At 60.0% G+C, this 41,815-nt stretch carries 36 protein-coding genes and 1 pseudogene; 25 read left to right on the top strand and 12 right to left on the bottom strand.

Going from position 1 to position 41,815, the window contains the following annotated elements; translation table 11 throughout:
- Window positions 1-67: 67 nt before the first annotated feature.
- The 5 genes from KP010_RS18790 to KP010_RS18770 all read right to left on the bottom strand — a co-directional run bounded on the left by KP010_RS18790 (window position 68) and on the right by KP010_RS18770 (window position 4,852).
- Window positions 68-400: a DUF3325 domain-containing protein gene (locus tag KP010_RS18790; protein WP_142864283.1), complete on the bottom strand. Its 333-nt coding sequence runs from the start codon at window positions 398-400 to the stop codon at window positions 68-70.
- Window positions 397-1,935 (bottom strand): PepSY domain-containing protein, encoded by a 1,539-nt coding sequence (locus KP010_RS18785; RefSeq protein WP_185966595.1) that lies wholly within the window; start codon window positions 1,933-1,935, stop codon window positions 397-399. Before KP010_RS18785 ends, KP010_RS18790 begins: the two co-directional genes overlap by 4 nt.
- The gene (locus KP010_RS18780) at window positions 1,932-2,174 is read right to left on the bottom strand and encodes a DUF3649 domain-containing protein (protein ID WP_185966596.1); all 243 of its coding nucleotides are present in this window, start codon (window positions 2,172-2,174) and stop codon (window positions 1,932-1,934) included. Before KP010_RS18780 ends, KP010_RS18785 begins: the two co-directional genes overlap by 4 nt.
- Window positions 2,175-2,804: 630 nt before the next feature.
- Window positions 2,805-4,178 carry a cell wall metabolism sensor histidine kinase WalK gene (locus KP010_RS18775; protein ID WP_142864285.1) on the bottom strand — a complete coding sequence of 458 codons (1,374 nt, stop codon included), beginning with the start codon at window positions 4,176-4,178 and terminating at the stop codon, window positions 2,805-2,807.
- Window positions 4,175-4,852, bottom strand: coding sequence for a response regulator transcription factor (locus tag KP010_RS18770; protein WP_142864286.1), 678 nt, complete (start codon window positions 4,850-4,852; stop codon window positions 4,175-4,177). The genes KP010_RS18775 and KP010_RS18770 overlap by 4 nt, the downstream gene beginning before the upstream one ends.
- 490 nt (window positions 4,853-5,342) lie before the next feature.
- Between KP010_RS18770 and KP010_RS18765 the strand changes: the two genes are divergently transcribed.
- Window positions 5,343-7,391 (top strand): TonB-dependent siderophore receptor, encoded by a 2,049-nt coding sequence (locus KP010_RS18765; protein WP_185966597.1) that lies wholly within the window; start codon window positions 5,343-5,345, stop codon window positions 7,389-7,391.
- Here KP010_RS18765 and KP010_RS18760 read toward each other — a convergent pair.
- The 4 genes from KP010_RS18760 to KP010_RS18745 all read right to left on the bottom strand — a co-directional run bounded on the left by KP010_RS18760 (window position 7,379) and on the right by KP010_RS18745 (window position 10,302).
- Window positions 7,379-7,573: a hypothetical protein gene (locus tag KP010_RS18760; RefSeq protein ID WP_142864288.1), complete on the bottom strand. Its 195-nt coding sequence runs from the start codon at window positions 7,571-7,573 to the stop codon at window positions 7,379-7,381. The genes KP010_RS18765 and KP010_RS18760 overlap by 13 nt on opposite strands.
- A gap of 110 nt (window positions 7,574-7,683) precedes the next feature.
- Window positions 7,684-8,154, bottom strand: a complete 471-nt coding sequence (locus KP010_RS18755) for a transposase (protein WP_142864289.1) — start codon at window positions 8,152-8,154, stop codon at window positions 7,684-7,686.
- A 186-nt stretch (window positions 8,155-8,340) separates the two neighbouring features.
- On the bottom strand, window positions 8,341-9,525 hold the full coding sequence (locus KP010_RS18750; protein ID WP_142864290.1) for a glycosyltransferase: 1,185 nt from the start codon (window positions 9,523-9,525) through the stop codon (window positions 8,341-8,343).
- Window positions 9,526-10,302: a PAS domain-containing protein gene (locus tag KP010_RS18745; protein WP_142864291.1), complete on the bottom strand. Its 777-nt coding sequence runs from the start codon at window positions 10,300-10,302 to the stop codon at window positions 9,526-9,528.
- Window positions 10,303-11,195: 893 nt separating this feature from the next.
- Between KP010_RS18745 and KP010_RS22895 the strand changes: the two are divergent.
- A pseudogene (locus KP010_RS22895) lies at window positions 11,196-11,642 on the top strand (IS630 family transposase); the annotation flags it as partial.
- A 245-nt stretch (window positions 11,643-11,887) separates the two neighbouring features.
- On the opposite strand, the gene KP010_RS18735 reads toward KP010_RS22895, so the two are convergent.
- A complete protein-coding gene (locus KP010_RS18735) occupies window positions 11,888-13,321 on the bottom strand; it encodes an exopolysaccharide biosynthesis polyprenyl glycosylphosphotransferase (RefSeq protein WP_142864293.1) in 1,434 nt (477 codons plus the stop codon).
- A gap of 416 nt (window positions 13,322-13,737) precedes the next feature.
- Here KP010_RS18735 and KP010_RS18730 point away from each other — a divergent pair, with 416 nt between their 5' ends.
- Window positions 13,738-14,115 (top strand): winged helix DNA-binding protein, encoded by a 378-nt coding sequence (locus KP010_RS18730; RefSeq protein ID WP_142864294.1) that lies wholly within the window; start codon window positions 13,738-13,740, stop codon window positions 14,113-14,115.
- A gap of 698 nt (window positions 14,116-14,813) precedes the next feature.
- On the opposite strand, the gene KP010_RS18725 is transcribed toward KP010_RS18730, so the two are convergent.
- Window positions 14,814-15,773, bottom strand: coding sequence for a GDP-L-fucose synthase (locus KP010_RS18725; protein ID WP_142864262.1), 960 nt, complete (start codon window positions 15,771-15,773; stop codon window positions 14,814-14,816).
- A gap of 460 nt (window positions 15,774-16,233) precedes the next feature.
- Between KP010_RS18725 and KP010_RS18720 the strand changes: the two genes are divergently transcribed.
- The 21 genes from KP010_RS18720 (at window position 16,234) to KP010_RS18620 (ending at window position 39,409) form a co-directional block, all read left to right on the top strand.
- Window positions 16,234-17,559, top strand: coding sequence for an outer membrane beta-barrel protein (locus KP010_RS18720; protein WP_185966590.1), 1,326 nt, complete (start codon window positions 16,234-16,236; stop codon window positions 17,557-17,559).
- A gap of 19 nt (window positions 17,560-17,578) precedes the next feature.
- On the top strand, window positions 17,579-18,103 hold the full coding sequence (locus tag KP010_RS18715; RefSeq protein WP_142864260.1) for a hypothetical protein: 525 nt from the start codon (window positions 17,579-17,581) through the stop codon (window positions 18,101-18,103).
- A 40-nt stretch (window positions 18,104-18,143) separates the two neighbouring features.
- A complete protein-coding gene (locus KP010_RS18710) occupies window positions 18,144-19,622 on the top strand; it encodes an O-antigen ligase (RefSeq protein WP_142864259.1) in 1,479 nt (492 codons plus the stop codon).
- 108 nt (window positions 19,623-19,730) lie between these two features.
- Window positions 19,731-21,956 carry a polysaccharide biosynthesis tyrosine autokinase gene (locus KP010_RS18705; RefSeq protein ID WP_185966589.1) on the top strand — a complete coding sequence of 742 codons (2,226 nt, stop codon included), beginning with the start codon at window positions 19,731-19,733 and terminating at the stop codon, window positions 21,954-21,956.
- The gene (locus KP010_RS18700; protein WP_216281315.1) at window positions 21,953-22,645 is read left to right on the top strand and encodes a hypothetical protein; all 693 of its coding nucleotides are present in this window, start codon (window positions 21,953-21,955) and stop codon (window positions 22,643-22,645) included. Before KP010_RS18705 ends, KP010_RS18700 begins: the two co-directional genes overlap by 4 nt.
- A 322-nt stretch (window positions 22,646-22,967) precedes the next feature.
- A complete protein-coding gene (locus KP010_RS18695) occupies window positions 22,968-23,525 on the top strand; it encodes a transcription termination/antitermination protein NusG (protein WP_142864453.1) in 558 nt (185 codons plus the stop codon).
- 237 nt (window positions 23,526-23,762) lie between these two features.
- Window positions 23,763-25,070, top strand: a complete 1,308-nt coding sequence (locus KP010_RS18690) for a WcaI family glycosyltransferase (RefSeq protein WP_185966621.1) — start codon at window positions 23,763-23,765, stop codon at window positions 25,068-25,070.
- Between the two features lie 86 nt (window positions 25,071-25,156).
- Complete coding sequence (locus KP010_RS18685; RefSeq protein ID WP_142864451.1) at window positions 25,157-25,738, top strand: SIS domain-containing protein; 582 nt, start codon at window positions 25,157-25,159, stop codon at window positions 25,736-25,738.
- Window positions 25,739-25,760: 22 nt separating this feature from the next.
- Window positions 25,761-26,309, top strand: a complete 549-nt coding sequence (locus KP010_RS18680; RefSeq protein WP_185966620.1) for an HAD-IIIA family hydrolase — start codon at window positions 25,761-25,763, stop codon at window positions 26,307-26,309.
- Between the two features lie 93 nt (window positions 26,310-26,402).
- A complete protein-coding gene (gene rfaE1, locus KP010_RS18675; RefSeq protein ID WP_142864449.1) occupies window positions 26,403-27,890 on the top strand; it encodes a D-glycero-beta-D-manno-heptose-7-phosphate kinase in 1,488 nt (495 codons plus the stop codon).
- Between the two features lie 143 nt (window positions 27,891-28,033).
- Window positions 28,034-28,969 carry a glycosyltransferase gene (locus tag KP010_RS23430; protein WP_216281314.1) on the top strand — a complete coding sequence of 312 codons (936 nt, stop codon included), beginning with the start codon at window positions 28,034-28,036 and terminating at the stop codon, window positions 28,967-28,969.
- Window positions 28,970-29,182: 213 nt separating this feature from the next.
- Entirely contained in the window at window positions 29,183-29,908 is a 726-nt protein-coding gene (locus KP010_RS18665) for a class I SAM-dependent methyltransferase (protein ID WP_185966619.1), read from the top strand.
- A 73-nt stretch (window positions 29,909-29,981) separates the two neighbouring features.
- Window positions 29,982-31,013 (top strand): glycosyltransferase family 9 protein, encoded by a 1,032-nt coding sequence (locus KP010_RS18660; protein ID WP_216281313.1) that lies wholly within the window; start codon window positions 29,982-29,984, stop codon window positions 31,011-31,013.
- Entirely contained in the window at window positions 31,010-32,539 is a 1,530-nt protein-coding gene (locus KP010_RS18655; RefSeq protein ID WP_142864445.1) for a hypothetical protein, read from the top strand. The genes KP010_RS18660 and KP010_RS18655 overlap by 4 nt, the downstream gene beginning before the upstream one ends.
- 79 nt (window positions 32,540-32,618) lie before the next feature.
- Complete coding sequence (locus KP010_RS18650; RefSeq protein ID WP_216281312.1) at window positions 32,619-33,389, top strand: bifunctional 2-polyprenyl-6-hydroxyphenol methylase/3-demethylubiquinol 3-O-methyltransferase UbiG; 771 nt, start codon at window positions 32,619-32,621, stop codon at window positions 33,387-33,389.
- A gap of 254 nt (window positions 33,390-33,643) precedes the next feature.
- Window positions 33,644-34,327, top strand: coding sequence for an FkbM family methyltransferase (locus tag KP010_RS18645; protein ID WP_185966617.1), 684 nt, complete (start codon window positions 33,644-33,646; stop codon window positions 34,325-34,327).
- Between the two features lie 82 nt (window positions 34,328-34,409).
- On the top strand, window positions 34,410-35,834 hold the full coding sequence (locus KP010_RS18640) for a lipopolysaccharide biosynthesis protein (RefSeq protein WP_185966616.1): 1,425 nt from the start codon (window positions 34,410-34,412) through the stop codon (window positions 35,832-35,834).
- 50 nt (window positions 35,835-35,884) lie between these two features.
- Window positions 35,885-36,730: a bifunctional 2-polyprenyl-6-hydroxyphenol methylase/3-demethylubiquinol 3-O-methyltransferase UbiG gene (locus KP010_RS18635; RefSeq protein ID WP_185966615.1), complete on the top strand. Its 846-nt coding sequence runs from the start codon at window positions 35,885-35,887 to the stop codon at window positions 36,728-36,730.
- Between the two features lies 1 nt (window position 36,731).
- The gene (locus KP010_RS23425) at window positions 36,732-37,331 is read left to right on the top strand and encodes a putative colanic acid biosynthesis acetyltransferase (protein ID WP_166144284.1); all 600 of its coding nucleotides are present in this window, start codon (window positions 36,732-36,734) and stop codon (window positions 37,329-37,331) included.
- Complete coding sequence (locus KP010_RS18625) at window positions 37,332-38,465, top strand: glycosyltransferase family 4 protein (RefSeq protein ID WP_142864441.1); 1,134 nt, start codon at window positions 37,332-37,334, stop codon at window positions 38,463-38,465.
- The gene (locus KP010_RS18620; protein ID WP_246659994.1) at window positions 38,462-39,409 is read left to right on the top strand and encodes a glycosyltransferase family 2 protein; all 948 of its coding nucleotides are present in this window, start codon (window positions 38,462-38,464) and stop codon (window positions 39,407-39,409) included. Before KP010_RS18625 ends, KP010_RS18620 begins: the two co-directional genes overlap by 4 nt.
- Before the next feature lie 639 nt (window positions 39,410-40,048).
- Here KP010_RS18620 and KP010_RS23420 read toward each other — a convergent pair.
- Window positions 40,049-40,279: a hypothetical protein gene (locus KP010_RS23420; RefSeq protein WP_246659997.1), complete on the bottom strand. Its 231-nt coding sequence runs from the start codon at window positions 40,277-40,279 to the stop codon at window positions 40,049-40,051.
- Here KP010_RS23420 and KP010_RS18615 point away from each other — a divergent pair.
- Window positions 40,193-41,686 carry a hypothetical protein gene (locus KP010_RS18615; RefSeq protein ID WP_246659995.1) on the top strand — a complete coding sequence of 498 codons (1,494 nt, stop codon included), beginning with the start codon at window positions 40,193-40,195 and terminating at the stop codon, window positions 41,684-41,686. The two genes, KP010_RS23420 and KP010_RS18615, sit on opposite strands and share 87 nt — an antisense overlap.
- The last annotated feature ends 129 nt before the right edge of the window (window positions 41,687-41,815 follow it).

Here is a 41,815-nt window from a genome sequence, read left to right as displayed (position 1 = left end):
ACCGCTACCACTTCCACGCCATGCGCCGCCAGAATGGCGCCGGGTGAACGCTTACATTGCATCGACCTCACGCTGTGTCGAAGATCATCTCGAGAATTGCGATCGGACCCGCCAACGAGGCGACGGCCGCCGCAAATCGGGGAGCGGAGGCGAGCAGAACGGCCGTCAGCAGCGCTCCGAGGGAGGCTGCGATGACGAATGCGACGACGCCGATCGAGGCGCTCCGCGACAATGTCGCCAAGGCGAAAGCACAGACGAAAAGCGCGCCGCTCACGCATCGCGCTGCCACCTTTTCCCTCGTGCAGGGCCGATGTCCGAAGACCTGCTGGTGGTGACGATCCATCGCCAGCGCCGCGGCGAAAGAGCCGCAATAGCCGAGAACGAAAACAATCGGAGTCATGGGACGAGTTCTCTCTCGGACGTCTGATCGATGATTTTCTCGTTCGTGCGTTCTTCACGCAGTTTTCTCGCTGTCGCTGCGAATGCGCATCCGATTGCCGCCATGGCGACGTCGAATCCCAGAAACACTCGATCATAGGATGCGATCTCGCCGTTGCGATAGGCCGCCGCATCGGCGAGCGGCAAAGCGGCGAAGGCTCCGGCGGCGACGAGCAGCATCGGCGCCCAGGGCGGGCGGCGCCAAGGGAGAAGGGAGACGAGGAACACGGCGAGCCAGGTCGAGAAAAACATAATAGGCTCACCCAGCAGGCGACCGGGGGAGGCGGAAGGAAACAGCCTGTTCGCCCAGAAATACGCCGCCACTGCAATCGGCAATCCGACGATCACGCCGAGATTCAGCCTTTCGACCAGAAACATTCCGATGCGCGACGTGTCGCGTCGGCGCGCGCTGACCGACCACAGCACGAGACCTGTTCCGATCATCGCTGTCGCTGTCGACCCGCAAACGAACAGGCCCGCCCGCAGAGCCGCATCGGCGAAGCGACCGACATGCAGACCATACATCGTCATATGGGCAGCGACGACCGACGAAGGCGGCGACTGCGGAATCGATCTCCCATCCGGTCCGATGAAGCGCAGCTTGTCATAGCGATAGGCCAATGTTTCCGACGCGTCGCGTGTCAGCTCGATGAGCGTTCCGATCTCGCCCGGCCGATAGATATCGATCACTCCGGCGCGACCGCCCTCCCAACGCCGCCGCGCTTCCGCGAGCAGCGGCGCGACGGGCGCGAGAGGCGCAGGGTCCGAAACCGCCGGCGTCGGAGCGACGAGACCGGCTTCGGCGAGCAACGCCTGCGCGCGTCCCTGATAAGCGACATGGATTCCCCAGGGCATATAGAGGAACATCAAGGTGACCAATCCCGTATAGGTGATGACGAGATGGAAGGGCAAGGCCAGCACGCCGGCGATATTGTGGCCGTCCAGCCATGCCCGCTGACGCGTCGCGTCGGGCCGAAAGGTGAAGAAGTCGGCGAATATTCGCTTATGCGCGACGACGCCACTGACGAGCGCGACCAGCATCACGATCGCCGCGAAGCCGACGAGCAATCGTCCCCAGATCGACGGCATCTGAAGATCGAAGTGGAAATAATAGAGAAAGTCGCCGCCGAGCGTCGCGCGCGCCGGCGAGGGCGCGCCGCTCGCCGGATCGAGCCATTCGTGAACGAAGCTCGGCTCCTTTCCGGATTTGCGCCAGAGATGAATCTCCGTCGCCGGCTCGCGCGCATTCGGCAAGGTCACGCGCCATCGCTCGGCGTCGCCGCCGATCGCTCCAAGGCGGCGCAAGGCCGCGTCGGCGATTTGCGCATCATCCTTTGTATCGGCGGAAAATCCGAGCTCCGGCCGCATCCAATGCGAAATCTCGGAGCGGAAGTAGGTCGCGCTACCGGTGAGAAAAATCGCATAGAGAAGCCAGCCCGCCAGCAGGCCGGCCCAGCCGTGCAGCCACAGCATCGAACGAAAGAACGATCCGTTCACCACACGCTCCGCGACGCCGAGAGCGCCGCCGCGGCGAACGGAAGCGCGCAGAGCAGAAGCCCGAGCCATGCGCGAAGCGCGCTCGACGCCGCAAAACACCAGAGGAACGCGCCGACATAGACGGCGAAGCTCGTCATCATGCCTGTGAGCACGGCGTCGGCGCGGGCGTCTCGGAAGGAAATGGAGACAGCGACGACGAACAGCGAGGCGAACGCATAGCCGCCGACGATCGCAGCCATGGTTCGGGAAATAATCCCGAGACGTCGCTTCGCAGTCGCGTGATGAAGCAATCTCGACAAGACGCGCTCGCTCCTTCGACTCACGCTCGGCCTTTCATGAATGGAGGCGAAGCGCTTTCGATAGTCCGGCAAAACACAAAACGCGGGCTTGCGCGGTTTGCCACGATCGAGAGCTTAGCGTAGAAATTCGACGATTTCGCCGCCGCCGATCGCACGAAGCAACTTGTTTGGAAGAGTTCCGTAATAGGCCCTTCGACGCATAGCTTGGAAGCATTCCGCGCCGCGATCGTGATCGTCATCGCTCGCGATAGAGCGTGATCTCCGCCATATCGGCGTCCTTCGCGCCTTCGTTTTCGCCGCCTGCTATTACAGCGCGCCGGAGTGCTTCTATTGCGAGCGACGCAAGCTCGTGGCGACGTTGCGCTATCGCTGGTGAAGAGCCTGCGGCGCCACCCTTGGACATGGCTGTCGTCGTTGAAAGCACAAGCAACCGCGATCATAAAGCCCGCGTGAGTTCGGAAAACATACAGACTTCACCATTTTCCACGCTCGGCTCCGCGCCATACAAGTCACGACCACGTTGAAACGCCGCGCACGGTCGCTCGCGCCCAGCTGAACAAATGAAATGGCCTACTCGATATCCGCCGCCGGAAAGGACAATTTGAATGTCGCGCCGCCGCCGGGCGTCGCCTCGAGGATGACGCGGCCGTCATGCGCCTCCATCAGTTCCTTGACGATCGCGAGACCGAGCCCGGCGCCGGGCTTGGCGTCGGTCTTGCGCCAGAACGGCTCGAAGATCAGCTCGCGATCGTCCGCGGCCACGCCTTCTCCATGATCGATCACGGTTACTGTAGCGTCGCAGTCGACGCGCACGAGCACTGTGCCTCCTTCCGGCTCGGCGCGCAGCGCATTGTCGATGAGATTGCAGATGATGCTTTCCAGCGCCTGCCGATCTCCGGCGACGACGACCGACGCCGGCGTCGTCTCCAATGCGAGATGGCGTCCGTTCTTGAGCGCCAGCAGCGCATAATCGTCGACGGCCGCCTGCGCGACTTCGGCGAGATCGACCGAGATCGCCGCCTCGGGTCGGCCCTGCAAGCGCGCAGAGGCTAGAAGCTGTTCCACTATCGAGCGGATCCGCCTTGCATCGCGTTTCATGTCGCCGATGAAGCCGGCCTCTTCGGGATGGTTCAGCCGTTCGGTGAGAATAGCAACCGGCGTGCGCAATTCATGCGCGGCGTTGGCGAGGAAGCGGCGCTGGCGCTTGATGTCGTCGTCGAGGCGTTCGAGCGCCTCGTTCAGCGAGGCGACGAGCGGCCGAATTTCGGATGGCGCTTTGGAGAGCGACAGGCGCTGGTCGAGCGACACGAGATCGATCAGCTTGGCTTGTCCGACGAGTGCATCCAAGGACGAGAGTCCGCGCTTCAGCGTCACCCATCCGATGATCGCGACGACGATGATCTCGATGAGATGATATCTGATGTCTCCCAGCCCGGCCACATACATCCAGTATGGAAAATCACGCCATGACGATGCGTATCCATAGGTCGCGATCTCCAAGGCGCCATGTCGTGTATTCGTCAGAACGAGGGCGCCTTTGAAATCAGTTCCTGGCGCGCCATCGATCCGATAGGACAGGCTGATCGGCCTGACGCCGTCCTTGGCCTTGATGCGCGACACGAGCTCCGGCGACGATCCCGGCAATTCCGCCGCCGTTCTCGGGTCGATGACCGCTATGCGAAGAGACGGCATGAGCTCCATCGACGCCCGCAATTCCGGCGTCGGATCGAGACGCAAAATTCCGTCGGGCACACGCGTGACGGACGCCGCCGCCAGCGCATGGATTTTCGGAAAGGCGAGGTCGTTCCAATATTCGGGTCCGCCGGGAATCACGCCGAACGCGCCGAGAATATGAACGCCGACATGCGTCACGACATAGCCGGCGACCTGCGCGATCGCGACATAGACCGAGAGCCGCGCCGCGACCGAGCGGAACGGGATCATGCGCTGGCCTCGCTCAAAAGATAGCCGCGCCCCCGCACGAGATGAATCTCGACGCGCGCATCGGCGCTTTCGAGCCGCTTGCGCAGGCGGGAAACCAGCGTGTCGAGCGCTCCCGGCGACACGATGTCGTCGAAACCATATACTTCTTCCATCAAGATCGAGCGAGCGACCACGCGGTCGATGCGGAGGATGAGCGATTCGAGGAGGGCGAATTCTCGCTTGTGGAGCTTCATCGGATTTTCGGCCACGCGAAACTGCTGGTCGCTCGGATCGAAGGACAAGGCGCCGGCCGTGACCTCCGGCAACCTCGAGCCGCTCGGCGACCTCAAACGCGCCCGCACGCGCGCCATCAGCTCTTCCCCATCGAACGGCTTGACGAGATAATCGTCGGCTCCCGCGTCCAGCCCTTCCACGCGCTCGCGAGGCGCATCGAGCGCCGTGACCATCATGATCCGCAAGCCTGGCCGCAATTCGCGCAAGGCGGGGAGCGCCTCCACGCCGTCGCCATCCGGCAATCGTCGATCGAGCAGCGTCAGTCGATAGGGAAATTGCCTCAGCGCCTCGACAGCGTCGGCGAGATTTCCGACATGGTCGCAAGCATATCCGGCCTTCTCCAGCCGCTTGCCGATGAGGCGCGCCATATCGGCCTCGTCTTCGACGATCAAAATTCGCATTCGCACGCTGCCCGGCGGCAGTCCACTCGGACTCGAAACCAAGCGCAGACTAGAGCGCCGCCTTTCGCTTCGCCACCCGAGAGCCTTCATTCTGGAAACTTTCCGAAGCCTTCATCTTGGCAGATTGGTGTAAGGTTCATAAGCGTAACCATGGCTGTCCCGATCGGCAGCCACGCCTCCAAGCGTTTGGCCAGCCGGACGAAAATCTTGCCGGAGGCCCTGTCCGATGTCTGTTCTGCTTCGTCACGCGATCTGGGGCGTCGCCTCGCTGCTGACCACGACCACACTCTCGAACGCGGCCGCCCTCGGGCAAGAAACAGCGCCGTCGGTCTTGCCGGCCGTGAGGGTGGACGCGCCGCGGCAAAAGATGCAGCAAAGCGGCGCTGCGAGCCGCGCCATCGCGCGAGCGGCGAAGCGGCGTCCGGTTCGCGCGCCATCGCAGGCCGCGCATAGAAGCGAAAGTGATTCCGCGACGACGAACGGTGGTCCCGTGACAGTCGGCGGAGCGCCGAGCGGCGCGGCGACAGGCGTGCAAGGCTATGTCGCGAGCCGGAGTTCCGTCGGCGCCAAGACCAATGCGTCAATTCTCGAGGTGCCGCAGTCGATCTCGGTCGTAACGCGCCGGCAGATGGATGTGCGCAATGTTCAGCGCGAGGGCGAGGCGTTCCGCTACACGGCGGGCGTCTTCGCAGAGCCCTACGGCGCGGATCCGCGCCCGCTGTTCGACGCGCCGAACATCCGCGGGTTCGAAACCACTACAAACGGACTTTATCGCGACGGCCTGCGCGAGGCCAATGGCGTCTGGGGTCGCTTCCTCACCGAGTTCTATGGTCTCGAGCGCATCGATGTGCTGAAAGGGCCGTCCTCGGTGCTTTACGGACAAGGCGGACCCGGCGGCGTCATCGACAAGGTCACGAAGAAGCCTACGGATTACGCGCGCGGCGAAGTCTACATGCAGGGCGGAAGCTTCGACCGCAAGCAAGGAGCTCTGGATTTCAGTGGTCCCCTGGACGAGGATAAGAGGTTTCTCTATCGCCTTGTCGGCATGGCGCGCGACAGCGATACGCAGTTCCGATATGACGGCGACAAGGCGGTTCCCGATATACGCCAATATGTCGCGCCCTCATTCACATGGCGGCCTTCGGAAGACACGCAGCTCACCATTCTGGGCGACTGGCTGCACAACAGAACCGCGGGTCCCTTCACTCTCACCTTGGCCAATCAGACCTATACGCGGATCATGACCGGCGATCCGAGCTTCAACAAAAGCGAGTTCACGCAAGGAACGGTCGGCTATCGCTTCGAGCATAGGTTCGACGACGCGCTCTCGATCCGGCAGAACCTGCGCTACGGCGCGCACGACTTGAAATACAATAATATGACCGTCTCCAGCCTGACGGCGGCGGGCGTGCTCAATCGCACCGCGTCGATGATCGACGAACAGATCTATTCCTTCGCGCTCGACACTGTCGCCGAGGCGAAATTCGCCACCGGTCCGCTCTCGCATACGGCGATCGTCGGCATCGATTATCAATCGGCGACCTACACGACGCGCACACGCGCCGGCGTCGGTCCGACGCTCTCCCTGCTCTATCCCGTCTATGGGCAGTTCGTGACGCCGCCGACGAGCGTCACGAGCTATGCGCATCAGACCGCGACCCAGCTCGGATTCTATGGCCAGGACCAGATCGAGCTCGACGATTTCGTGCTGACCGTCGGAGCGCGCTACGATGACGCTCGCTCGACGACGACGAATTATCGCACCAGCGCCGTCGCCATCAAGACCGACAATGAGCCGAGCTATCGCGTCGGCCTGAATTATCTCTCAGCCTTTGGCCTCGCTCCCTATGTCGGCTATTCGCGCGCGTTCTTGCCGACGGCGGGAACAGATTTCAACGGCAATCCGTTCAAGCCGACTTTCGCCGAGCAGTTCGAAGGCGGCCTCAAATATCAGCCTCTCGATTTTCCCGGCATGTTCACGATCGCCTATTTCGATCTGACGCAGCAAAATGTCCTGACCGCGGACCCGGCGCGGCCGGCGACCACCTTTAAAGTGCAGACGGGCGAGGTGAATTCGAACGGTCTCGAGGTTCAGGCGACGCTGAACCCGGCGCCCGGCTTCGACATCGTCGCCGCTTTCACGCATAATCCGGTTCGCGTGACCAAGGACAATTCGAACGCGCAGGGCGTGAGCCTCATCGGCCGGCGCCCGGCGTATATCGCCAAAGACTATGGCTCGATATGGGGCGACTACACGATTCAGGACGGGCTCGCGAGAGGCTTCGGTTTTGGCGCGGGCGTGCGCGCCATCGGTCCGACCTATGCGGACGCCGCCAACACGGTGCAGAACAAGGGCTACACGCTTGTCGACCTCACCTTGCACTATGAGCCGAATCATATCCCGGAGCTCGAGCGCTTCAGGCTGCAATTGAACATCAATAATTTGCTCGACAGGCGGCATATCGTCTGCACAGCGACGACGAATTGCCAATGGGGCGCGGAGCGCTCGATCGTCGGGACGTTGTTCTATCGTTGGTGAGGCGGCTTGGTCGAGCCTGCCGAGTTCCCTTGCTCAGGCGCGACCCTCGAATAGCCGGCGATCAATTCCTGCATGATGACGCTCGCCGGCAAGATGGCGTCGAGCAGCCCGAGATTCTGGCCGACGACAAGGCTGCCGTTCTCGACGTCGCCGTCGACGGCCGCCCCCGCGCAAGACGCCACGACCGATCTCGCGGATGCGCTCCGCGGCCTCTTCGGGCGGCAGGTCCCGTTCGAGGCGCAGCATTTCATCCTTCTGATGCCACGCACTCCGTCGCCGGCGCTGACGCCGGTCAGAACGGTACGGTGTCGCCCTCCGCGGCAGCGACGATGGCGTTCTTGTAATTGGCGTGGATCGGGCATTCCTCGGCCACCAGGAAGCGGCTTCCGACCTCGACGCCGGCGGCGCCGAGCATGAACGAAGCGGCGACGCCGCGTCCATCCGCCCACACGATGATCCGATCACCCTCGGCCAGCACGATCTCCATCTGGCCGGTCGACCCGGGAGAGGAATATTCCGTCCCCGAGTCCGGCGTGATCGTTACGGGCAGGATCGGCGTGAGTTCCTGCGGCGCGGCCAGGACGACGCCGAACTGCCGACGCCAGGTGAAGAGCTGGTTGGTGTTGAGGTCGCGCCGCCGCGCGACCTCGGCGATCGAAGCTCCCTCCTCGAGGCTCTCGTCGACGATCCGGCGCTTCTCATCCATAGCCCATGATCGACGCTTGCGCTCGAGCGCCGGGGGACCATCATCGTTGCGCGACATAGGCGATATGTCCGCTTGTAACTGAAGTGGACACGATCATCGCGCCACCCGTCAGGCAGCTATCTCAAAAACCGAGGTCACCGCCAGGCGGCCGCCCCCGAAGGGATACGATTCAACTTGTCCTCGGACCGACACTAAGACGAGAGGTTCGGATCGAAACGCGAGATTGGAATACGGCTGCGTGGTTCATGATCGGGACGTCATCCCGATCAGAAAATCGAGAAGATCCATTGCGTTGCGCTCCAGATCATAGCGCTTCTCGAAACTCGCGCGGGCTTTCGACGACATTTCGCCGCGCTCCTTTCGCGACATTGCGCACATTTTTTGCCAGCCGGCGCTTACTGCTTCGATGTCGTCACAGACCACCAATCCGGCGCCGTCGGCCTCGATCTCCCGCCAAATATTGACCTTGTTCGTGATGAGAACAGGAACTCCGAGCGCGAGCGCCTCAGCGACGACTATGCCGAAATTTTCTTGATGAGACGGTAGAATAAAGAACTCCGACGACCTGAACGCTCCCCATTTGGCGTCGCCGGAGAGCATTCCCGGCCAATGGATGCGGTCGGCGACCCCGAGTTCGGCAGCCAATTTTTGGAGGCTGCTCTTCCAGCCCGTTTGATCAGGTCCCGCGATCACGAGATCGATATCACAAAACTGAAGGGCGTGCCGCGCGAAGGCACGGATGAGTAGATCGACGCCTTTCTTGGGATGAATGCGGCTCAAAAACAGGATGAGCTTCCGGTCTTTGACGTCGGGAACCTTCGCCATGAAGGCGGCGCGCTGCTCTGCGGGATCTCCATCGACGTCACATGCGCCATAGCCGACGACGAATGGATTCGCCGAATAGGGCGAGAACGATCGCGGCGCAAGCTCACGCTCCTCTTCGGATGTGAAGAGAACGCCGCGTGCGTCACGGAGGACTTTATGTTCGAACATCCTCCAGAAAATCGACTTGAAAAATGTCTTTATAGGATATGTCTTGTTGAACCACGGATCGAGCATGCCGTGCGTGAATACGAAGTAGGGTATCCCTGAGTCGCGTAGGGCCCTCCAGCTTCCAAATGACGAATAGTTCCACAGGCCATTGATGATCACGGCGTCATAGTTCCCGGCGTAAATCCTCAACCAGCGGCCGAGATTGGGCGTATAGCCATAGCGAAGCCACGGCAAAATCCGCCGTAGAGGACTGCCGCTGCCAACGGCAAATGTAGGTATCGGCGCCTCATGAGCACAAGATGCGCCTATTGGATCGAGACAGAGAATATGGCGCTCGTGCCCATACTTTGACCAAATGGCGGAACTGGAGAAGACTCCCTCGATCGGTCCTCCGCCTCGCCGGTCTACCGACGCAATGACATGCAGGACTTTCATTCATCGATCCTTGTTTCCCCCAGCGAACGGAGTCGCAAAAAGCGTATCGATTCCGACATCCGATGGAACGAACAGGCTCGACTTCGAGGCTGGCGTCTGGCTTCGATAATGCTTGCTCCGATCGAGTCGCACGAGGCTTTGGAGATCGGCGTCGCAGTCTTCTGGTGTCCTTGTAGCCTCTGCGATACGGCCCTCTCCTCCGCGATAGACAGTGAGGCATGGGCGTCGCGCCGACAGTTTTGTCGGAGAAGATCGACCTTGGAGTGGAAACGCGATGGTTCGCTCTTCATTGAGAATACGCAAAGATGACAATCTCAGCAGGTCGAGCGGCGCCTGACCAGGCCAGAACGCCCTATCAATCGGCGCGAGGGAGCCGAGCACGCGTGAATGCGTCTTGCCGAGATGTCTCAGCGGCAAGAGCAGGAGCTCAAAATCCGATGTTTCGTAACCGCTAGCGGTGGAGCCCCGGGCGCCGGCCACGACCGGAACTACACCGTCCATCAATGTCTGAAAAATCGCCTGGATGTCGATTCGTTCTGCCTGATCCCAGAGTTCAAGAAACGAGCGGCCTTTTTGGTCGGCAGACCAAAGGGCATTCACACGCGCTCCACAGAGTCTGATGGGAAAGCGCGATTGCTTATCAGCCTCGATAATGAAGGCGTCGGCGAGCACATGTCTAATTTGCGCGGGGTCTATCTCGGAGCGATCCGGCGCCGACCGTCCCCCTTTGATTTCCCTCCAGTAATTGTAGAGTTCCCGGCTGATGAATTGCTTCATTTCTTGCCCAGCCTCTCTCGGCGCGGCAGCCGCAGTTGATTTTCAGCCCGAGCAGACGAGAGCATTTCCATGCACATTTTTCGATTATCCCTTGTCGCTTTTTTTATCGACCTGATTTGAACAGAAGCGGATCGAGGATCTATTCGTCATTTTAGTCAGCTGCGAAGCCATGCCAGGAGCGTGTCGAAGGTTCATGAAATCGGCTCGCCTGAACGCTTTCGGCAATATGGACGGCGCCTCGCCCGAGGCGAAGCGCCGAGAGGACGCGCATCTTTCCGTGCGACCTTGAATTGGGGAGACCGTGTCGGCAACGAAATATATTTGCGATAAACTGTATTCTCTGTTTCTCTCAGAGTCTGTCCGTGAACTTCATGGTTTATTACAAAATCTTCTGAACATGAGGCGGATGGAGGCGAGGTCAGGGCTGTTCAACGCTCTGTGCTTCGGGCTGAACGAGGGCACAATTTTTCGCTTTTAAGTTTCAGACGTGTCTGAATCTATGGGGAGCAACCCGAATCGGAGGTTGACGACGATCGATCTTGCATCCTGCCTTGCCGCCATCCCCGATCGGCGGCGCGCCGAAGGAAAGATTTTACAACCAAGTCGGCGTCATCCTGGGATCCTGCCATGCTGAGTGGCGCTCGGTCGTATCGGCAAATTCACGCTCTGATCCGCGCCAGGCTTTCCTTGCTCAACGCGGCGTTTCCGGACGCGGCGCTGCGTCGGGCGCCGGCCTACACCTCTGTGCACGGCATCCTGCGGCAGCTCGACCCGGACGAGCTCGAGAAGGCGTTTCGTCGTCATGCGGAAAGCCTCGACAGCTCCTGCGCGGGCGCGCCGTCCCGCTTTATCGCCATCGACGGAAAGACCCTGCGGCAGAGCTTCGACGCTTTCGCCGATCGAGACCGAGCGCGCCGCACGATCAGCGCACTGTCTCGACCTACATCTTCGGCGTCGTCTGTCCAAAGGACGGCAAGGGCGCGGCGCTGGTTCTACCAGCCTGCAACACCTATGCGATGAACCTGCTCCTCGCCGAAATCACGAAAAATGTCGCGCCGGACGCCCACGCTGCTCTTATCGTCGACCGCGCCGGCTGGCACATGACCGACAAGCTGGTCGTTCCGCCCAACATCACGCTCGTTCCCTTGCCGGCGAAATGTCCAGAGCTGAACCCGGCCGAAAACGTTTGGCAGTTTCTGCGCGAAAACTGGCTCTCTAACCGCGTCTTCAAATCCTACGACGATATCGTCGATCACTGTTGCGTTGCTTGGAACAAGCTCATCGACCAGCCGTGGCGTATCATGTCCATCGGGTTGCGCGATTGGGCCCATGGGTTTTGATAAGTGAGGATTGGTATTACGCGTTGAGCCGCCCGAGGATGATAGAAGCGATTCCGACATGCGGCAATCAGAATCGCTGGCGTCGAACTCATGCATCGCATAAAGAAGGGTCAATTCGCGCTGAGCAGATTTAGAGCCGCCGGGACAACTGCGCCCGAAATCTGAAGTGCTGTGCTCGCTGTCTGATCCTAACGAACGGCTGGCTCCCATCGCGTAGCTATCGACAAAAATTGCACCGCAACCGTTCAGTAAGCATGGGGGTCGCGGACCACGAGCAGAGCCGTCCTGCAGATGATTTCAAAATCGAGCCAAATGGACCAGCGATCTATATATTCGATGTCGTAATCGACGCGCCGCCGCAATTTATCGACGCTATCGAGTTCACCACGCAGACCATGAACTTGGGCCCAGCCCGTTAGGCCGGGCTTCATGCGATGGCGGACGGCGTAATAATCCACCAGCTCTTCGAGGCTTTGGCCATGAGTCCTCGTCTGTAGAGCATGAGGCCTCGGTCCGACGACCGACATCTCGCCCTGCAGCACGTTGAAAAATTGCGGGAGCTCGTCGAGACTCGTGCGCCGAATGAAACGACCGACGCGAGTGACGCGGGGGTCCTGCTTCCGAGTCTGAATGGTCGCGTGATGGTCGGTCATGTCTCCATACATCGAACGAAACTTCCACAATTCGAAAACTCGGCCGTTGAAACCCGTTCGTCTTTGGCGAAAGAAAACCGGGCCGGGACTCTCGATGCGGATCGCCAATGCGATGAGCAGCATGATTGGCAAAGACGCCAAAATAATCGCTGACGCGATTAGTATGTCTTCCATTCGTTTGAGCCAGAGATTCCATCCATCGATCGGCTTTTCGACAGCGCGGATCGATAGGCTTTGTCCAAAGAGCGTGACATTCAACATGCTCGATCGAAGCCCATCGCAATAAGGAAGGACAAAAATCTGCGCGGAAATATGGCGCAGCAAATGGAGATTGCGCAATACGATGGGCGCATCTTCCCAATTCGTGGCGATGTAGACGATATCGATCTCGTCGCGAGCGATATGATCGGAAATTGTCGCGAGGTCGCTCAAGTCTCGTAGACGCAACGATTTCAAGGTGCGGGCCTCATAGGCGCTGTATTGGGCAATTTCCTCGGCGCAGAGCGGATCGTGAAAGACCCCGACCGACAAAGCGGTATAGACACAGCCGCCGCGATTCAGCGCCCGACGCAACTGTCCGACGACGAACCATCTTATCAACGAAACAGCCATGCATGCGGTAATTGCCCATGAAAAGAACCAAAGACGTGAATATGTTTCTGCTGTCTTGGTGGCGACCGCGATGACGACGAGTGTTGTGAACGTCGCTATGAAACAAATCACAAATCTGCGGGTAGCGAATAGCCGATCGAGAATCCCGCGTGTGGAGTAGAGCGCGAACGCATAGGATAACAAGAGATAAAAGCCTGCGGCAAATATGCTGGCCGCAATTTGCCGGTCGGCAAGATAGTCGAGTCGGCTTTCGAAGCCCCCGAAAAGCCACTCGAAGAACACCCCGAATCCGATGATTGCCGAGACGTCGAGCAATAGCAATATTGCTGTATAATTTTCCAAGGAAATTCGGCGTCCATCGAATTCAGTCGAGACGACGTCGACCTCGCTATCTACGACCTGCGTGGCTCGCATGTGACGATCGACTCTCTCGAATTACTCGCGTCTCGTTCGCCGCGGCGAATGAGAAGCGGGGTGTAACGGAAACGAAGGAACTTCGGCGAAGAAGCCTCGGGCCGCTTCGAAGTGCGGATGGTGTTCCGCCGCCTTGTCCGAAATCCCCGTTTGTCCGAGTTTACGAACAACCTCAGGCTGATCGGGCGACACCATCAATCATCTCGATGAGGTCTTCGAGCATAGAACGGGCGACTACAATCACATATTTTAGCGAAAAATGTTTATAAATAAAAATATATCGATATTATTATGCACGCTCATTCGATATTATCGATATATTTTTGCGTTATAATTTGAGGTTAGGTCTATGCATTTTTCGATGTTTAATATTATAGTGCCAATTTAGTAGCAACAACCAATAAGTGTATAGCGCCATGATCACAGCCAGCGTCGCTCCAAATTTGGTTGACCTTGCGTTATTGCGGCTAACGCTGTCCCATATCGAGAGCAAACACTTTAAAGTCGCTCCACAAATTCCTCTCGAAGTGTTGCTCGTTCTTTCGGCAAATCAGGGCTCGTTACGTTTATCGGAGCTCTACAGGCGCGTTCGCGCGACTCAGGCCGCGGTTCGGCTTCATTTGCGTTCGCTCGAAATGTTGGAGTTGGTCGACGAAGGCATCGATCCCTCAGATCGCCGCGCCAGACGCATTTTTCTAACTCCAAAAGGCGTCGCCAATGTTCGGCGTTACGCCGAAGATTCCATGCGGGTGATGGCGCAACTCGGACCAGAAAAGGCCATGCATGACGCATAGCCGCCGGCAGAGATGATACAAAATTGCGGAGCACAAGTCTCGAATACAAAGTAAGCCGTTAATGCCGGGCGAAATCGATCAGCGCTCGATTATACCGAGACGTCCTGACGATGCAGTTCCGGGATCATGACAATCTCCCCGAGTTCGATCACCGCGCCCTCCCTCCCGCCGAGGGGAGCGGCATCGGCGAATTACCGCGCCGCCGGGCTTTCCAGGCCATGCCTCGGAAAGCCCGGCGTCACGAAAACTGGGGGGACATTTCGGGAGTTTACGACCGGCGCTCACGCATCTCGCACGCGCTACCGTGGTCTGTGTACGACAGTCGACCGTTTACCAAAGTGACCAACAATCGTGAGAGCCAGCGGCGCCGATACGCTTTGGTCGAGAGAGTGCGGAGTCTGGGATGGGACGACGTTCAGCTCACGTCAGCGCCGAAGATGTCGTCGATCGATTGCCGCGCGAGATTGAAGCGAAGACGGTCCAACGGACTATATCCCAAGTGATGCAAGACTGCCGGATTGTCTGCGATTGGGCGGACGCCCGTCGCGGCATCCCTAGCCCTAGTCGTCATGGTGAACCGGAGATCGTCGAGAAGGAGACCGAAATCGTTCGGCCTATCTTCTCCCCTCGTGAGCCCCAATGGCCGTCGTGCAAATTCGATCGTAAAACCGTCGCAACGCTGCGTGTTCGCTCTTGAACTAAGCGACATCGACGCCCAGCCTGCATGACAGCTCCGCGAGCTTGCTTTCCAAATACCAGCGATAAGACTCGGCAATGCCCTCTTCTAGCGAAATTTCCGGCTTCCAGCCCAACGCCGCGATACGGCTAGAATCCATCAATTTGCGCGGGGTTCCGTCGGGCTTGGACTTGTCGAAGACGATCTTCCCGGAAAAAGCGACGGCGTCCGCGACGATCTCCGCAAGGCGGCGAATGGAAATCTCATAGCCGGCGCCACAATTGACGTGCTCATATTCGTCGTAATTGTCCAGGCAGAACACGACGCCTCTCGCCAGATCGTCGACATGCAGAAATTCCCGCAACGGCGAACCGGTTCCCCACACGACGACCTCTTGGCGCCCGGCCACTTTCGCTTCATGAAACTTACGAATGAGTGCCGGCAGCACATGACTGGTCGTCAGGTCGAAGTTGTCGTTCGGTCCATAAAGATTGCACGGCATCACGGAAATATAATGCCGACCATACTGCTTACGGTACGCCTGACACAGTTTGATGCCGGCGATCTTGGCGATCGCATACCATTCGTTGGTCGCCTCCAACGGCCCGGTGAGCAGAGCCTCCTCCTTGATCGGTTGAGGCGCGAATTTGGGATAGATGCAGGAGGAGCCAAGGAACACCAAGCGATCGACACCTGCCGCATGAGCGGAGTGAATGATGTTGGTTTCGATCGCCAGATTGTCGTAGATGAAGTCTGCGGGAAACGTGTCGTTGGCGTAGATCCCGCCGACTTTCGCGGCGGCGAACACGATGGCGTCGGGGCAGTTCTGTTTCAGCCAGACTTCGACGGCGATCTGATTGCGCAGATCGACGACGGAGCGGTCGGCTTTGACGACTTGATCGCCACGCTTCTCCAGGTGTCGGGCGATCGCAGACCCCACCATACCCTTGTGGCCCGCGACCCAAATACGTCTTCGGCCCATTTGAAAGTCTCCATACGAAACGATGGCGGGATAGAAGTGTCGCGCCCGGATGTCTACACAAAGACCTTCAGATCGTCGCCTCGTATCCGAGCGGAATATTATACTCAACAATATAGTTGAAACAAAATAACATATAGGTGCAACTTTTATCGATAAATAATGTCATTGCGTAACCGCGCTCTTCGCGCCTTTTAGAAAAGGCGTAGCTTACGAGTTAGGACCCTTCGCGTAGATCGGGAAGCATCGTTTGATGACGAAAACGTACTTGAACGATCTTCCCGATTGCCGTCGGCTAATCGGTCGGCGCGTGAACAAGGCGAGCCAGCCCTATATCGCCGATGCTCTCCTGAGCCTCTTTCGCGTCCCCATGAGCGCCGCGACGCACGAACCGCATTTTGCGATCTGTGACGTATGGCGTCGGACGCACGATACGAAACGACGCGGCTGTAGAGCGAGCGCGATGGAAGTCGCGTTCTGGCTCGGAGTCGCGGGCGTCGGGCCGGCGTGTTGGGCCGAACTCGCCGAGGCGCAGGTCGTCGGCGCCCCCTCGAGCCGAGGCTATTTGGACGACGCGCCGAGCCTGCTGTCGCCCAAGCCGATGTCGCAGAGAAGCCTGCGGTTGAAGCCCTTGCGCGACTACACCGGCCTGCCTTTCGCGGATTGGTTGATCTATCCGAGCCTTTTCGTCGGCGCGGCGTTCGACGACAACGTCTTTCAAGCGACCAATTATCGAACGTCGGAACCCGGCGTGCGTCTGCGGCCGAATATCGTGGCGGTGCGCGACGCCGGAATACACAAGACGACGGCGTTCGCTCATGGCGACATCCGCCTCTACGCTCTCTCCACGGCCAACGCCGTCGATGCGCGGGTCGGATTTGCTCATCGATGGGAGGCGCGGCGCGATCTCTCGTTCCGCTTTCAGGGAGAATATGACCGCCGCACCGATATGTACAACAACGGCTATGTGACGACCTCGAATGGAGCGGCGACGGCCGCCATCGGCGCGAAAATCGCCAGTCCGCAACGTTACAATCAATTCGTCGGCTCGATCGCTGCACTGAAGTCGTTCGATCGCTTTTTTGTCGGGCTCGGCGGCAGCATCGTCGGAACCGATTATGACGCGCTCGACACGACAGCCGGGTCGATCTCGCAGTCTTATCGGAACAACGTCGTTTACGCGGCGACCGGGCGGCTCGGCTATTCGGCGACGCCGCTGCTCTATGCCTTCACCGAAGCGACCGGAAACTTCCGTAACTTCGACAACGCCATTTACAATTCCGACGGCTATCGGCTGGTCGGCGGCCTCGGCACGGATCGCATCAGCCTGTTTCGCGGCGAGGTCTACGCCGGTTATCAACGGCAGCTCTACGACAGCCCTTTGTTCGTTTCGCCATCCAGTCCCGTCATCGGCGGCAAGGTCTTCTGGTATCCGACGCGCGCGTGGACGGTGACGGCGTCCGCAGACGAGACCTTCCAAGACTCCGGGCTGACGGCCGTCGGCAATCCGACCGGCAGCGCCGCGCGCGTGACGTCGGCGTTGGGGACCGTCCATTACGCTCTGTCGAGATCATGGTCCGCTTCGGTTCGCGGCGGTCATGATGATCTCTTCTATATCAACGGCGGACGCCATGACCGCCGCTGGACCGCCGGCGGGCAGTTGCATTACGAACTCCTGCGCAATCTCAACGCAACGTTCGACTATTCTTTCGTCACGGTCGCGTCCACCGCCCTCGGAGCGAGTTTCAGCCGAAACATTTTCTCGATCGGCGCCACATACAAATACTGAACCGACAAAGGAGGGTCCGATGTTCAAGCAGATCATATTGGCGACGAGCGTCGCGCTGATGGCGGCGTCGACGACACCGGCGGCTGCGCGTTCCGGGCAGGCCGGCGCGCATTCGAGTCGCCCTTCCGAGACGCTGGTGGACGCGCGGGTCGCGTCGCTTTTCTCGCAATATCCGAATGGCGGCCCCGATCTCGTCGCGGCGCTCGAGGGTTTGCTGGAACAAAGCCCGGCGCTCGCCGCCGATGTGGCGGCGGCGGCCCGCCTCGGAAATCTCGATCAGGAGAACGCCGCCGGCCTGGCCCTCGCCGACGCCCAGGCCGCGTTGGCGGCGGCGGGAGACATCAAAGGCGCGGACGCGTTGCGCGAGGCGGCCGCGCGAGCAGATCCGCGGACGGCGGCGGCGTATCACGCCGCCTCGGGCGAAGTCGCGTTCGGAGAAAGCCGCGGCCCCGGCGGCCAATGGTATTTCGGCGGCGTCGGCTCTTTCGGCGGGGGCGGCGGCGGCTCGGTCGGCGCGCTCGGAAGCAGGGTCAGTCCCAATTGATCGCGTGGCGGCGCTTGCTTCCTGAACGTGGGAATGAAGGATGAGGCTTTCGGCGCAGCGCCTCGTCGTCGAACACGCCCGTGGCCCAGAGCCGCATGCCGCGCCGCGCGGCGATGAGCGCAGCTCGTCTGTCCTTTCGGCATATGCGGACGATCTTTCGTTTTACGCATTGCTGGCGGGGCTCGCCTGGGCGCCGTTTTGGTTCGGTTCCAATCGCGACGTCGCTTGGGGTGTCAACGCCGTCTATTTCGGCGCCCTGGCCATTCTGTTCGAAGCGTCGCGCCTCGTCTCGGGCCGGCGCCACGCGATCGGCATTCGATGGATATGGTTCCCCGCCCTCGCCTTCGCCTTCGTCGCCGCCTGGTCGCTCGTTCAGTCGAGCTCCTGGGTTCCGACCAGCTACCATCATCCGATTTGGCAAATGGCCGGAGAGACGCTCGGCCGGACGGCGCCCGGCTCGATCAGCGTCGATCGCGACAAGACCCTCCTCGCGCGCACGCGTCTGACGACCGCCGCCGCCGTATTTTGGATCGCATTGCAGACTTGTCGGTCGAGCAAGAGAGCGCGGCGTCTTGTCGGGGCGATCGCGTTCATCGGAGCGCTCTACGCCGTCTATGGACTCGTGGCGTTCTTTGTCTGGCCAGACAGGCTTCTATGGTTCGACAAGGTCCACTACAAAGATTCGTTGACGTCGACGTTCGTCAATCGAAACTCCTACGCGACCTATGCGGCTCTCGGCTTGGTCAATGCGCTCGCGATCGCGTTCTCGCACTATCTCCGCAGCGCCGCGCCGCGGACGGCGTCTTTCGCACGCCGGCTGGCGGAGTTCGTCGCCTCCACCACGGGTCGAGGCGGCGGCTGGATCGCTTGCGCCTTCATAATCGGAATCGCATTGGCGTTGACGGGATCACGCGGCGGAGCGGCGGCTGCAGTCGCGGGCCTGTCGGCCTTCCTGTTTCTCGTCGGCTTTCGCGGCCGGCGGAACGCCGGCCCGACCGGATCGGCGATATTGCTCGCCGGCATGGCGGTCGCCGCGGCGTTCTTCGCGTACGGCGACTTTCTCGTCGACCGTCTGTTGCAAGGCTTCGCCTCGAATGATCGATTGTCAGTCTATGGCCTCACATGGCTGTCCATTGCCGATATGCCCCTGCTCGGCTTTGGCGACGGGACTTTCGAGGAAGCATTTCGCATGTATCGCGACGGCAGCGTCGGTCCGTTCGGAGCCTGGGACAAGGCGCACAACACCTATCTCGAAATGTTTCAAGGACTGGGCGCTCCGGCGGCGGCGCTTCTTCTTCTGGGTCTCGCCTTTCTTGGCGGTCGATGCGTTTACGCCGCATTGACCAGAAGCCGCGACGCTGTCGCACCGCTGGCGGCGAGCGCCGCCACGATCGTCGTCGCCCTCCATGCGCTCGTCGACTTCAGCGTGCAAATGCAGGCGGTCGCTCTCACCTGGGCGGCGCTGCTCGGGGCAGGCGTCGCTCAATCCTGGAGCGCCACGATCGCAACAGAGGAATAGAGGGGCCCGGCGCCCAGACGATTGGACCCAAGCCGCGAACGACGTCCACCACATGGTCTGAACGCGTCGAACGCACGATGAAAAGACATGAGCCGTAGAGGTTTTGACATGCACGGGAAATTTTCGCTGCCTTTGACCCAGCAGATGGAAGGCGCCCCGGAGCAGGATGGAATCGATCTTCGCCAATTGCAGGATTTCTTTTGGCGACGCTGGAAAACGATCGTCGCGACGGCGATCACCGTCATGGTTCTCGTCTTCTTCGTCTTGCTGACTGTGGCTCCGCGCTATACCGGCACGGCGCAGGTGCTGTTGGAGCCGCGCAAGGAGAAAATTTTCGGCGCCGACAACATTTTGCCCGAACTCAATCTCGAGACCTCCAATGTCGACAGTCAGGTGTCGGTCATTCAATCGATCAATCTGCTGCGCCGGGTGGTCGAAAAGGAAAAGCTCACGGGAGACATCGAGTTCGGCCAGCCGCCGCGCGCCGGATTGCTGAACTTCATCCTCGGATCGTTCAGATCCGACGACGCCGATCGAAAGGCCGTTGAGAAGACCGCCGACGGGACGATCCCACCAGATGTTCTGCGCTCGATCGGACGTCTGCGCAACGCGCTCGAGGTCCAGCGCATCAACCGGACCTATGTGCTGTCGATCTCCGTCACCTCGGAAGATCCTGTCAAGGCCGCGCGCCTCGCCAACGCGGTCGCCGACATGTTCGTCGTCGACCAATTGGATGCGCGTTACGACGCCGCCAAGCGGGCGTCGATCTGGCTCGCCGAACGAATGGAGGGCCTGCGCGAGCAGGTGCGCCAGTCGGAAGAAGCGGTGGCCCAGTTCCGCCGAGAGCATAATCTCGTGGCGACCAGCAGCGAAGCCAAGGTGACGATCTCGGAGCAGCAGCTCTCGGAATTGAACGGGAAGCTGATCGCGGCGCGCGCCGATTTGGCCGAAAAGCGCGCCAAATATGAACAGGTCGCGCAAATCGGCGGGCAAGGTGGCAATCTTCAGGCGATTCCCGACGTCGTGCGCTCGTCCGTGATCTCGTCCTTGCGCTCGCAGCAGGCGGAGGTCGCGCGCAAGGAAGCCGATCTGCTCGCACGATACAGCGAGCAGCATCCGCAGGTCGTCAATGCGCGGGCCGAACGCCGCGACATCGAACGCTCGATCGCTGCCGAGGTTCAACGCATTCTGACTAATCTCAAGAACGACTACGATGTGGCGAGGGCGCGAGAAGAGTCGCTGCAGGCGAGTCTCGCCAAGATCAGCGGCGAAACTGGCCTCGACAACAGCGTCGGCGTGCGCCTGCGCGAACTCGAGCGGCTCAATGTCGGCAATAAGACCTTGTTCGACAATTTTCTGTCACGCGCCAAAATCACCCAGGAGCAATCGACGTTCGAGGAGCGCGAGGCGCGCGTCATTTCTCCGGCGACTAGACCCGGCGCGCCGTCTTTTCCCAAGACCGGTCTCATCGAGGCGCTGGCGGGCGCGCTCGGTCTCTTGCTCGGCGTCGGCGGCGCCGTGGCGCTCGATATGCTCAACGCCGGCTTCCTGACCCCACGTGAAATCGAGATGAAATTGGGTCTTCCGGTTCTCGCGACGGTTCCGATTCTGTTAGAAGGCGATCGAAAGATCGACGGCAAGGTCGTGGATCCGCCGCGTTATCTCGCCTCGAAACCCTTGTCACGCTATGCCGAAGCGGTGCGCGCCCTTCGCGTCGGCGTGCAGATGGCCGACGTCGACAATCCGGCGAAAATCGTTCTCGTGACATCGGCGATTCCCAATGAAGGCAAGTCGACGCTGGCGGTGAGCTTGGCTCTTTCGGCGGAAATGGCCGGGCAACGGGTGTTGCTCGTCGACGGCGACCTGCGTCATCCGACCATGTCGAAATATTTCGATTTGCATTCGGCGGACGGCCTCGTCGATTTCCTGACCGGCAAGGTTTCGCTCGAGGCCGCGCTCATCGAGCGAGGCGGACTGACGATTTTACCGGTGGGAGCGAAATCGCAAAATCCACCGGATATGCTCGGGTCGGAGCGAATGAAGTTTCTCATCGACAGCTTGCGTCGGGAGTTCGACTACATCGTCATCGATTCTCCGCCGCTCGGACCTGTCATCGACGCCAAGGTCCTGACCGCTCTCATCGACAAGGTGGTGTTTGTCGTACGCTGGCGTACCACCACCCGGGAAACCGTTGCGCAACATCTGGAATCGTTCGCGCAGAATCGTAAGATCGCAGGAATTGCGTTCAATATGGTCGACGAGACCAAGACCCCTCGATACGGGCCCTACTCTCATTACTCCGGCTATTACTACAAAAAATATTATCAGAATTGATCGACGCGGCGAAGATGAGGCCGGCCTCTGTTGTGACGTCGCTTCTGGTGATCGTCGGCGCGACAGCGCTCGTCGGCGCCGGCGTCGCTCTGCTGTATTTTGTAAATCTCGAGGCGACAGTGATCGATCTGCTCGAGCGGCGCCTTCCCGCCGAGCCGGCGGCACGTCACGAACACGCATGTCACGTGCATGCGACCGGGGGCCTTTTCCAGCCGCTGCGAGCGGCGATCGGCGTCGCCGGCCGAACGCCGAGGCTCGAGCACGCACTCGCGGCGGCATGCGGCGATCCTGCCGCGATCGAGGCGAGCATCGAAAATATGCTGGCGACGACACCCACTTCGGGGCACGGCTGGCTCGCCTTGGCGAGGATGCGTTGGCGGCGAGGCGCTTCCATCGCGCAAGTCGTCGATGTTGTCCAAATGTCGAACCTGACCGCGCCGCGTGAAGCCGAGATCATGATTTTCCGTGCTCGGTTCCTGGTCGCGATTTGGGAACTGCTGCCCGAGGCCGAGCAGAAGAGGGCACTGGGCCAACTCGCCGAAGTGGGCCCGGCTCTCGACCCCAGTCAGATCGCCGAATTCAAGGCCATCTTTACGGCCAAACCGGCGGAAATGCGCGACGTCATCAAAGGCCGCCTCGAAGGCCGCGCTGCAATGGATTCGGTATGGCTGCGGGCGATGGGGCTATAGCGGCCCGACGTCATCGACGGCTCCTTCACTGTTGCCGGAGAGATGCATTACGGCTCGCCATTTGATGGAAGAGCCGTCTCGACAGATGGACACGTTCTCAATTCCTCGGGAATGATCCGCGCACGACTTATAGAGACGAATATTAGCGATAAAACATTGCGTTGTGAAAAGCCTTCCGACGCATCATTTAAACAAAACGCACCATGGATCGCCCGAGAATTCGGAAAGACCACAACAAGATGAGCAGCATGGACGATCAATTCTCCGAACGCTATCGCCATTGTGGCTCGCTGCGGTTCTCGGCAATGATCGGGGCGACCGCATGACGAGCGACGCCGGATATCCTGCCATCGGGCAGGCGTGCGATCTGACGCTGCAAGGCGACGAGCGTTGGTACGTCGCGCACACTTTGCCGCGGCGAGAAATAAGTGCGCAACTGCATCTCGGCGCGCAAGGTTTTCGTCATTTTCTGCCGACGCGGCTGACGACGGTTCGTCACGCCCGCAAATTACGCGCAGTCTATGCCCCGCTCTTTCCCCGCTATTTGTTCATCATCCTCGATCTCGGGCGCGATCGCTGGCGCAGCATCAATGGCACGAGCGGCGTCGCGGGACTGGTGATGGCGCAGGACCGGCCGCTCGCCGCGCCCTGCGGATTGGTCGAAGCGCTCACCTCGTTCTCGGACGCGGCGAGCGCTTCGTCTTCACTCGAGGATCTGCGGCCCGGACAGAAGGTTCGGCTAATCGCCGGGCCATTCGCGGACGCGCTCGGCGTGCTCGATAGATTGGATGACGCGGGCCGGGTCGGCGTGTTGCTGGACATCATGGGTGGCGGCATTCGCGTCAAGCTCGCCCGAACGTGGATTGAACCAGCGGCGTGACGCCGCTGCATCGCGAGGACGGCTCGAACGGGCGGCTCGGAGAGGAGTCACCCGAATGGCGGTAGCGTGGTCGAGCCCTATGCGCCGCAAAATCCTTCTCGTCGAAACGAGCCCTCCGCTTCCCGAGGCTTCTCGCGGCGCCATCGCTTCAATCGCGATCGAACATTCGGACTCCTCGCCATGGCGTTTTCATTTCTCCCAGCCACATCTGTCGCTTCTCCCCGGGACGAGACGCTCTTGCTCGAACCCGCCGCCAGCGCCTATCGTCCCGCGAGAATTCTGATCCATGCGATCAATTTCGCGCCGGAACTCATCGGCTGCGGAAAATATACGACCGAACTCGCCGAATTTCTCGCGCGCCGCGGCCATCGCGTCGACGTCGTCACGGCGCCGCCGCACTATCCCGGCTGGCGTGTGCGCGCGCCTTATCGCGCCTTCGCCTATGTCGACGAGAAGCGCGGCGCCATCACGGTCACGCGGTGCCCGATGCTGATGAACGCCAATGGCGGCGGTGTGTGGCGATTGTTGGCGCCACTGAGCTTTGCTCTCACAGCCGCGCCGATGGTGATCTGGCGTATCTTATGGTTTCGGCCCGATGTCGTCATGTGCGTCGAACCGACCTTGTTCTCCGCGCCGGCGGCGCTCCTCGCGGCCAAACTCGTCGGGGCGCGATCGATCCTGCATGTCCAGGACCTGGAGGTCGACGCAGCCTTTGCCGTCGGTCATCTTGCCGGGACAGGCGTGCGCCGATTCGCCAATGCGTTGGAGCGCTCCCTGCTCGGCGCCTTCGATCGGGTGGTGACCATTTCTCGAAAAATGCGCGCCGCTCTGATCGCCAAGGGAGTGACGGCGTCGCAGGTCGAGGTCTTGCGCAATTGGGTCGATCTCGAAGCGATCAAGCCTCAAGGCAGGTGCGACGTCAACGCCTTTCGCGCGGAGCTCGGCATACCGGACGATCGCTTCGTGGTGCTCTATGCCGGCCATGTCGGCGTCAAGCAGGCGCTTCCCGTCCTGCTCGACGCGGCGCGGCGGCTCGACGGCGATTCCCGGATATATTTCGTCATCGCCGGCGACGGCCCCAAGAAGGCGGAGTTGCAACAAAGATACGCCGGCCTCGCCAACGTCCTCTATCTGCCGCTGCAGCCGGCAGAACGACTCGCCGATCTTTTGAACATGGCCGACCTGCATGTGCTGCCGCAGCACAAAGGCGCGGCCGATCTGGTCATGCCGTCCAAGCTCGGCGGCATGTTGGCGAGCGGGCGCGCGGTGGTCGCGGCGGCCGAGCCGGGAACGGAACTGTTCGACATCTTGCAGGACGTCGCCTTGCTCGTTCCAACAGGCGACGACGCGGCGATGGCGGACGCGATCTCACGGGCGGCAGTTCGTGAAGACCCGATTCGGATCGAAAACGGCTTGAGGCTCGCGGCCTCGTTGAGCTCCAGACGCCTGCTCCCGCGCTTCGAAGCTCTGTTGCTCGACGACCGCTTCTCCGCGAAGGATGTCTTCGACGCGCGGGCATGTGATCCGCTCGATGAGCGCGCCTGACGCCAAGTCCATTTTCCGTCCTTCACGCGACTTCGGCGTAGCACGCGTCCGATCGTCGTCGGACCGAATATATCAAGGAGTCATCTGTGAGACCGAGGGACATTCTCGAAACGGCGATCGCCGAACATGCCGCGCTGATCGAAGCCTCGTTCGAGGCGCTGGCCCAGCCGTTCGAACGCGTGGTCGAACTGTCCAGAGGGGCGATCGAGGCAGGCGGAAAATTGATCTTTTTCGGAAACGGAGGAAGCGCGGCGGACGCGCAGCATATCGCCGCGGAGTTGGCGGTGAGATTTTTGGGCGATAGACCGCCCATTCCCGCCCTCGCGCTGACCACCGACACGTCGGTGTTGACCGCTTGCGGGAACGACCTCGGCTTCGAATATATTTTTTCTCGACAAATCGAAGCGATCGCGCGCGATGTCGATATCGTCTTCGGCATCAGCACATCCGGCCGCAGCCGAAATGTTCTTCTCGGCGTCGAGGCCGCTCGGCGAATTGGCGCGAGCGCGGTCGGGCTGACCGGCGCCGACGGCGGCAGTTTCGCGCAGATCTGTGACGCGACTTTAGAGGTTCCCTCGAGGACAGTGGCGAGGATTCAAGAAATCCACATCCTCATCGGCCATAGCCTATGCGCCGCGCTCGAGGCCGAACTGGGCTTTGCGTCCTGACATGGCGCAAGACACGAAAATCATGAAGCGAGCGGTATTTCTCGATCGCGACGGCACTCTCATCCGGGAGCGCCATTATTTGTGCGACCCTGCGCTCGTCGAGCTGGAAGACCGCGTCACGGAAGCCCTGGCTTTCTTCCAGAGCCACGGGCTCCTGCTGTTCGGCGTGACGAACCAATCCGGCGTGGCGAAGGGCTTATTTCCGATCGAAGCGGTTCATGAGGTCAATCGACGCGTCGAATTTCTCCTCGCAGAAGGTCGAGCATCTATATCGGGCTGGCTCGTGTGTCCGCATGATCCGACGGATCGTTGCGACTGCAGAAAGCCGGCGCCGCGCCTCGTCAGAGAGGCCGCCAGAACGTTCGACATCGACTGTTCTCACTCGTTCGTCATCGGCGACAAGCGCTCGGACGTCGAGCTGGCCTGCGCGATCGGCGCCGTAGGGATTCTTGTTCTCAGCGGTCACGGCAGAGAATATCTCGATTGGGCGCGCACGCACGGGCGGCTGATCGCGGAGAATATGGCCGACGCCGCGCAAATCGTCAGAAACCTGCTGGTCGCGCAGGGCTGAGCAGTCGACACGACTGTCGCGAAGCAAAATGTTTTTTGTAACGCAGTTCGACACGTCGGCGGTCACGAGACATAAGAGTGGGATCGAACGGCAATGACTATAGATCGTTCCGAAGACGTCGTTTCGAATTTCGGCTCTCGACGCATCATGTGCGTGGGGGACCTGATGGTCGACCGTTTCATCTCCGGCTCGATTGAGCGCATTTCCCCTGAAGGACCAGTTCCGGTCCTCGCGAAGAGCTCGGTGGAGTCGTTCGCCGGCGGGGCGGCGAACGTCGCTCGGAACATAGCTCGGCTCGGAGGGCGCTGCAGTCTCGTCGGCGTTGTCGGAGTGGATCCGGCCGGCGTCGAGCTGAAGGACATCCTTCTCTCGGAGCGCATCGTCAACGCCTGTTGCATCGGCGATCCAGAACGACCGACGACCCAGAAAAATCGTTTCATCTCCGGCGGCCAGCAGGTGCTCAGAGTCGACGAGGAGCTGGTCACTCCGGTTTCCGATGGCATATTCGAGGCGCTGTTGAAAGAATGCCGCAAATGGATATCGGAATGCGACGCCATCGTGATCTCCGACTACGCCAAAGGCTGCGTTTCCTCGGCGCTGGTGAGCGAGATCTGCGATCTGGCTCGGCCGAGGAACATTCCCGTCATCGTCGATCCGAAGTCCGATTGCTTTACGAAATATGATGGGGCGACCTTCATCACTCCGAACCTCAAGGAAACTTTCGCTGCGACTGGCGTTGCCGTCGCAGACGATCGAGCGGCGGAACGCGCGGGGCGCGCCATTCTCGCCGAGTCGTCGTTCGAAGGCGTGCTGATCACCCGAGAGAGTCGCGGAATGTCGTTTGTTCCCCGCGACGGCGAAGCCTTTCATTCGCGCGCCACCGCGCGCGAGGTGTTCGATGTGGTGGGCGCCGGCGATACGGCTGTCGCGACATTCGCTCTCAGCCTCGCCGCGGGGGCCAAAGTCAATTCGGCAGTGACATTCGCCAATCGCGCGGCGGGCATCGTCGTCGGCAAACGCGGAACGGCGACGGTCACGAAGCAGGAGCTGCTCGTTGAAATGTCTTGTGGGGACGATTATCGGATAGATGGCGGCCTACAAAAAATCCGGTCGTTCGAATCGGCGGTCACGCGAGCAGAAGGATGGCGCAGAGCCAATCTACGGATTGGATTCACAAACGGCTGTTACGACATTATTCACGCCGGTCATATTCGTTCGTTGCAATATGCACGCGCAAATTGCGATCGGCTGATCGTCGGATTAAACAGCGACGCGTCGGTCGCGCGGCTCAAAGGAATTGGACGGCCGATCAACAAGCAATACGACCGCGCCGCGATCCTGGCCGCGCTCGACGCCGTCGACATGGTGGTGGTCTTCGACGGGGATACGCCTTTGCGCCTCATCGAGATCGTCGCGCCCGATCTTCTGGTGAAGGGCGCCGACTATGACGCGAGCGCCGTGGTCGGCGCGGATTTTGTCCTTTCCCGCGGCGGACGCGTTTTGACACATTCGCTTCTCGACGGAAGAAGCACGACCAATCTGCTCCAGAAGATGGAAGCGGGCTCGACGAGGGCAATTTGAGCGATAGCCAAAATCTCCAAAGCGCAGACCTCGTTCGCATGACAGGTACGAATTCGCCCGATAGCTTGCGTGTTCTGTTCGTTGGACCGATAGCCGGCACATCAGGGCATCGACTAGCTGCTTTTCGCCGCCTCGGCCACCTCGTGACAGCAGTTAATCCCTATGAAGCATTCAGGGGCAATTCGGTTTTGCACGCCTGGGCGTTCAAGACCGGCGCATTAGGCTTCTCCGGCTTGGTCGAGCGGCTGGTCGGCGCCGCGATCGCGAGCAAGCGCTTCGACCTCGCCTGGGTTGAATCCGGCGATATTATCTCCGCCGCTTGCGTGGAAACAATGCGTCGCTCCTGCGGAGCCGTCGTCCTCTACCACATCGATAATTGCTTCGCGCCACGGGACGGAAGGCGCTGGCGCCTGCTGTTCGCTGCTTTGACGCATTACGATTTGTTCGTCGCTCCCCGCGATCGATGCGTGGACGAGGCTTTGCGCTCAGGCGCCCGCCGGGCGTTGCGGGTCAACATGAGCGCCGATGAAGTGGTTCATCGGCGTCCCGAGCTGTCGGACGAGGATTTGCGCATCTACGCGTCGGAGGTAGCCTTCGTCGGCACCTGGATGCCCGAACGCGGTCCGTTTCTTCTCGAGCTTGTCCGGCGGGGCGTGCCGTTGAAAATATTCGGTCCGCGTTGGCGGCGCGCCCAAGAATTCGAGGCTCTGGGCGATCGTGTCGTTGACGAGCGGCTCGCCGACGCGGAATATGTGAAGGCGATCAGCGCCACAAAAGTCGGTCTCGTTCTTCTGTCGAAGGGAAACCTCGACCTCCATACGACGCGGTCGTTCGAAATCCCGGCGGTCGGAACGCTGCTCTGCGCCGAGCGCAGCATCGATCATGAGCGACTGTACCGCGAAAATGAGGAGGCGGTGTTCTGGTCAAATGCGGCAGAATGCGCTGATCTGTGCTTCGCGTTGCTCGCGGACGAAAGACGTCGGTCGCGTGTCGCGGAGGCGGGCCGACGTCGCGTCGCCGCCAATCGTTCCTTCAACGAGGCGAGCATCTTCTATGTGCTTTCCTATCTCGGCTTCTAGCGGTCTCTGATCTACTGCGGAGCTCGTATTGACCCGAAGCTCGGCGACCCTTGCCGAGACTGACAGGAAGCGAGCCAGGCTCGCCGCGAAGTGAACGAAACGATCTGCCGTCGTGGGCAGTCGACAATAAGCAGCCGGCAGCTACTGCCGGCTGCCATTGAACGAAACGGCGCATCTATAATTCGCGGCTTCGCCACAAGGAGAATGAGCGGCGTGTCCAAGCGACAAAATGCCTATCTTTCGACTTACGCCTCCACCCATCCGGTCTATTCGCATCGGGGCGCCGATGAATCGCCTGGCCGAAAGGCGCAGATTCGACACCTGCTATCCCGCCATCTGACGATCGGCAGTCGCCTACGCCTTCTCGATCTCGGATGCGGCGACGGCGCATTGCTGCGCGTGGCGCGAGACCTCGGCGTCGAAAATCTCGAAGGCGTCGATCTGTCGCCAGAAATGGTCGCAAAAGCCAGAGCGGTTGGGTTTTCCGTTGAGCTCGAGGACGCATTGACGTTCCTCGCCGCGCAGCCGGACGACAGTTTCGACGTCGTCTGCGCCTTCGATGTGCTCGAGCATCTCGATCATGAGAAGCTTTGGGACGTGTGCGAGAATGTTCTGCGCATCCTGAAGAGCGGCGGGAAATTCTTGATCCACGTCCCCAACGGCGCGTCGCCATATGCCGGAAGGATGCGCTATGGCGACATCACGCATGAACGCGCCTTTACGCGCGAGTCGATGCGACAGGTGTTGGGGACGATCGGCTTCGTCAACGTCGAAGCGGAAGAGGACGAACCCGTGGCGCGCGGAATCGTCAGCTTCATGCGCCTCCGCCTGTGGCGCATGATACGACTCGCGGCTATGTTTCGGCTGGCCGTCGAAACCGGCGCGCTAGGCGGCTATCTGCTGACTCTCAACATATTCGTTATCGCCCACAAGAGCTAGACGAACGCCTTCGGTCGCCGGGCGGCGACGACGCCAAAGCAGGAACATGTCTAAGACATTGCTGATTTATCGGTTGGGCAGCATCGGCGACACGGTGGTCGCTCTGCCGTGCTTTCACGCGATTGCGCGCGCCTTTCCGCGAGATCGTCGGATCGCGTTGACGAATATTCCAGTGTCGGGCGCGACGAGCTCTCTCGCCGAGGTCCTGGGCGGGTCCGGTCTCATTCACGGAGAACTCGCCTATCCGGTCGGCACGCGCTCTCCGATGGCGTTGCTACGTCTGCGCCGCGAGATTCTCGCGACCGGCGCCGACCGGATGGTTTATCTGATGCCCGAGCGCTCGCCGTTGGCGTTGCGTCGCGATCTGCTGTTCCTCAAAACCTGCGGCATCGACGATGCGATCGGCGTCTCCCAGGAGACGCTGCGTCTGCGGCGATTGAACGAGCGCACGGGCGAAGTCGAACGAGAATGTGCGCGTCTCGCACGCTCTTTGACGAAGCTCGGCCCAATCGATCTCGGCGCTCCCGCAAGCTGGGACTTGATGCTCACGCCGAACGAACGGGAGATCGCCCGAAAGCATTTGCCGGAGGGCCCTTTCCTGGCGATCAACATGGGCGGAAAGCTCGCTAGCAACGATTGGGGTGCGGACAAATGGACAGCGTTGCTTCAGATGCTGTCGCGGCGTCATCCAGCCCTCGGCCTCGTCATTGTCGGTGGAGCGGACGATCGCGAGAGAGCCGAATGCGCTCGACTCGCCTGGAGCGGGTCAACGCTGAATCTGTGCGGCAAACTGTCGGTGCGTGCAACCGCCGCGTCGCTCGAACGCGCCGCCTTGTTTATCGGTCACGATAGCGGCCCGATGCATTTGGCGGCGGCTGTCCGGGTGCCGCTCGTCGCGCTTTTCGGCGATAATAATCCGCCAAAAAAATGGCACCCCATCGGCGCACGCCAAATTTGCCTGCACGACATGTGCGGCGTGCGCCGAATCGCGATCGACGAGGTTCTCGCCTCTGTCGAGAAACTTCTGCTCGAGACGGTAGGGTCTCATTGCCGAGTTTCGCGTGAGCTTTGCGACTTGGCCGCGGAAAGAAGCGAACATCGATGAGCAATCTGCTGCAAATGAGCGCGCTAACGCCATCTATATCGCTCGGAGGGCGGGCGCCCCGGAATTTCGAACGCGACGCCTCTCTCGCAGCTCGGTTCGATAGGCGCCTCTCGAAATTCTTCGCGCTTCTCCTCTGCGGCTATGCGATTCTTCTGGTCGTTTACGCGCCTCTCGCGGAACTGACCTTTACCATCATTCACGCTTTCATGTTCTTGATCACAGTTTGCCTATTCGTGGCGATCAAGGACCGCTTCTTGTTTTTTCTCGTCTCCAACACTGCGTGGTTCTGGTCGTTTTCGACCTATCTATACGCCGCGACGCATCTAAAGCCGATCGAAGACGGCCTTTTTTCACCGATTCACGCTTCGTCCCTCGGATTGCTGTTGCTGATCGCCTCCGCTCTGGCCGCGGGCTTCGTTCATTTTTTCAGGATTGGATCGCCCGCCGCGTTCCTGCGCTCGGAAGCGGCTATGAGAGTGCTGTCGCGGTTCAGAGGTCTAATCGTGGCGGTGGGACTTGTCTCCTTGTCCGTCACTGCGATCTTTCCTAATCCGACCGTATCGTCGGTCGCCGGCGCCATCAGCTTCATGACATGGCTCGGGCTGGCGCTGGAGTTGAGAGCTGTCCGCGGCCGCTTCACGGAAAGCGGCCTGTTGTGGATTTCCTTTGGCTTCGCCGCGGTTGTCGCTCTCGCGCTCAACGGACGAAGTGTTCTCTTTTCATTCGGCCTATTTCTCATATTTGCCTATCTGATTTTTGCGCCCCGTGTCTGGAATGCAGGGATATTGATTGTCGCCTATGTCGCATTCGGTGCCTTCACAGCATTCTCCGATGCGCAAATCAATGTCCGCAGCACCGGCATTCTGGGAACCGGACGAAGCGCCTTATGGCCGACAGTCGAAAAATTCGCGTCTATCGATACGTTGCAGACGATTCTATTTCCGTTCGGTGAATCGGCGATAAGGCAGGAAACAACCGACAGACTCCGGCTTTCCTTGCTCGAAGGATCGTTCGGCACTCGCTATTTCGGCCTCGACTCCGGATTCATAACTAGATTGGTCAATCTGCCATACGCCGATTCCGTATGCGGACTTTCGGGCGCCATCGACCGCATTCGATGGGATCGATTGGCAGACATCCTCGTCAATGCGATGCCCTATGTCGGCATAGAAAAAACGGAAGGCTACGCGGATATCATAACTTGGGACATGGGACTGCGCGACGTCGGCAATATCGGGTTTCCCATGATCACCTCGGTCTGTGAACTCTACACGATGGGCGGATGGACGTTTGCCTTCGTCGCGTCGTTTTTCTTCATGGCGCTGATCGTCTTTTGGTATCGCGTTTTTTTGGACGCGCTCGGTAGCCGCGTTTTTCTTATTCTTATATTTAGCCAGTTCGCAATTAGCCTAACGTTCACGACAGCGATCATAACGATGCTCGTTCCGGTCGTCCGCGGGTTTCCTACGACATTATTGGCGTTGTTTCTTTTGAAAGGCGTCGGCTTCGCGATGAAGGCGCGTTAGGCGGGCCGATTGCAATCTCGTCGCCATCAACGCGCGGCTCGCGCGATCGAAGGACACCTCGAGCGGGAAAGATGTTCAGATGCAATGTCCGATTTGTGCCGCCGACGCCGACATTTCGAGCTACGTCAAGGCGACGCCGATCCTGCGGTGCCGCAACGGGACCTGCGGCTTCCGCTTCTTTGATCTCGCGAAATGGTCTTCTCCATACGACGACGGCGACTATTACGCGCATTGGCGCCCTTGCGACGTCGTCGTGAACCCATGGAACAAAGCGCGTGTCGATATGGTCGGGCGCTTCAAGTCCAAAGGTCGCGTCGCCGAACTCGGCTGCGGCATCGGAGAGACGGCGCTCGCATTTCGAAATGCAGGCTATGACGTCGTCGCCGTCGAAGAATCCCGGCGAGCGATCGATTTCCTAAAAGGGCGCTACCCGGACATCGATTGGCGGGAGAGCAGCATATTTCCGTTCCTCGAGGAAAATCGGCGCAGCTTCGACGTACTTTCGCTGTTCCACGTGCTCGAGCATATTCCCGAGCCGCGGCGCGTCGTCGCGCGTCTCGATTTCTCCCTGCGTGACGGCGGTGTGATCGTCATCGAAGTTCCGGACGCCAGCGGCGGTATCGCGCGTCTCGCGGGAGACGACTGGGACTATTATCTCGACCACCACGTCAACTATTTCGACGTTCGTTCGCTGACAAAATTATTTGGCGCGTTTGGCTATCGCCGGGTTCATCTGCAGAGAACGTTCCATTTTGCGTATCCGCAGGGACACGGCCCAAAAGATGCCGTCAAGGGCGCGCTGGCCTGGCTCGGATTGAACTCAATTGTTCGAACCGTCTGGCGCAAGTGACCAGGCTCCGTTGCATGGACTCGCGTACGGACCCTGTTGCGCGGGCGTCAGCGCTCGAATGCGATACGAACCCGGCTCGTCTTAACAATATCTCGAAGCGCATGCGATCCGTGCGATTCCCGTCGGCGCATAGCAAATCCAACTAAATAGGTAGCAATATGAGACGTGCCGCCAAACTTGTAAAAATGTACCTGGAGGGATGCAATGGCTTGCGGATGAGGCCAAGCACACGTAACACATGGGCGATATTCGATATGAATGGCAAAAGATACGATATTGCGTTGCGTGCGAACTCAACCGACTTCAAGGTTTTTTCTCATGTATTTATTCATGGTGCATATAATCTCGAAAATATGTATTTCTGGCCGCGCCTAAAGCGGCGCCATGATAGTATCCTTCATGAAGGATTAACCCCTTTGATTATTGATTGCGGCGCGAACATCGGAGCTTCTCCCTTGTTTTTCTCTTTGAAGTTTCCCGATGCCAGAGTTGTGGCCGTGGAGCCGGAGGCAAGTAATTTTGCGCTTCTTTCTAGAAACGTCGGTCCGAGTCGCGTCGAGACTATTCAGAAGGCGATCCACTCACGTGTTTCGCGAGTCTCCATCGACGACCCACGCATGGGTGCATGGGCGTTTCAAACTCGCGAGACGACGGATTCCGCAGGCGTCGGCACGGTTACGATCCCGCAACTCATTCGCGAAAATGAGAGGGCGTTCGTGATCAAGATCGATATCGAGGGGTTCGAATCGGAATTGTTCGAGGAAAATATCGAATGGGTCGCAAAGGCGCCCCTGATTATTTTGGAGCTCCATGACAATTTACGGCCATTTACTGGAAACTCCACAAACTTTCTGAGAGCGATGTTGCGCTACGGCGCGCGCGATTTTCAAATTCGCGGGGAAAACATATTCAGCTTTTCAAATGATATCTGCCCTTGACCAAACGCCGCTCGTGTTCATGACCCCACGAGCGCTCGAAAACCCGTAATTGCCGCCGGCCTCACATCTACGAGCAATAATAATGCCGTCGAAGGAACACGATCGCGCGTTCGTACGTCGCTTGCTGGCCGGCATGTCGGGTCAGATCTTCATAAGATTGATCGCAGCCTGCTCGATGGTCATATCGGTCCCACTGATGTTGAGAGGATGGGGCGCAACGGGCTATGGCGAGTGGATCGCTCTCACTTCGCTGACGTCCTATCTGAGCTATTCGAATTTCGGCATCCTGACGCCATCGGTGAACGAAATCATCATGGCTGTCGGCGCCCGCGATCTAGATCGGGCCCAGAGGCAGCTCGGAATGACGCTGTCATTCTGCCTATCCGTGGTCGCGCCTCTGCTATTGATCGGAGCACTCGGCCTGTCGGCGGTGGATTTTCACGTCGGCTTGAATTTTGTCTACATCGCGAATGCTGAATGCGTGGCGATCGTCGTAGCGATGGTCTGCAGCATATTGGCTCAAACGCTGCGCGGAGCGGCGGTCGGCACCCTATATGCGGAAGGAGCTTACGGCCTCGTCTATTTCGCGTCTGGTACGGTTCGCTTGACTGAATTGGTTTCCGTGTCGATCCTTCTATCGGTTTGGCAGGTCCGACCCTCCACGATCGCCTGGGCAATGGCCGGACTGAGCATCCTCGAGCTTTTGGTCGTGACCTTTCTGGCCAAACGGCAGGCGTCGTGGGTCTCGTTCAAATTGCATGGTCTCGAAAGACGATGGGTTCTGGAGCAGTTGCGTCCGGCATCCGGATTTTTGATTTCGAATTTTTCTACCCAAGCGGTCTTGTTGCTCGGTCCGAGAGTCGTGCTCAGTCTCGTGAGCGGCGGCGCCGCAGTGTCGATCTATGCCTTGTACGGAACGGCCATGCGCTTGGTCGATCAAATCGTAATGGTGTTTCTCTCGCCGCTAGAAATCGAATTCGCCAGAAATGCAGGAAAAGGCAATCTGCCGGAGATCGCCCGCCTCGTTCGCACGGGCACACATGGGGCTTGGGTCGTCTTCATGGCGATTTCGCTCGCGGCGGCTCTGGTCGGTCCGTTCATTTTCGCTTTTTGGACGCAAGGTCAAATTATCTTCCAATATCATCTGCTTTTTCTCACCTGTCTGATGTTCGCCGCCAATCATTTCGGACGCGTTTGCGCTCAGGCCCTCAATGCGACGAACAGGATGTTCGGCCTATCGTTCTGGATGCTCGTGGCAAGCGTCGCGGCGCTGGGATGCGGGGCGCTTCTATCGCTCCGCTACGGCGTCGAAGGCATGTTGGTCGGGGGCATTCTCGGCGAACTCGGCGTATCGCTGATCGTCACGAGCGCTGTCGCATACTGGCTCGAATTGCCAGTATCGGCGCTTTTGTTCGATTTCTCTTCCTTTCAGTCACCCCTCACTTTCGTCCGGCAGCGCTTGACGACGAGAGCTCGCGGAACTGTCCAAGACATATCGCGCCGATAAGCCGGGACTCTCGGCGTTCACACTCGAAGGCGTCAAGGGAAGAACAACAAATGCCGAATGCAGCGCATGCCGTCCCGTTGATCGTGGAGTCCAACAATCCGGCCGTCGCGGACGCGATCGGAGCATTGGAAGCGAATCTGCTGACCTTCTATGAAAGCAATGCGTCCTACTACGATTGCGCGGCGTCCGCGGACAAGTCGCTATTCTTCGAACCCATCGCGGCAATGGCCCATTCGATCGTAGCCTCAAGATCAAGGATACGAATACTAGAAGTCGGCGCCGGCAAGAGCGACCTTCCAGACTATCTTCGTCGTACCTTGTCCGTCGGAGAACTCGATTTCGTCGCCCACGACATCAACCCGACCAACGCGACATTCTATCGGGAGAGGCAAATTCCTCTCATGGTCGGCGCTCTGACGGAACTGAAACTCGATGAACCGTTCGATATCGTCGTCTCGTTTTTCGCCTATGAGCATATGACGCGCCCTGCGGAGTGCCTCGGCATCATGCGTTCCATGCTACGCGCCGACGGGCGGCTCATCATCGTTTGTCCGAAATATACATCCCCACTCTATATTCCGCCCGCCATTCGCCACTTGAGCCGCCTGCGGCAGTTGATCGTGAATTTTGCTCTCGTCTGCTCCGCCTTGGTCACGCGCCTGACAGGCCGTCCAAAATTCCACGTCGTCGTCGATCCTGCGGTGTTCCATGCCGCGTGGCGACGCGACTTCGACGCGGTGCATATGGTTTCGGGAGCCGACCTAGAGGCATATCTCGGGCGCGCATGGCGCGTCGACAAATTGCCGATAAAATACCCTTCGCGCAAATACGCGTTCATCGCTTCGCTGATCTTGCTGGGCATCGTCGCGCGGCGCCGCGACACGAAGGCTGCCTGACGTGAAAGCGACAATTCTTCGAGCCGACGATTCGGCGAATTTCGGCCGCGGCGCGAGCTTTTCATTATCGAATCGCTTGCTGCGACTGCTGTGGATCATCGTATGGACGCTGTTCGCGCGTTGGACGCCGGGCGTGATGAGCCCTTGGCGCGTGTTTCTGCTCAACCTCTTCGGCGCCCGAGTTTCTCCTGAGGCCGCCGTCGCGGCGTCCGCGCGCATCTGGCTTCCCGCCCATCTCGAACTGGGTCCCTGGTCGACGCTCGGACCGGACGTCGACTGCTATAATATGGCGCCGATCACCATAGGCGCCCGCACGGTCGTGTCGCAGCGGGCCTTTCTCTGCGCCGGCGCACACGACTTCCGGGACCGCCATTTTCAACTCGTCGCACGACCGATTGTCATCGGCGACGATGTTTGGATCGCAGCGGAAGCTTTCGTCGGACCCAACGTCACGATCGCCGATGGCTGCGTGCTCGGCGCCCGCGCCTGCGCCTTCACGGATACGAAGACTTGGACCGTCTATCGCGGCAATCCCGCAGCGCCGATCAAGCCACGTATCTGGCGACCCTCTCCGTCCACGACAGCGTCGGAGACGCTTTGAATGCGGATATCCTGCGTGATCGGTCCTTATCTGCCCGTTCCGCCTCTCCGGGGCGGCGCGGTCGAACGGATCTGGCAGAATTTATGCGTCGCATTCGCCCGAAAAGGCCATGACGTAACCTTGATCTCACGCCAGTTCGGCGAGCTGCCCCGCGAGGAGACGCGCGACGGCGTCCGTTATTTGCGCGTGCCATCGATTGACGCGCCGAGATCAAGGCTCCTCTATCGCCTGTTCGACGTCGTTTACGCCGCACGGGTCTGCGCCGTATTGCCGGCGTCCGACGTGACCATCACCAACAGCGTCTCTCTTCCGCTTATCATTCCGCGTGGTCGCGCGGGCAAGATTTACGTCAGCGTCGCGCGCTTTCCAAAAGGCCAAATGCGGTTCTACAGGCGGGCGGACCGCTTGCAGGCGGTGTCTCGCGCAGTCGCGGATGCGATGCTGCGCCAATCGCCGATAATTGCCGAGCGGGTCGAGGTCATTCCTAACGCGCTGTCTGCGACCTTCACGCAATTGCGCGAGCCGTCGCGTGGGTCGCGGCGGAAAGAGATTCTCTATGCAGGCAGGATCGCTCGCGAAAAGGGGCTGGATCTGCTGATCCGCGCGTTCTCGAAGATTCGCGACCATGGAGATTGGCGATTGACGCTATTGGGGCCGAGCGCTGTCGCGGAGGGCGGCGATGGAGCCGGATTTCTCGCCGAACTCGAAACGCTCGGTCGCCGCGCGGGAGGACGAGTCACTTTCGAGCCGGCGATTTTCGATGAAGCCGCACTCGCCTCGAGGCTGCGCGCCGCGGACATCTTCGTCTATCCGTCCGTCGCCGAGCAAGGCGAATCGTTCGGCATGGCGCCGCTCGAGGCGATGGCGTGCGGCTGCGCGGTCGTGGTTTCCTCTCTCGCCTGCTTTGACGACTTCGCGGCGAATGGCGACAACGCATTTGTATTCGATCACCGGAGCAATGGTGAAACGGCCCTGGCTCAGGCGCTCGAATTGCTCATGAAATCTCCCGAGCTGCGTGACGCTCTCGGCGCCGCGGCCATCCATACGTCGCAAAACTTCGACGCCGACCGAGTCGCGGATTTGTTCATGGCCGATTTCGTCGAACTCGCAAAAGATCGTGGAGCGCGCTCGTGACCGCATCGTCGAAACCCGCTTTGGATGCGCCGAGTCTCGCGACGATCGTGCTGACCTATAATGAGGAGATTCATATCGCTCGCTGTCTGGAGTCGATCCGAACATTTTGCGGCGAGATCTTCGTGATCGATTCGTTTTCGACCGACGATACCGTCGAAATCGCGCGTCGCCACGGCGCGACAGTGCTGCAGAACCCGTTTGTCAACCAGGCGATCCAGTTCCAATGGGCGCTCGATCATATCGCGACCAATGCGACGTGGCTGCTGCGAATCGACGCCGACGAGGTCGTCGAGGACGATCTGGCCCGCGAAATTCGCGAAGACCTTCCGAAGCTGGCGAAAGACATTGTCGGCGTTCACCTCAACCGCAAGCACATTTTTCTCGGTCGCTGGATCGCGCACGGCGGACGTTATCCGCTTCACCTGCTGCGTCTCTGGCGACGCGGGTTCGGGCGAGTCGAACAGAGCTGGATGGATGAACACATTGTCGTTTGGGGCGGCCGAACGATGAATTTCGTGGGCGGATTCCGCGATCACAATTTGCAAGACATTTCGTTCTTCATCGACAAGCACAATCATTATGCGACCCGCGAAGCAACCAAGGCGTTCGCGCGCCGCCGCAGCCTAGCTGGATTCGACGACGACGCGAGCGACGGTCTCGCGGGGCAAGCGGGACGCAAACGCATCGTAAAGCGATCATTCTACGACAATCTGCCTTTCCCGATCGGACCGACGCTGTATTTTTTATATCGATACACAGCGCAGCTCGGCTTCCTAGACGGCGTCGAGGGCCTCGTCTATCATTTCTTGCAAGGATTCTGGTATCGTTTTCTGGTCGGCGTGAAATTGATCGAACTCGAGCGTCAGATTCCGCGCGATCTCGATCCGCACATTGCTCGCAAAGAGTTGGCCCGCCTTACCCGTTTGGCGGTTCTAGCGGAATAGATCACGCTCGCTGTTTTTTCCCGATGCGAATCGAATTGGCCACGCGTCGTCGGACGTCGGGACAAGGAGCTCACGATGCATATCGGTGACGCCATTGCCGGCTCGATTTCGGCATTGCTCGGATGGGTGGGGCTCGTGGGCGTCTGCGCCGCGGCGCCGAGCATATTTTATGCGAGCGACCCCGTTGGTCCAGACGAAACGGTCCTCGTCACCGGCGCCGGTCTCGAAGAGATCGACAGTATTTTCGTGCAGCGGGTTCGAGACGACGCGGATGCGTCGCCGCCGCCGATCCGCGTCGATCCGGTGCAGCCATCGTCGACGTCGGTGAAATTCACCATCCCGACCCAGGTCGCGAGCGGAGTGTATCGATACACGCTCGCGACGCGCGACGGCTCGGTGAGCGGCGTTTTGAATGCGCCGGCGGTGTTCTGGAGTCACGGCGATCGGGGGTCGTGCGCGACGCCGGGCGGCGTCTTGCGCATATTGGGCCGCAACATCGCTCGAAATGAAAACGCGACGCTTTCGCTATCGACCTCCGACGGCGCGATCGTCGCCGCTCTGCGTCCGCAGCGTCATACGATGTGGGACGCCTCATTCCCCCTGCCGACCTCGCTCGGCGTCGGCATATATCGACTGCGACTACAAAATGGGCAGGGCGACGCCTTCGGCGCGGTCGACGCCGGCACGTTCGAGATATGTAGATCGCCGACCCGCCCCGCCGTTTCGATCGACGCCAAATCCTTCGGCGCGCAGGGCGACGGACTCGTCGACGATACCGCTGCGATCACGCATGCGCTCAGTGAAGCCGGCAAGAGCGGCGGCGAGGTGCGTCTGCCGCGCGGCCGCTACCGATTGTCCGATGCGCTGCACATTCCCGCCGGCGTCATCCTGCGCGGCGAACGCCGCGACCTGGTCGCCTTGATATGGACGGATTTCGCGGCGCCGCCTCCAGCGCTCGTCGAAGGCGGTGGCGACTTCGGCCTCGAGGACGTGACGCTCTACGCCTCGAACCATCGCCACGTCGTCGACGGCGGATGCGCGCCCCAGCCGAAAAACGGCGGCAGGGTGCGGCTGCATCGCGTGACCATTCGCGCTTCGGCTTATCGGGGACATATTTCGGCGGCCGACGCAAATCGACTGCAGCAGTCGCTCTACCAGGCGACCGGCACGGGAGCCGATACATTGCGGTTGTGCGGCGCGGACATCGAGGTCACGGACTCGGACCTCTACGGCTCGTCACGGGCTTTCGAATTGCTCGCGCCGCGTAACGCATATATCGCCCGCAACAAATTCTATAATGGCCGCGGCGGCTGGTACGCGGTCCATGGCGGAGATGGCGTCATCTTCGAGGGCAATGTCATCTCCGGAGTCGACGTCACCGCCAGCGGCGGCGGCGTCTCTCCGATTCGAACGTCTTTAGCGTCGAGCAATGTTCTATTTTATGCGAATACATTCGAACGAATGTATGGTTGGGATCGGGAGGCGGTCACCACCGACGGTCCCGGTGGATTCTATTACGGGGCCGTCGCGCCGATCGGTGATGGAGCGATTGCGATCGCGTCACCGTCGACCGCCGCTGCGATTCCCGGGTCGATTTCCTTTGCCGACTCCCCGAGTTGGGCCGGCGCAACGCTTTTTGTGCTCGGTGGACGCGGCGCGGGCCAGTTCGCGACAGTGGAAGCCCGCGATGGAGAACGGATTACGCTCGACAAACCGCTGCAGATTGAGCCGGACGTCAGCTCCATCGTCACGATCGTCCCGGCTCGCACCCATCACCTCTATGTCGACAATTATTTTTCCGACGTCGGCATAGCGGTGCAGCTATATGGAACCGCGCTCGAAAGCTATGTGGTCGGAAACGTTTCCGAGCGCTCGGGTGGGTTTGTCGATTGGGCTCTCTGGTACCATCATGTGCAAGCGAGCTGGGGCACTCAGTTTCTCGATAACCGAATACTGGACGGCAATGTGTACCGCGGCGGTTCCAATGCGGCGACGGAAGCCGGCGATTCGATCCTCGGCGCATTCGTGGCGCCGTGGCGGCACAATCGAACTCCTTTGATAAGAGGCGTGATCATTCGAGGCAATCGCCTGGAAGGAAACGCCCATATCGAAATCAACGGTCGTTCGACCGATTTCGCAAGCGTGAAGGACGTCATCGTGGAGGCCAATTCGATCGAACATGCGGACGTTGGGATTGTCCGGCAGGGACTGCTGGATGGCGTCTATCGACGGAAAAATGCGTTCGTGGACGTTCAACGTTCCGAAGTATCGCGTTGAGAGTCCCCCGCTTTTGCAAGGTGATTTTCTCGGCGACTACTCGGGCTCGGCGCTTCTATCGGTCGTGTGTCAGGTTGACGTGCCCCCGAAGTTTCATCCAGCGGCGAGTTGAGTCCCGGCGGTTGATAC

The sequence above is a fragment of the Methylosinus sp. KRF6 genome (assembly GCF_018887255.1).
Classification (GTDB): domain Bacteria; phylum Pseudomonadota; class Alphaproteobacteria; order Rhizobiales; family Beijerinckiaceae; genus Methylosinus; species Methylosinus sporium.
This window is presented reverse-complemented; position numbering and strand designations above follow the sequence as displayed.

Bases quoted from the DNA above. Each gene is read 5' to 3' on its own strand.
- KP010_RS18790 (WP_142864283.1), bottom strand. From the start codon at position 400: ATGACTCCGATTGTTTTCGTTCTCGGCTATTGCGGCTCTTTCGCCGCG.
- KP010_RS18780 (WP_185966596.1), bottom strand. From the start codon at position 2,174: ATGGCTGCGATCGTCGGCGGCTATGCGTTCGCCTCGCTGTTCGTCGTC.
- KP010_RS18775 (WP_142864285.1), bottom strand. From the start codon at position 4,178: ATGATCCCGTTCCGCTCGGTCGCGGCGCGGCTCTCGGTCTATGTCGCG.
- KP010_RS18770 (WP_142864286.1), bottom strand. From the start codon at position 4,852: ATGCGAATTTTGATCGTCGAAGACGAGGCCGATATGGCGCGCCTCATC.
- KP010_RS18755 (WP_142864289.1), bottom strand. From the start codon at position 8,154: ATGTCGCGCAACGATGATGGTCCCCCGGCGCTCGAGCGCAAGCGTCGA.
- KP010_RS18750 (WP_142864290.1), bottom strand. From the start codon at position 9,525: ATGAAAGTCCTGCATGTCATTGCGTCGGTAGACCGGCGAGGCGGAGGA.
- KP010_RS18745 (WP_142864291.1), bottom strand. From the start codon at position 10,302: ATGAAGCAATTCATCAGCCGGGAACTCTACAATTACTGGAGGGAAATC.
- KP010_RS18735 (WP_142864293.1), bottom strand. From the start codon at position 13,321: ATGCGAGCCACGCAGGTCGTAGATAGCGAGGTCGACGTCGTCTCGACT.
- KP010_RS18730 (WP_142864294.1), top strand. From the start codon at position 13,738: ATGATCACAGCCAGCGTCGCTCCAAATTTGGTTGACCTTGCGTTATTG.
- KP010_RS18725 (WP_142864262.1), bottom strand. From the start codon at position 15,773: ATGGGCCGAAGACGTATTTGGGTCGCGGGCCACAAGGGTATGGTGGGG.
- KP010_RS18720 (WP_185966590.1), top strand. From the start codon at position 16,234: ATGGAAGTCGCGTTCTGGCTCGGAGTCGCGGGCGTCGGGCCGGCGTGT.
- KP010_RS18715 (WP_142864260.1), top strand. From the start codon at position 17,579: ATGTTCAAGCAGATCATATTGGCGACGAGCGTCGCGCTGATGGCGGCG.
- KP010_RS18710 (WP_142864259.1), top strand. From the start codon at position 18,144: ATGAGGCTTTCGGCGCAGCGCCTCGTCGTCGAACACGCCCGTGGCCCA.
- KP010_RS18705 (WP_185966589.1), top strand. From the start codon at position 19,731: ATGCACGGGAAATTTTCGCTGCCTTTGACCCAGCAGATGGAAGGCGCC.
- KP010_RS18695 (WP_142864453.1), top strand. From the start codon at position 22,968: ATGACGAGCGACGCCGGATATCCTGCCATCGGGCAGGCGTGCGATCTG.
- KP010_RS18680 (WP_185966620.1), top strand. From the start codon at position 25,761: ATGAAGCGAGCGGTATTTCTCGATCGCGACGGCACTCTCATCCGGGAG.
- rfaE1 (WP_142864449.1), top strand. From the start codon at position 26,403: ATGACTATAGATCGTTCCGAAGACGTCGTTTCGAATTTCGGCTCTCGA.
- KP010_RS18655 (WP_142864445.1), top strand. From the start codon at position 31,010: ATGAGCAATCTGCTGCAAATGAGCGCGCTAACGCCATCTATATCGCTC.
- KP010_RS18650 (WP_216281312.1), top strand. From the start codon at position 32,619: ATGCAATGTCCGATTTGTGCCGCCGACGCCGACATTTCGAGCTACGTC.
- KP010_RS18645 (WP_185966617.1), top strand. From the start codon at position 33,644: ATGAATGGCAAAAGATACGATATTGCGTTGCGTGCGAACTCAACCGAC.
- KP010_RS18640 (WP_185966616.1), top strand. From the start codon at position 34,410: ATGCCGTCGAAGGAACACGATCGCGCGTTCGTACGTCGCTTGCTGGCC.
- KP010_RS18635 (WP_185966615.1), top strand. From the start codon at position 35,885: ATGCCGAATGCAGCGCATGCCGTCCCGTTGATCGTGGAGTCCAACAAT.
- KP010_RS18625 (WP_142864441.1), top strand. From the start codon at position 37,332: ATGCGGATATCCTGCGTGATCGGTCCTTATCTGCCCGTTCCGCCTCTC.